The sequence below is a fragment of the Paraconexibacter sp. genome (assembly GCF_059438195.1).
In genome coordinates, this window is record NZ_JBLKKY010000037.1 from 1 (window position 1) to 47306 (window position 47306).

Below are 47306 nucleotides of genomic sequence, written 5' to 3' on the forward strand. Positions count from 1 at the left end.
TCGGCGAGGAGAACAAGGGCTTCAAGCTCGCGATGATGACCCTCGACCGCACGCGTCCGGGCGTCGCCGCGATGGCGACCGGCATCGCGCGTGCCGCGTTCGAGTTCGCCTGCGACTACTCGAAGGAGCGCGTCCAGTTCGGCGTGCCGATCGCGATGCACCAGGGCATCCAGTTCATGCTCGCCGACATGGCGACGGAGATCGAGGCCTCGCGCCTCCTCACCTGGCAGTCGGCGGTCCTCCTCGACCAGGGCAAGCGCAACACGCTGCAGTCCTCGCACGCCAAGCGCTTCGCCGCCGACACCGCGATGAAGGTGACGACCGACGCGGTCCAGGTCTACGGCGGCTACGGCTTCATCAAGGAGTACCCCGTCGAGAAGCTCATGCGCGACGCGAAGATCATGCAGCTCTACGAGGGCACGGCCCAGATCCAGCGGCTCGTCATCGCCCGCGAGACGCTGCTCCCGCGCCGCGTCGAGGAGCCCGCCGGCGCGTAGCCGGCCTCCTCACGCGAGCGCAGCACCACGGCCGGCCGGGCGCGAGTGCCCGGCCGGCCGTCGGCGTTCAGGGCCTGCGATCCTGCCCGCATGCCCGACCGCGAGACCCGAGATGCGGTCGCCGGGGCGGCGCCGATCGGAGAGGCCCACGCGGCGGCCGGGTCCCGCCGCGCCCGGGGTGCGGGCTCGGGCGACCCGCTCGTCGGCGAGCTGCGCCGCGCCGGCCTGCTCCCGTTCCTCGTCCTGCGTCTCCTCGCGGAGGCGCCGTCGTACGGGAACGCGCTGATGGAGCGCGTCACCGAGATGACCGCCGGCCTCGTCGTCGTCAACCCCAACACGATGTACCCGCTGCTCCGCGACCTCGAGAAGCGGGGGCTCATCGCGGGCGAGTGGGAGCATCCGGAGCGCCGCTCGCGGCGCTTCTACCGCCGCACCGAGACCGGCGCGCAGGAGTGCGAGCGGCTCGCCGGGGCCGTCGCCCCGCGACTCGACGAGGTCGCTCGCGCCGTCGAGGCTCTGCGGCGTGAGCTGCGGTCCTGACGCGTACCCTCCCTCGCACATGACGACGTCTTCCTCGCAGACCGGCGCCGAGCGGCTCGCGGAGCTCATCGCGGACGCCCGCTCGGTCGTCGCCCTCACCGGCGCGGGCATCTCGGTCCCGTCTGGCATCCCCGACTTCCGCTCCCCGGGCACGGGCCTGTGGGAGAACGTCGATCCGATGGAGGTCGCCCACATCGACGCGTGGCGCGCCGACCCCTCGCGCTTCTGGCACTTCTACGGCGACCGCTTCACGACGCTGCGCGACAAGGAGCCCAACGGGGCGCACCGCGCGCTCGTCGAGCTCGAGCGCCGGGGCAAGCTCGATGCGGTCGTCACGCAGAACATCGACATGCTCCACCGGCGCGCCGGCACGTCCGAGATCGTCGAGGTGCACGGCACGATCGAGCACTCGTCGTGCCTCGACTGCGGTGAGCGCTACCCGCTCGACGAGGTCCGGGGGCGTCTCGCGTCGTCGGCGGACGGGGTCCCGGGCTGCGACTGCGGCCGCCCGCTCAAGCCCGACGTCGTCCTCTTCGGCGAGCTCCTTCCCGCCGATGCGCTCGAGCGCGCGTCCACGCTCGCGGCGAAGGCCGACCTCCTGCTCTGCGTCGGGTCCTCGCTCGAGGTCCATCCGGTCGCCCAGCTCCCGGGGATCACCCTGCGCTCTGGCGGGCAGGTCGCGATCGTCACGCAGGGATCCACGCCGTGGGACCCGCATGCCGCGCTGCGCCTCGGCGGCGACGTCGTCGCCGAGCTCGAGGCCGTCGTCGCGGCGCTCGCGTAGGGGCCGCGGCGCCGCTCGCCGCCGCGCGCCGCGCTTCCTTCTCGCTCAGCGAGCAGAAAGCGCGGCACGGCGCTCGAGGACGCGGAACACGTCGTCGGTGACGACCGTGGGACGGCGCGTCACGTCCCACCACGTGAACCGCAGCGGGGCGAACCCGAGCTTCTGCAGCTCGCGATCGCGCCAGCGGTCACGGTCGAACTGCGCGAAGCGGTCGTGCGACCTGCGGCCGTCGGCCTCGACGGCGACGCCGAGGCCGCGCAGGAGGAGGTCGACGCGGATCCCGATGCCGCCGAGTACGCGCACACGCCCGTTGACCTCGGCCAGGACGTGACGGCGAGGCCTCGGCCGTCCGTCCGGAGGTCCGTCGCCGGCAGCGAGCGCGTCGACGTCGCCCTCAGGCCGACCGAGGTCGGCGGTGCGCGCGCGGACGACGACCTCGGGGACGACCGGCACGGCACCGAGGCCGAGGCGCGCGATGGCACCGGGTCGTGAGGCCGCGGCGGCGGGCTCGGCCGATCGTCCGCGCGTCTCGAGGAAGGCGGCCCACGCCTCGCCGTAGGGCGGGATGTCCGGGCGTCCCACGGCGTACAGGCCGCGGTGCTCGGGGAAGAGGATCCCGCGGTCCACGCGTGCAAGATCCCTTGCGTCGGCCGTGACAGTCGAGGCAGGTCGCCCGCGGCGCGCCGCGCGCGACCCGATGGCCCGGGGTCGGGTGGAAGCACCGACCCCCTGTTCGTCCTAGCCCTTCTGGGCGGCGCTGAGCGCGGCGATCTCCTGCGAGATCGTCCGCAGGCTCTCCTCGATCGCCTCGAGGCGGCTCTCGAGTCCCGCGCTCCCCTTGAGCGCGGCGAGGCGCTCGTCGAGGCGGTCGACGCCGTCCTCGATCCCCTCGAGCCGCTGCGAGACCGAGCGCAGGCGACGCGTGAGCCGCTCGATGTCGGCGGCCGACGGGATGTTGAGGGCGCCCATCGCGACCTCCTGCGCCTGGACGGCCTTCTCACGGGCCTCGAAAGCACGCGAGAGCGCGCCGCTGATGAGCGGGTTCTCGAGGAGATCCTGCGCGAGCTTGCCGAGCGCCTCCTGCCCCTGACGGGTGACGTCGCGGCGGTTTCCTGGCTCCGTGCTCATGTCGGTGGGAGGTCCTTTGCTGACGCGGGCGGACGTGGGCACAGCCTATCGGGCTGGACGTTCGGCCAGTTTTCGACGCATCTCTCACCCGAACGGCTGGCGAGATCGACCCGAAGGGGGGACGGTTCCACTTTGCAATCCATCCCCCCTTCAAGATACGTTCCTGCCGTCACGTGACGGGGCCCGGGGTAGGGTCCGCCCGCGCTTCGCGGGCCCGGCTAACGGCGTACGGGTCGCGGGGAGGAGACCGCACGCACGCATGAGCACTCGCAAGCTTCTGACAGGACTGCTGACCGCTGGGGTCATTTCGGCAGGCTTCGGCGCGGCAGTGATGCCGGCCAGCGCCGAACCCCGGACGATCGTCGTGACGCTGCTCGGGGGGCAGCAGCTCACGCTGACGCTCGACATCCCGCCGGGCACGCCGCTCGACCAGATCCGCATCCCGGGGATCCAGCTCCCGATCGTGAGCATCGTCGACGCGACGCCCGCTCCGGCTCCCGCCCCGGCGGCTCCGGCGCCCGCTCCCGCCCCGGCCCCCGAGGCCCCGGCGAAGGACGCGGCTCCCACCGAGCCCGCGACCGCCGAGACCGGTGACGAGACGACGGCGAAGACGAAGGAGGCGCAGCAGCGCGCCGAGCGCGAGACCGAGAAGGCGACCGAGGCCGCGACCGACGCGGCCGAGAAGGCCGCCCAGAAGCAGGCGAAGGCGCAGCGGCGCAAGGCGACGAGGACCCGCCGCGCCGACGGCACCCCGACGCCGGCCAACCCCGGCTTCGCGCTCGCGCTCCCCGGCGCGGCGCCGGTCGGCGTCCCGAACTTCTTCATCGAGAAGTTCCGGATCCCGCCGTTCCTGCTGCCGATCTACCAGGCGGCCGGGATCGAGTACGGCGTGCGCTGGGAGATCCTCGCGGCGATCAACGAGATCGAGACCGACTACGGCCGCAACCTCAACGTGAGCTCGGCCGGCGCTCTGGGCTGGATGCAGTTCATCCCGTCCTCGTGGAAGGCCTACGGCGTCGACGCCAACCGAGACGGCAAGAAGGACCCGTACAACCCGGTCGACGCGATCTTCGCCGCGGCGCGCTACCTCAAGGCGGCCGGCGCCGACACCGACCTCCGCAAGGCGATCTTCGCCTACAACCACGCCGACTGGTACGTCGACAGCGTGCTCATGCGCGCCCGGCTCATCGGCGGCCTGCCCGCCGACCTCGTCGGCTCGCTCACCGGCCTCACCCAGGGCCACTTCCCGGTCCACGCGAAGGCCCGCTACGCGGACGACCTCCGCGAGAAGGACGTCGCCAAGCGGATCGCGAAGGGCAGCAACCCCGCGCGCCCGATCGAGGGCGACGACCGGCGCCGCGGCGTCAAGGTCTTCGCGGACGCCGGCTCGCCGGTGATCGCGGTGCAGGACGGCGAGATCGTCGCGATGGGCACGCACCCGCGCCTCGGCCGCTTCGTCCAGCTCCGTGACACGTACGGGAACACGTACACCTACGGCGGCCTCAAGAAGCTCGCGACCCAGCACCCGGTCCCGAAGGTCAAGACGCCCGAGGAGGGCGAGAAGACCGACGCGGCCGACGAGCCGAAGGATCCGAAGCCGACCGCGCCCGCGAGCGGCGGCGTCCAGGAGAAGGTCGACGAGGTCGTCGGCAAGGTCCGCGAGGCCGCCAACGCTCCGGCGAAGGCCGTCGCTCCGGCGAAGGAGCGGCTCTTCGCGAACCCGACCCGACCCGCGGCGAAGGCCGCCGGCGGCGAGGAGCAGCTCCTCAACGACGGTGACGCGCTCGCCGACGACGAGACGTTCGAGACGTACTTCAAGGACGCCTACGGCCTCGACCGCGACGACGTCGTGCTCAAGGACCTCGAGAAGGGCTCGAAGGTCATCGCCGGCACGATCCTCGGCCGGATCGGGACGGTCTCCGACGAGTTCGCGCCCCACGTCCTGTTCGAGATCCGCCCGGCGGGCCGCGGCGCGCCGCGGATCGACCCGAAGCCGATCCTCGACGGGTGGAAGCTCCTCGAGTCCACGGCCGTCTACCGGGCGAAGGGCAAGAACCCCTTCTTCGGTCCCGACGCGAAGTCGGCGTCGATCGGGCAGATCCTGCTCATGAGCAAGGAGACGCTCCAGAAGCGCGTCCTCGAGGACCCGCGGATCGACGTCTACGACTGCGGCCGCCGCGACATCAAGGCGGGGGTCATCGACCGCCGCGTCCTGGCGACGCTCGCGTTCCTGTCGTCGAGCGGCTTCAAGCCGACGGTCTCGTCGCTCTCCTGCGGTCGCCGGAGCATCTACACCGCGTCGGGCAACCTGTCGGCCCATCCGGGCGGCAAGGCCGTCGACATCCCGAAGGTCAACGGCCTGCCGATCCTCGGCAACCAGGGCCCGGGTTCGATCACCGAGGCGACGATCCGCCGGCTCCTCACCCTCCAGGGGACGATGAAGCCGGACCAGATCATCAGCCTCATGACGTTCGACGGCGCGGACAACACGATCGCGCTCCCCGACCACGCGGACCACATCCACATCGGCTGGCGCCCGCTCGTCGCCGAGGACGGCAAGCTCGACGAGAAGCTCAACGGCCAGCTCAAGCCGTCGCAGTGGATCAAGCTCATCGAGCGGATCGGCGACATCGACAACCCCGAGGTCTCGACGAAGGTGTCCTCGGCAGCGCTCGACGCCGATGACGACGACGGGCTGAGCGAGGGCGAGCGCGCGAGCGACGCCCACGTCGGCGAGTAGTGCCGGGGGCACCCGCCCCGATGGCGACCGATGACGGCGACGCGTCCCCCACGGGGGACGCGTCGCGTCTCTTCCGCTTCGTCCAGTTCGAGTTCCCGTGGGGCCTCGGCCCTCACGACGGCCGCTACGTCATCCGCGGTCACGCCGCGGAGATCGAGCACGTCCTCATCGTCGCGACCCTCGGGGCACCGCCGCGCCGCGGGCTCGTCCGCCGGCGCCGGCCGACGGAGGCGGCTCCGGAGCCGGAGCCGACCCCGGTGGCGACGGGTCGGGCGACGATCATCGCCGCGGAGCCGTTCGCCGACGCCAAGGAGGCGGACCGCTGGCGCCGCGACGTCGACCCCGAGGAGGAGGCAGAGGCCGCCCTCGTCGTCCTCAACCGCGTCCTGCATCTCCATCGCATCGCGACCGCGGACCCCTACGTCCGCGAGGTCGCGCGCGAGCAGGCGCTCGTCGTCCGCGTCGGCACCGGGGAGGGGGACCGGGTCGCGAGCGGCCGCTGGAACGACGCCGTCGAGCTGCCGCCCTACGCGGCCCGCCGCGAGCGGCGACAGCTCGCGCTCCAGCCGCAGGAGCGCCTCGCCGCGCTCCTCGGCGCGCGCGACGTCCCGCTGGCGAGCGAGGAGCTCGTCCTCCGCGCCCGTCTCGACCTCGGCGCGGGTCGCACCCGCGAGGCGGCCCTCCAGCTCCGCATCGCCCTCGAGGCGGCGCTCTCCGAGCTGACTCCGTGGGCCGACCGGGCCGCCGTGCAGAGCCGCCTCGACGCCCTGCGCGAAGAGCGACGTGCGGTGGGCGCCGCGGCGAACCGCGCGCTCGAGGGCGGGCTCGACGACGAGACGACGGCCGAGGTCGCGCGCATCGTCGGCCTCGTCGAGGGCGCGCTGCGCGCCCGGACGATCTCGGGCTTCGAGTAGCGGCGCGCGCGGTCAGGCGCGCGCCGGGCGGTCGATCGCCGCGACCGGGCCCGGGGTGAGGGCGGCCGCGCAGACGACGAGCGCGAACGCGAGCAGCCGGACGACGACCCCCGCCGCGTCGTCGGGCAGCGGCTCGCCGAAGACGACGAGGCCCGAGGCGATCGTCGAGAGGTTCGCGGCGACCGAGGTCGTCGCGATGACGGGCACGGGGTCGCCGATCTGCAGCGAGCGCGCGGAGACGACGAGCCCGATGAGCGAGAGGGCGAGGATGACGCCGGCGAGGGGATGGACGAGGACGAGTGGCCCCAGCTCGCCCAGCTCTCCGGTGAGCGCCTTGATCGACACGTCCGAGCCGCCCCATTGGAGGCCCGCCGCGGCTGCGAGGACGACACCCGCGCGGGCGGGGAAGCGAGAAGCGAGGAGGACGGCGAGCCCGGAGGCGACCGTGAGGCCGCCGACGTAGGCGGCGAGCGTCGCGGTCTCGTACTCGCCGTGGGCGTCGTCGACGGCCGCGCGTCCGAGCGTCGCGGCGAGGATCGCGAGCCCGCAGGCCGTGAGCGCGACGCCGATCCACTCGCGCCGGGTCACCCGGAGGCCGAAGAGCCGGTCGGCGACCACGGTGAGGAGGACGAGCCCGCCGGCGATGACCGTCTGGACGAGCGTGATCGGGGCGAGAGCGAGCGCGGCGACGTGGAAGACCCACGACGCCATCGCGACGACGATCCCGATCGTCCACCACTTGTTCGCGAAGAGCGCGGCCGTCGAGCGGACGGGGTGCCGCCAGGTCACCGGTGGGGCGGCGACCGCGCCGCGGTGCTTGTAGAGGAAGCCGAGGATCGAGACGAACGCCGTCGCGACCGAGAGCAGGAGGCCGAGCTGGACCTCGACGCTCACGTCGCGGCGTCGATCCCGAGCGCGGCGGCGGCCGCATCAGCGAGCGCCGACGCCAGCCGCCCGTACGCGTCGTCGTCGATCCGCAGGCGCTCGTCGTCGCCAGGGGTCCGGACATCGGTCACGGCGAGGACGCAGCCGACGGCGACGTCGCGCAGCTCGCCGACCCGGAAGAGCGTCGCGGTCTCCATCTCGACGGCGACCGCGCCGTCGGCGGCCCAGCGTCGGGAGAGGTCGGGGCGGCGCTCGTAGAAGACGTCCGTCGAGGCGACGAGCGCGGCGGTCCGCCCGGTCGCCGCCTCGAGGGCCGCGGTGAGCTCCTCGTCACCCGCGACGCGATCCCCGGCGCCGAGCGCCCGGCTCGTCCCGTCCGCGGCGATCGCCTCTCCTGCGACGAGGAGGTCGCCGTGGGCGAGCCCTCCGTCGAGTGCGCCGCACGTGCCGACGCGGACCGCCGTCGTCACGCCGAGGTCCGCGAGCTCCTCGAGGACGATCGCCGCGCTCGGCCCGCCCATGCCCGTCGACTGCACGCTGAGGAGCTCGCCGTCCGCGGCCCGGCCGGTGTAGCCCCACAGGCCGCGGTTGTGGTTGAGCATCTTCGGGCCCTCGAGCAGGTGCTGCGCGATCGCGAGCGCCCGGCCCGGGTCCCCGGGGAGGAGGACCCTCGGCGCGAGCTGCGTCGTCGGGTGGAGGTGGATCGGGCGCTCTGGCGCGGACACGGGCGGCCAGGATAGTGTCCGCGACGTGGCGAAGAAGAAGGACAAGAAGAAGAGCCGCGCCGACCAGGTGCGCTCCGCGGTCGACCAGGCGTTCCACGCGACCGCCGACGGGGCGCAGCAGGCGCAGCAGATGACGCGCGATCGCGCGCAGGAGCTCGCCGACGACCTCGCCCAGGTCGCGACGCGGTTCAAGGACGCGATCGAGGAGATCCGCCCGACGACCGCCGAGGAGCTCTCGCGCCTCCACGCGCGGATCGACGCCCTCGAGAAGCGCGTCGACGCGCTCGCGGCGGAGAAGAAGGCCCCGGCGCGCCGCTCCCCGTCCACGCGCTCGACGACCGCCCGCAAGGCGGCGTCCTCCCGGACGAAGTCGTCGTCGGCGACGAGCGGCTCCCGGGCGAAGGGCTCGTCCCGGTCCACGGGCTCCGGCCGCACGACGAAGGGCGGATGAGGCCGCCATGGGCATCGAGCTCGCCTCGCCCCGGGAGTTCCGCACGGTCATGGACCGCGTCTTCACGATGATGAGCGAGGACCCGGAGATGGGGCCCAGCCTGCGCGACGCGGACGTGCCGCAGCGGTTCGAGTTCGACGACGTCGATCTCGTCGTCAACATCCGGGCCGCGCGCGAGGAGGAGCCCGGCAACCTCGTCTGGGAGTGGACCGACGACGTCGAGTGGGATTCCCGGGTGCGGATGACGATGTCGTCCGAGACGGCCGTCAAGTACTTCCAGGGCAAGGAGAACATCGCGATGGCGATCGCGCGCCGGCGCATCAAGACCGGCGGCGACGTGAAGGCTGCCCTCGCGCTCATCCCGATCACGAAGCCGATCTACGCGCGGTTCCGCGCCGTCGTCGAGGCCGAGTATCCGCACCTGAAGGCGTGAGCCCCGAGCCGATCCCGCTCGCGGAGGTCGCGCGCCGCAGCGGCGTCTCCGTCGGGACGCTCCGGCGCTGGCGGGACGCGGGCCTCCTGCCGGCGGCCGAGGAGGGCGAGTGGACGACGGCCGTCGCCTCGCACGCGCGGCTCGTCGCGCGCCTGCGCGAGCGCGGGCACGCGATCGCGGAGATCCGCGCCGCGACCGAGGAGGGCCGCCTCGCCTACGGGTACATCGAGGAGCTGCTCTCCCCGCCGGCGACCGAGCACACGCTCGAGGAGGCGTCGCGCGAGACCGGCCTCGAGCCGGCGCTCATCGAGCGCATCTACTCGAGCGTCGGCTTCAACGCCCACGCCCTGCGGCGCATCAGCGACGACGACCTCCAGTTCCTGCGCTACTGCGCAGCGGTGCTCGCAGCGGGCTACCCGCTCGTCGCCTTCCTCCAGATGTGCCGCGTCTTCGGGCAGGCGCTCGCGACGATCGCCGACGCGGAGGTCCGGCTCTTCCACCTCTACGTCCACGAGCCGCTGATGCGTGACGGGGTCCAGAGCACCGAGATCGCCGAGGAGATGGAGCGGATGGCGCGCGGCCTCATCCCGCTCGCCTCGCCGATGATGGACCACCTCCACCAGCGCTTCCTCGCCCACTTCGTCGAGCAGGACGTCATCGGGCACATGGAGAGCGACGTCGAGGCGGGGGAGCGGCTCGACCTCGGGCGCCTGCGCGTCGCGATCGCCTTCGCCGATCTCGCCGGCTACACGAAGCTCACCGAGGAGGAGGGGGAGGAGGAGGCGGTCGGCGCGGTCGAGCGCTTCGTGGAGAACGTCGAGCACACGCTCCCGGACGACGCGCGCGTCATCAAGACGATCGGCGACGAGGTGATGATCGTCGGCAGCGACCCGTCCTCGCTCATCGACTGGGCCGTCGGCTTCCAGACGCTCGTCGCCGAGCGTCCGCTGCCGCGGATCGGCATCCACTACGGCGAGACCCTCTACCGGGACGGCGACTACTACGGCCGCGAGGTCAACCTCGCTGCGCGCGTCGCCGCGAGGTCGGCGGGCGGCGAGGTGATCGCCACGCGGCCGGTCATCGAGCAGGCGGGCTCCCACCTCGAGTTCGAGCTCATCGGAGAGGTGCGGCTCAAGGGCTTCACCGAGGCCACGGAGCTCTTCATCGCACGGGCCGTCGAGGACTGAGGTGCCGGCCGTCCTCGTCACCGGCGCCGCCGGCTTCATCGGACGCGCTCTCACCGAGCGCTTCGCGGCCGACGGATGGGAGGTCCGCGGCGTCGACGTGGCGACCGGCGCGGCGCCGGGTGTGGCCGCGGGCGACGTCACGCGCCCCGGGCCGTGGCAGCAGCTCGCCGACGGCTGCGACGTCGTCGTCCACACGGCCGCGATCGTCACGCTCGCCGGCGACTGGCGCGATTTCGCGGCGGTGAACGTCGACGGCTGCCGGCACGCGCTCGACGCCGCGCGGCGGGCCGGGGCGCGACTCGTCCACCTCTCGTCGGTGACCGTCGCGGGCAACGACTTCCCGGACGGCGCGGACGAGGACCGGCCGGTGCACCCGACCGGCAGTCCGTACGTCGACACGAAGATCGCGAGCGAGCACGTCGTCCTGCGCGGCATCCTCGACGGGGCCGACGCGGTCGTCGTGCGACCGGGCGACGTCTTCGGGCCGCGCAGCCGCCCGTGGACGGTCGAGCCGATCCGGCTCCTGCGGACCCGGCAGCTCGTCCTCCCGGACGGCGGCGCGGGCATCCACTCGCCGGTCTACGTCGACGATCTCTGCGACGGCGTGGTCGCAGCGGCCGCGCAGCCGGGCGCCCGGGGCGGCACGTTCACGCTCTCCGGTGGGATCGGCGTCCCCGTCATCGACTACTTCGGCGCGTACGCCCGGGGGCTCGGCCTCCCGCGCCCGAGGACGGCTCCCGCCCCGGTGCTGCGCGCCCTCGCGGCCGCCGCCTCGCGAGGCGCCGCCCTCGCCGGCCGGCACACCGAGCTCAACGTCCACAGCATCGAGTACCTCCGCCGCCGCGGGACGCACTCGATCGCACGGGCCCGCGACGTGCTCGGCTGGGAGCCGCGCGTGGGCTACGAGGAGGGGATGCGGCGCACGATCGCGTGGGCGCGCGAGGAGGGGCTCGGCCGCGGATGAGCGACGAGGTCGTCGCGCGGGTCCGGGGGCGCGTCCGCGAGAGCGGCCTCGTCCTCGGCGGGGCGCCGGTCCTCGTCCTCGTGAGCGGCGGCCGGGACTCGGTCTGCCTCCTCGACGCCGTCGTGGCGCTCCGCGGAGGCGTCGGCGTCACCGCGCTCCACGTCGACCACGGCCTCCGCGCCGACTCGCCCGAGGACGCCGGGGCGTGTACCGCGATCTGCGCGCAGCTCGGCGTCCCGCTCGAGGTCGAGCGGCTCGGCGTCCCGCCCGCGACGGGGAACCTCCAGGCCTGGGCGCGGGACGCGCGCTACGCGGCCGCGGGGCGTCTCGCCGCCGCCCGCGGAGCGGTCATCGCGGTCGCGCACACCCGCTCCGACCAGGTCGAGACGATCCTCTACCGGCTCGCCGCGGCCCCCGGGCGCCGGGCGCTCCTCGGCATGGAGCCGCGCCGCGGGGAGATCGTCAGGCCGCTCCTCGGGACCTCGCGGGAGGAGACGACGGCGTATTGCGAGGCGCGAGGCCTGCCCTGGGTCGACGACCCCTCGAACGCGTCGGGCGCCTCCGCCCGGGCACGGGTGCGGCACCGCCTCGTGCCCGCTCTGCGCGAGATCCATCCCGCCGCGGAGGAGAACGTGCTGCGCACCGCGGAGATCCTCCGGGACGAGGCCGCGGTCCTCGATGCCGCGGTCGGCGACGCGCTCGGCGGCGGGGACGCGATCGAGGTGGGGCGGCTCGCCGGCCTCCCGCCGGCGCTCGCGCGCCTCGTCCTGCGACGGCTCGCCGAGGACGTGACGGGCCGGCCGTGCCCGCGCGCGCCCGGGCGCCTCGCCGACGTCCTCGCGCTGGGGTCGTCCGGGGCGCTCGATCTCGGGGACGGAGCCCGCGCGGTCGTCGGCGGCGGGATCGTGCGCGTCGTGGCGACGCCGCCCCTCCCGGAGCGTGGACGCGCCGTTCCCTAGACTCGGACCCGTGCGCGACCCGCAGATTGGCGAGATCCTCGTGCAGCCGGACGCGCTCGAGCAGCGCGTGCGCGCCCTCAGCGACGAGATCTCCCGCGACTACGCCGGCCGCGACCTCCTGCTCGTCGGGGTCCTCAAGGGCGCGGTCTTCTTCCTCTCGGATCTCATGCGGCACATCGACATCCCGTGCGAGGTCGACTTCATGGCCGTCGCGAGCTACGGGAGCGCGACCGACTCGAGCGGGGTGGTGCGGATCCTCAAGGATCTCGACGCGCCGATCGAGGGGCGCGACGTCCTCATCGTCGAGGACATCGTCGATTCGGGGCTCACCCTGCAATACCTGTTGCGCAACCTCGGCGCGCGCGATCCCGCGAGCCTCGAGGTCTGCGCGCTCCTCACGAAGCCGGAGCGCCGCAAGGTCGAGCTCGACGCCCGCTACGTCGGCTTCGAGATCCCGGACCGCTTCGCGATCGGCTACGGCCTCGACCACGCCGAGCGCTACCGCAACCTCCCGTACGTCGCCGCTCTCGCGGCGTCCTGAGCCGACGACCGCCGCGTCCGCGGTGCGGCGGGACGCCGAAAGCACCGTGGTACGCTCAGTTGCCTTGCGCACCGTCGTACGACGCCCAAGCGCCGCCCGTCCGGCGGCAGAGGTCCCTGAGGCATGAGCCGGTTCTTCAAGAGCGCAGCATTCCCGATCCTCATCGTCGTCGTGCTCGCGTTCTTCGCCTCGCGGCTCATCAGCCCGGGCGACGACGAGAAGACGCCGACGTACAGCGAGTTCCAGACGCAGCTCGACGACGGCCTCGTCAAGAGCGTCGACATTCGCACGAAGGACAACATCCTCGACGTCGAGCTGCGCGAGCCGAACGGCCGGACCTACGAGACCGGCTTCGCCCCCGAGGGCGCCGAGCGGCTCGAGCTCCAGCTCCAGACCGCGGTCCGCGAGGGCAAGATCCAGAGCTTCGACATCGAGGGCGACAAGGGCAGCGGCTGGCTGGGCGCGCTCGTGTACGTCCTGCCGTTCCTCCTCTTCATCGGCCTCTGGATCTTCCTGCTCAACTCGATGCAGGGCGGCGGCTCGAAGGTGATGCAGTTCGGCAAGTCGAAGGCGAAGCGCCTCAGCGTCGACTCGCCGAAGATCACGTTCCGCGACGTCGCGGGCGCCGACGAGGCCGTCGAGGAGCTCCACGAGATCAAGGAGTTCCTCGAGAACCCGAAGAAGTTCCAGGCGCTCGGCGCGCGGATCCCGAAGGGCGTGCTGCTCTACGGCCCGCCCGGCACCGGCAAGACGCTCCTCGCGCGCGCCGTCGCCGGCGAGGCGGGCGTGCCCTTCTTCTCGATCTCCGGCTCGGACTTCGTCGAGATGTTCGTCGGCGTCGGCGCCTCCCGCGTCCGCGACCTCTTCGAGCAGGCGAAGCAGAACTCGCCCTGCATCATCTTCATGGACGAGATCGACGCCGTCGGCCGTCACCGCGGCGCCGGCATGGGCGGCGGTCACGACGAGCGCGAGCAGACCCTCAACCAGCTCCTCGTCGAGATGGACGGGTTCGAGGCGAAGGACAACATCATCATGATCGCGGCCACGAACCGGCCCGACATCCTCGACCCCGCGCTCCTGCGTCCCGGCCGCTTCGACCGCCAGATCACCGTCGACCGCCCCGACCGCGGCGGCCGCAAGAAGATCCTCGACGTCCACACGCGCGGCAAGCCGCTCGCGAAGGAGATCGACACCGACTCCCTCGCCGGTCAGACCCCGGGCTTCACCGGTGCGGATCTCGCGAACCTCGTCAACGAGGCGGCGCTCCTCGCCGCCCGCAACGGCAAGCGCGAGATCAGCCAGGTGGAGTTCGAAGAGGGGATCATGCGCGTCATCGCGGGTCCCGAGAAGAAGACGCGCGTCATGGGCGAGAAGGAGCGTCTCATCACCGCCTACCACGAGATGGGCCATGCGCTCGTCGGGCACTTCCTCGAGCACGCCGACCCGGTCCACAAGATCTCGGTCGTCGCGCGTGGTCAGGCGCTCGGGTACACGATCTCGATGCCGCAGGAGGACAAGTTCCTCACGACGCGCGCGGAGCTCCTCGACTCGATGGCGATGACGCTCGGCGGTCGCGCCGCCGAGGAGATCATCTTCGGCGAGATCACCACGGGTGCCTCGAACGACCTCCAGAAGGTCACGCAGACCGCGAAGCAGATGGTCATGCGCTTCGGGATGAGCGACAAGCTCGGTCCGCGCGTCTTCGGCCACGATCACGGCCAGCCGTTCCTCGGCCGCGAGTTCTCGAGCGAGCCGGACTACTCCGACGACATCGCCCGCGAGATCGACGCGGAGATCCGCCGGATCGTCGAGTTCGCCCACCAGCGGGCGAAGGACATCCTGGTGGAGTACCGCGACGCGCTCGAGTCGATCTCCGAGGTCCTCCTCCGTCGCGAGACGATCGAGAAGGACGAGTTCGAGGCGCTCCTCGAGGGCAAGACCGAGGCCGAGGTCTTCGGCGTCGACGACGAGGGCGACGAGGAGACGCCGGAGGAGTCGGCGACCGACCGTCCCGGTCGCGAGAGCCCGCGCCCCCTCCCGCGGCCCGGTCTCGCCGGCGGCGGCAGCGTCGAGGCCCACGGGCTCGACCGCCCCGAGCGGCCCGGCCTGTAGACGTCCCGCGACAACGCGGTGAGCCGCGCGTTCACGGTCATGGGGGTGGTGAACGTCACCCCCGACTCGTTCAGCGACGGCGGCGACTACCTCGACGAGGCGGCCGCGGTCGCGCACGGCCGCCGGCTCGCCGTCGAAGGCGCCGCGATCCTCGACGTCGGCGGCGAGTCGACGCGGCCGGGCGCCGAGCCCGTCCCCGAGGCCGAGGAGCTGCGCCGCACCCGTCCCGTCGTCGCCGCGCTCGCGGCGGACGGCGTCGCCCGCGTCTCGATCGACACGTCGAAGCTCGCGGTCGCGTCGGCGGCGCTCGACGCCGGGGCGACGTACGTCAACGACGTCACGGCCTTCCGGTCCGACCCTCAGCTCGCAGGCCTCGTCGCTGACCGCGGCGTCGGCTGCTGCGTCATGCACATGCGCGGGACGCCGCGGACCATGCAGGACGACCCGCGCTACGACGACGTCGTCGACGACATCCGGGCCTTCCTCGAGGAGCGCGTCCACTTCGCCGTCTCCGAGGGCGTCCGGGAGGACCGCATCCAGGTCGACCCCGGCATCGGCTTCGGGAAGACGGTGGAGCACAACCTCGAGATCCTCCGCCGCATCGGGGAGATCTGCTCGATCGGGTTCCCGGTCGTCGTCGGGACCTCGCGCAAGGGCTTCCTCGGGCGCCTCACCGGTCGTGAGGACCCGGCGGGCCGCGTCGCGGCGACGATCGCGACGAACGTCCTCGCGTTCGCCGGCGGGGCGAGCGTCTTCCGGGTCCACGACGTCGCCGAGCACGTCGATGCCCTGCGGGTCGCGGCTGCTACGTTGCCGCGGTGATCCCGCCCGACCGCCCCGACGACGAGCCGGACGAGTACGCCGACGACGACCTCGGCGACGAGTTCGACGAGGACGAGGAGGACGGCCGGACCGAGGTGATGATCGAGGTGACCGGGCTCTCGCTCTACACGCACCACGGCGTCACGCCCGCGGAGCGCGAGATCGGGCAGCGTCTCGTCATCGACATCCGGATGGAGGTCGGTGTGTGCGACGCGACCGTCACCGACATGGTCGAGGACACGGTCGACTACGGCGAGGTCGTGAGCGACGTCGCGCTCGTCGCCCAGCAGCGCTCGTACAAGACCCTCGAGAGGCTCTGCTCGGCGATCGCCGACCGGCTCCTGGACCGCTTCGCGGCCGACGAGGTGTGGGTGAAGGCCGCCAAGCCGGAGCCGCCCATCGCCCTCCCGGTCGAAGAGGTGTCCGTCGAGGTCTGGAGGGCCGCTCGTGAGCGCTGAGCCCGAAGCGGCGCCCGCCACGACGAAGTTCGCCCGCGACACGGCGGTCAGCCCGCTCGGCGGCGGGCGCTATCGCACGAGCATCTCGCCGGACTGGTCGGCGCCGAACGGCCCGAACGGCGGCTATCTCGCCGCGATCGCGGTCCGCGCGCTCGACGCCGAGATCGCGGACCCGTCGCGACCGGTGCGCTCCCTCACCCTCCACTACCTCCGTCCGCCCGCGACCGGGGCCGAGGCCGAGGTGATCGTCGACGTCGTCCGCAGCGGGCGCTCCGTCTCGAGCGCGACCGTCCGTCTCGAGCAGGACGGCAGGCTCTGCGTCCTCGCCGTCGCGGTCCTCAGCGGCCGGCAGCCCACCGCGGGCGAGTACGCGACGCCGGCGCCCGAGGTCCCTCCCGCGTCCGAGCGTCGGCCCTCGAGCCTCCCGCCGGAGGCGCCGAGCATCGCCCATCGCTTCGTCATCCGGCCCTGCCTCGGCGAGCGGATGTTCTCGTCGGCCGACGAGGCGGTCTCGGGTGGCTGGATCCGTCTCGTCGAGGACGAGCCCGTGACGTGCGCGCTGCTCGCCCTCCTCGTCGACGCCTGGCTCCCGGTGCCGTGGGTGCGCTTCGACGGGCCGGTCCCCGCGCCGACCCTCGACCTCACGATCCACTTCCGGGCGACCGAGGGCCTCGCCGAGATCCCGCCCGACGCGTCGCTCCTCGCGCGCTACACGTCCCGGTGCTCGAGCGAGGGGTTCTCCGACGAGGACTGCGAGATCTGGGCGCCCGACGGCACCCTGCTCGCGCAGGGGCGCCAGCTCGCCCTGCTGCGGCCGGGTAGCGTCCCCGGGCATGAGCCACCAGCACGCTGACGACGCCTCGTCGCGCTTCCGCGCCGCGATCGAGTCGTGGGACCACGAGGCGATGGTCGCCACGCTCGCCGAGAACTGCACGTTCCACTCGCCCGCCGTCCACAAGACCTACGAGGGGCGCGACGCGACCGCGTTCGTCCTCGCGGGCGTCATGCGCGTCCTCGAGGACTTCCGCTACGTCGACGAGCTGCGCGGCGACGGCACGTCGGCGCTGCGCTTCGTCGCCCGGGTCGGGGACCGCGAGGTCGAGGGCGTCGACCTCATCACCCACGACGCCGACGGCCGGGTGGGGGACCTCACCGTCCTCATCCGTCCGCTGCGCGGACTCGAGGCGGTCGTCGAGGGGATGCAGAAGGCGCTCGCTGAGGTCGCTGAGGAGCGGGGCGCCCCGGCGCCGTGATCGGCTACCTCGGCCTCGGGTCGAACGTCGGCGACCGTCGCGCGCACCTGCAGGCGGCGGTCGACGCGCTCCGCGAGCACGGCGTGCGGGTCCTCGGCGCCTCGTCGACGTACGACACGGACCCCGTCGGCGAGGTGCTCGACCAGCCCTCGTTCCTCAACGCGTGCGTCCGCGTCGAGACGGCGCTCGACGCGCTGGGCCTCCTCGACGCCTGCAAGGCCGTCGAGGGCGCGCTCGGACGGACGCTCGCCGGCGAAGAGGGCTACGTCCGCCACGGCCCGCGTCCCATCGACGTCGACGTGCTCCTCCTCGGCGACATCGTGCTCGAGCACGAGCGCCTCACCCTCCCGCACCCGCAGGCGACGTCGCGCCGCTTCGTGCTCGTCCCGCTCCTCGAGCTCGACTTCGAGCTCGCGACGCCGGACGGCGCCCGGCTCGCCGACGCGCTCGCCGCGCTTCCGCTCGACGAGGGCGTGCGGCGCGATGGCCCGCCGCTGGCGGTGCCGGAGTAGGGCGGAGGAGAAGGGACGTTGGCGCGTCGGCGCTCGACTCAGGCGCGAGAACTCGAAGCGTGTCCCATGAGGACCGCTTCTGAGTTCTCGCGCCCGCCGAGGCGGCGCCGGGCGCGCGCCCGGGGCGCGCCGGGGCGCGCCGCCGGCCGAGGTCTACGCCGCCGCGGCGCCCGGCAGCCAGTCCGCGGGGAGCGTGCCGGCCGGCGTGGAGCCCGACTCCTGCGGGAAGAGACGCGTCGCGAGATCGGCGCAGGGCCGGCCCTCGAAGATCGGCCGGAGGTCACCGAGGCTCATGAGGAGCCGCAGCGACGTCGCGATCTGCAGGTCAGCGGCGTTCGGCGGCTCGGAGCCGAGCGTCCCGTCCGCGATCCAGGCGTCGACCTTGTCGAGGTGCGCCGGAAGCGCGAGGACGTCGGCGCGGGCGGCGGTGTCCGTCGCGTCGTTCATCTTCCGCTCGACCCGCGTGAGGACCGGAGCCATCGCGACGAGCGCGGCGCCGGGGAACGGGAGCTTCGAGCCCTCGGTGTACGTCGGGATCGCCTTCGGGTGGCGCTGGAGCGCCGGCCAGAGCACGCGCCGCGCGATCGGCTGGAGGACCTCGTCACCCCAGCGCTCGGCCTCTTCGACCTTCGCGCGGGCGTCGGGGTCGGAGGGGTAGAGCGCCGGCTCGGGGACGCGCCGCTCGATCTCCTTGAGGATCGCGCGGGAGCCTGAGACCTTCGTCCCGTCCTCGAAGGTGATCCCGGGAACGGTCCGGGGACCGAAGAGGGCGCGCATCGCGAGAGCGTGCGCCGGAGGCGGCAGCTCGACGGTCTTGTAGGGGATTCCCTTGAGCGCGAGCGCGCGCTCGACGGTCGCACAGGGATGCGAGCCGTGGACGACGTAGAGCTTGTTCGGCATGCAGCCGAGCATAATGCGGCGTCCGTGCTCCTCGTCGTCGACGTCGGAAACACCCAGACCCACTTCGGGACCTACTCGCCCGAGGGCGAGCTCGTCGAGCACTGGCGGTTCGCGACCGTGCGCTCGTCGACCGCCGACGAGCTCGGCGCCGCCCTGCGCAACCTCCTCGAGCTCCGCGGGGTCGGCCTCGCCGACCTCAAGGCCTCGATCGTCTCCTCGACGGTGCCTCAGCTCGGGCCGGAATGGGCGCAGATGGCCGAGCGCTACCTCTTCCACGAGATGGTCGTCGTCGGCCCCGGCATCCGCACGGGCATGGCGCTGCGCTACGACAACCCGCGCGAGATCGGGGCCGACCGTCTCGTCAACGCCGTCGCGGCGTACGAGAAGGTGCATGGCGCCTGCATCGTCGTCGACTTCGGCACCGCGATCACCTACGACCCCGTGAGCGCCGAGGGCGAGTACCTCGGGGGCATCATCACGCCCGGGGTCGAGATCTCGATGGACGCCCTCACCTCGCGAGCCGCGAAGCTCCCGCGCATCGATCTCGGCAAGCCGCGGTCGCTCATCGGCAAGTCGACGGTCGACGCCATCCGCTCGGGCATCGTCTACGGCTTCGCGGCCCAGGTCGACGGCATCGTCGGCCGTCTCCTCGACGAGCTCGGCGAGGACACGACGGTCATCGCGACCGGCGGGCTCGCCACGAACATCGTCCCCTACTGCGAGACGATCGACGAGCAGGACGACCTCCTCACGCTCGAGGGGCTGCGGCTCCTCCACGGGCGCAACACCTGAGCGGCGGCCCGGACGGACCCGTCTCCTATCCTGAGGGGACCCCATGCCCTCCCTCCGCGACAGCTTCGAGATCGGCGGCGTGACGATCCCCAACCGGGTCGCGCTCGCGCCCCTCGCCGGGATCGGGAACTGGTTCGTCCGGCTCCAGGCCAAGCGCTACGGGGCCGGCCTCGCCGTGAGCGAGATGGTGTCGAGTTTCGGCATCCACCACGGCAACGAGAAGACGTGCACCGAGATGCTCCGGATCCATCCGGAGGAGCACACCGCCGGGGCGGGCGGGCCCGTCGCGCTCCAGCTCTTCGGCCAGGACCCCGACGTCATGCGCTCGGCGGCCGCGACCGTCGCGGAGCGGGGCGGCGTCGACATCATCGACCTCAACATGGGCTGCCCGGTCCCGAAGGTCATGAAGACCGGGGCCGGCGCCGCGATGCTCAAAGACCCCGACACGGCCGTCGCGGTCGCACGCGCCGCTCGCGAGGGCAGCGGGCTCCCCGTCACCGTGAAGCTCCGTTCGGGGGACCGGCGCGGCGACACGAGCGGCGTCGACCTCGCCCACCGCCTCGTCGAGGAGGCGGGTGTCGCGGCGATCGGCTTCCACCCGCGCTCGGCGCAGGTGCACCACAAGGGGACACCCGACTACGACCTCGCCGCGCGTCTCGTCGAGAGCCTCCCGGCGCCCGTGATCCTCACCGGGGGCCTCCACGACCCCGACTCCGTGCGCGCCGCGTTCGCGCGGACGGGCGCGGCCGCGGTCATGCTCGCCCGCGGCGCCCTCGGGAACCCGTGGCTGTTCCGCCAGATCCTCGAGGACGACGCGTCCGAGCCGACCCGCGCGGAGATCCTCGACGAGCTCGACTGGGTGATGGACCGCGCCGTCGAGCACATGGGCCCCGACCGCGGCGGCCGCTACCTGCGCAAGTTCTATCCCTGGTACGTCACCCGGCTGGGGGAGGGGACGGCGCTCCAGCAGGCGCTCCAGTCGACGAGCCGCATCGAGGACGCCAGAGCGCTCCTCGCGCCGCTCCGCGAGCCGGCCGCCGCCTGAGGCCGAGGGGCGCCCGCGACGTCGCAGGACGCGATCCGCGCGAACCGACGGACTCGCTGGACGTCCTCGCTATACTGCGGCGCCCGCCCGGCCTCCTCGGGCGCCGTTCCCCGCCATGAGCGGGGTTTTTCGTCGCCCCGGGCCGGGGAGAGCAACAGCAACCCAGGTGCCGCATGCCGAAGGACGTCATCCTCACGCCCGAAGGACTCGAGAAGCTCAAGGAGGAGCTCGAGCACCTCTCGACCGAGAAGAGGCGCGAGGTCGCCGAGCGGATCAAGGAGGCGCGCGAGTTCGGCGACATCTCCGAGAACTCCGAGTACGACGACGCGAAGAACGAGCAGGCGATGCTCGAGTCGCGGATCCTCCAGCTCGAGGAGAAGATCCGCTCCGCGCAGGTCGTGAAGGCCGACGAGCTGTCGAAGGACGTCGTCGGCGTCGGGTCGATCGTCCACGTGAAGGACGAGAAGACCGGCAAGTCGCAGAAGTACACGATCGTCGGGTCCGCCGAGGCGAACCCCGCCGAGATGAAGCTCTCGAACGAGTCCCCCGTCGGCCGCGCCCTCATCGGCCACAAGAAGGGCGATATCGTGTCGGTCCAGGTGCCGAAGGGCCCCGCCCGCAAGCTGAAGGTGACGAAGATCGAGGTCGGGCTCTGACCGAGCCCCCGTCGGGCCCACCCGCCCCTCCCGAGGGGGACCTCCTCGCCGTCAGGCGCGAGAAGCTCGATCGGCTTCGCGCCGACGGGATCGACCCCTTCCCGCACGCCTACGCGGGGGTCGAGGTGATCGGCGACGTCCGCGCCGCCCACGCCGCGCTCGAGCCCGGCGAGGAGACGGAGTCCCGGCACCGGATCGCCGGGCGTCTCCACGCGCGTCGCGGCCAGGGGAAGATGGCCTTCCTCGACGTCGACGACCGCAGCGGCCGCCTCCAGATCCAGGCGAAGCTCGACGTCCTCGGGGAGGAGCGCATGGAGCGCCTCCTCTCGCTCGATCTCGGCGATCTCGTCGGCGTCGACGGCGTCGCGTTCTGCTCGAAGCGGGGCGAGCTGTCGCTGCGGGTCGAGGACTTCGCGGTCCTCGCGAAGTCGCTGCGCCCGCCGCCGGACAAGCACCACGGCCTCCACGACCAGGAGCTGCGCCAGCGCCGCCGCGAGCTCGACCTCATGGCGAACGCGGAGACCCGCGAGCTCTTCACGACGCGGGCGAAGATCATCGCCGCCGTCCGCCGGCAGCTCGACGACGAGGGCTTCGTCGAGGTCGAGACGCCGGTCCTGCAGCCGATCTACGGCGGCGCCGCGGCACGTCCCTTCACGACGCACCACAACGCGCTCGACCGCACGCTCTACCTCCGCATCGCGACCGAGCTCTACCTCAAGCGCTGCATCGTGGGCGGGCTCGAGCGCGTCTACGAGCTGGGCAAGGACTTCCGCAACGAGGGCCTCAGTTTCAAGCACAACCCCGAGTTCACGATGCTCGAGTGGTACGAGGCCTACGCGGACTACGAGGACGCGGCGGCGCGCCTCGAGCGCCTCGTGGGCGGCGTCGCCGAGGCGATCGAGCTCGATCCCGCCCACCCCATCGACTTCACGCCGCCCTGGCGGCGCATCACGTTCGTCGGCTCGATCCGCGACGCGACCGGGATCGACATCCTCGCCCACCGCGACGCCGACTCGCTCGCGGCGGCGATCCACGAGCGGGGCCTGACGATGCCCACCGAGGGCCTCTCGTGGCCTGCGCTCGCCGACGACCTCCTCTCCAAGCACGTCGAGCCGACGCTCCAGCAGCCGACGATCGTCATGGACTACCCCGTCGAGCTGTCGCCGTTCGCGAAGGCCCATCGCAGCGAGGAGGGCCTCACCGAGCGCTTCGAGGCCTTCTGCTCCGGGATGGAGATCGCGAACGCCTTCACCGAGCTCAACGACCCGGACGTCCAGCGCGAGCGCTTCGAGGCCCAGGCGCGCCTCGCGATGGAGGGCGACGAGGAGGCCCAGCCCTACGACGAGGTCTTCGTCGAGGCGCTCGAGCAGGGGATGCCGCCGACGGGCGGCCTCGGCCTCGGGATCGACCGGCTCGTCATGGTGATGACGGGCAGGCGCTCGATCCGCGACGTCGTGCTCTTCCCCGCGATGCGAGAGGCGTGAGGCCTCTTCGCCGCGGCGCGCCGGGGCCCTCGGCGCGTGTCCACGGGGGCGAGGCGGCCCCCCGGGAGGTTTCGCCTGACGGTCCTCCTGGGGAGCGAGAAGGCGGTTGGTAGCATGACCCATGCTCGCCTTCCGACCTGATGGACTCATCTTCTTCGGCCCCGCGGCCGAATATATGAGCAGTCGGGTCTTTCGGCATCCCCTGAACACCACCGACGAGTCCGAACCACGCCCCACCCCACCGCTGACGACCAGCCGCCGCCAGCAGGAAGGATCAGCAGACGATGTTCGAGCGATTCACTGAACGGGCCCGACAGGTCGTCGTTCTCGCGCAGGAAGAGGCGCGGACGCTCAAGCACAACTACATCGGGACCGAGCACATCCTCCTCGGACTCCTCCGGGAGGAGGAGGGTCTCGCCGCTCGCGTGCTCGAGAGTCTCGACATCACCGTCGAGCGCGTCCGCGCTCAGGTCGTCCGCATCGTCGGGTCGGGTGAAGAGGTGACGTCGGGCCAGATCCCGTTCACGCCGCGCGCGAAGAAGGTGCTCGAGCTCGCCCTCCGCGAGGCGCTGAGCCTCGGCCACAACTACATCGGGACCGAGCACATCCTCCTCGGCCTCGTGCGCGAGAACGAGGGCGTCGCCGCCAGGATCCTCCTCGACTTCGACGCGGACTCCGAGAAGATCCGCAACGAGGTCATCCGCATGCTCTCCGGGCCGGGCGGCCGCCGCTCGGGCTCCGGGCAGGGCGCGGGCGCCGGCCAGGGCGCCGCGGGTCAGGCCGGCGCCGGGGCGCAGGGCGAGGGCAAGAAGAACTCGAAGCTCCTCGACCAGTTCGGCCGCAACCTCACGAAGCTCGCCGCCGACGGCAAGCTCGATCCCGTCGTCGGTCGCGAGACCGAGGTCGAGCGGATCATGCAGATCCTCTCGCGCCGCACGAAGAACAACCCCGTCCTCATCGGGGAGCCGGGCGTCGGCAAGACCGCCGTCGTCGAGGGCCTCGCGCAGCGCATCACGAACGCCGACGTGCCCGAGCTCCTCAAGGGCAAGCAGATCTACACGCTCGACCTCGCGGCGCTCGTCGCCGGGTCGAAGTACCGCGGCGAGTTCGAGGAGCGCCTCAAGAAGGTGATGAAGGAGATCACCCAGCGCGGCGACATCATCCTGTTCATCGACGAGCTCCACAACCTCGTCGGCGCGGGTGCCGCGGAGGGCGCGATCGACGCCGCCTCGATCCTCAAGCCGGCGCTCGCCCGCGGCGAGCTCCAGACGATCGGCGCGACGACGCTCGACGAGTACCGCAAGTACCTCGAGCGCGACTCGGCGCTCGAGCGGCGCTTCCAGCAGATCCGCGTCGACCAGCCGTCGACGGAGGAGACCGTGCAGATCCTCAAGGGCCTGCGCGACCGCTACGAGGAGCACCACAAGATCGAGATCACGGACGAGTCCCTCGAGGCCGCCGCCGAGCTCGCCGACCGCTACATCTCCGACCGGCAGCTGCCGGACAAGGCGATCGACCTCATCGACGAGGCCGCCTCGCGCATGCGCATCAAGTCGATGACCTCCCCGCCCGTCTACCGGGAGCTCGAGGAGGAGATCGAGACGACGCGCCGCCAGAAGGAGGCGGCGATCGAGGCGCAGGAGTTCGAGAAGGCCGCGAACCTCCGCGACCAGGAGCGCCAGCTCACGAACAAGAAGCGCGAGCTCGAGGAGCAGTGGGAGGCCGGCGAAGCCGAGGGCCAGGAGCGCCCCAAGATCGGCGAGGAGGAGATCGCCGACATCGTCTCGATGTGGACGGGCATCCCGGTCTTCAAGCTCACCGAGGCGGAGACCGCGAAGCTCATGCGCATGGAGGACGAGCTCCACAAGCGCGTCATCGGGCAGCACCAGGCCGTCGAGGTCATCTCGAAGGCGATCCGCCGCTCGCGCGCGGGCCTCAAGGACCCGAAGCGCCCGACCGGCTCGTTCGTCTTCCTCGGCCCGTCCGGCGTCGGCAAGACGGAGCTCGCGCGGACCCTCGCCGAGTTCCTCTTCGGCGACGAGGACGCGATGATCCGCATCGACATGTCCGAGTACATGGAGAAGCACGCGGTCTCGCGCCTCGTGGGCTCTCCTCCCGGCTACATCGGCTACGACGAGGGCGGCCAGCTCACCGAGGCGGTGCGGCGCAAGCCGTACTGCGTGCTCCTCCTCGACGAGATCGAGAAGGCGCACCCGGACGTCTTCAACATCCTCCTGCAGATCCTCGAGGACGGCCGGCTCACCGACTCGCAGGGCCGCACGGTCGACTTCCGTCACGCGATCGTGATCATGACGTCGAACATCGGCGCCTCCGAGATCGCGCGGAACACCCCGCTCGGCTTCTCGGTCGGCGACGAGGACCACGGCATGACCTACGACGACATGAAGGCGCGGGTCATGGGCGAGCTGAAGAAGGTCTTCCGCCCCGAGTTCCTCAACCGGATCGACGACGTCATCGTCTTCCACAAGCTGCAGAAGGAGGAGATCAAGGAGATCGTCGAGCTCCTCCTCCTCCGCGTCCGCGAGAGCCTCGCGGAGCGCGAGCTGCAGCTCGAGGTGGCCGAGGACGCCAAGGAGTTCCTCGTCGAGAAGGGCTGGGACCCGGCGATGGGCGCCCGTCCGCTGCGCCGGGCGATCCAGCGCTACATCGAGGATCCGCTCGCCGACTTCGTCCTCCGCGCCGAGCTCGTGCCCGGCGGGACGGTCCTGGTGGAGCGCGGCGCCGAGGACGACGAGGAGAACCCCGTCAAGCTCTCGATCATCGCGCCGAAGACGCCGCCGAAGAAGGTGCCGGCGACCGTCGGGGCCGAGGGCGGCACCGCCGAGCAGGGCCGGCAGCCCGCCGGCGAGCTCGAGTCGCCGCCGTCGGACGAGGGCGACGAGCCCAGCGGCGACGACGAGTCCTGATCCGCGCGCCGCGCGGTACCGGAATTCCCGCGAAGGGCGGCCTCGACGGCCGCCCTTCGCGCGTCGTGGGGTGGTTTTCCCACTCCGCGGGGGCGATGCGTCAGGATGCGGCGGTCACGTCGACATCCCGACCGGAGGAACGACACCCGTGGACGCGTCACGCCTGAAGGGCATTCCCCTCTTCGCCGATCTCTCGCCGCAGGACCTCGAACACATCGCGACGCTCGCGGCGGAGGTCTCCGTGCCCGCCGGGAAGGAGCTCGTCCGCGAGGGCGACTACAGCTACGAGCTCCTCGCGATCGAGGAGGGCGAGGCGAAGGTCGAGCGCGGCGGCGAGCACATCGCCAGCCTCCGGGCAGGCGACGTGGTCGGCGAGATGGGGGTGCTCTCGAAGGAGCAGCGCAACGCCACGGTCGTCGCGACGACGCCGATGCGGCTCATCACCCTCGACCGCTGGGACACCAAGCGGCTCCGCAAGCTCTCCCCGGAGCTCGCCGATCGCCTCGCCGAGATCATCTCGGCGCGCGAGCCCGCGTGATCGAGATCAAGGTCCGGGACGACGGCCCGTACAAGGTGACGGGCCCCGTGCGCCTCATCGACCCCGACGGCGCCGAGCTCGACGTGCCGGCGGGCGACACGATCGTCCTCTGCCGGTGCGGGATGTCGGCGACGAAGCCGTTCTGCGACGGGTCGCACGGGCCCGAGGGGTTCCGCTCGCGCGTCCGTGCGCGGGAGTGAGCGCCGCAAGGGCGCAACCCCGCGCCTCGGCGCGCGTTCCAATGGACGATGCGCACCGTGAGCGGCCTCTCCGTCGTCCTCCTCGTCGCCTTCTGCGGCACGATCGGAGTCCTCGGCGCGCTCGTCGGCGGTCCCGGGATCTGATCCGAGAGTCCCGCCGGCGGAGCCGTCGGACCCCGTCCCTACCCTTGGCGGCCCATGGGCCGACCGTCGACCGTCCACGTCTGCAGCGCCTGCGGCCACAGCGAGCCGCGCTGGATGGGGCAGTGCCCCGGGTGCGGGGACTGGAACACGCTCGTGGAGGAGGCGCGACCCGCTCCGGCGAGCGGGGCCCGCGCGGCCCGTGGCGGCAACGGGGCGCGCGGAGGGGCGGCCGGCGCACGGGTCACCCCGCTGAGGGACGTCGAGGCGGTCAGGGTCGCGCGGCTGCGCACCGGGATCGGCGAGCTCGACCGCGTGCTCGGCGGCGGGCTCGTCCCCGGCTCGCTCGTCCTCCTCGGCGGCTCTCCCGGGATCGGCAAGTCGACGCTCACGAACATGGCGCTCGGCCGGCTCGCCGGCGAGGGGCGCCGGACCCTCTACGTGTCGGGGGAGGAGTCGGCCGCGCAGATCCGTCTGCGGGCGGAGCGGCTCTCCGGGCCGGCCCTCGACGTCCCGGTGCTCGCCGAGACCGACCTCGACACCGTCGTGGCGACGATCGCCTCGGAGCGGCCCGACGTCTGCGTCGTCGACTCGGTGCAGACCCTGCACGCGGCCGAGCTGACGGGGGCCCCGGGCTCCGTCGGCCAGGTCCGCGAGGTCGCGTCCCGCATCATGGGGGTCGCGAAGGTCCAGGGCACCGCCGTCGTCCTCGTCGGGCACGTGACGAAGGAGGGGTCGCTCGCCGGGCCGCGCGTGCTCGAGCACCTCGTCGACTGCGTGCTCCAGTTCGAGGGCGAGCGGGAGAGGACGTACCGGACGCTCCGCGCGCTGAAGAACCGCTTCGGCTCGACGAACGAGACCGGCGTGTTCGAGATGGCCGGGGACGGTCTCGTCGAGGTCCTCGACGCGAGCGCGCGCTTCGTCGGCGAGGCGACGCGGAGCCCGGGCAGCGTCGTGCTCGCCTCGATGGAGGGCAGCCGCCCCCTCCTCGTCGAGGTGCAGGCGCTCGTCTCCCCGAGCGAGATCGTGCCGCCCCGGCGGGTCTGCAACGGCATCGACCGCAACCGGCTGGCGCTCGTCCTCGCGGTCCTCGGCCGGCACGCCGGCGTGGGGACCGGGACCGCCGACGTCTTCGTCAACGTCGTCGGCGGCGTCCGCATCGACGAGCCGGGCGCCGACCTCGCCATCGCGCTCGCGGTCGCGAGCGCCGCCCGCGGCGTCCCCGCCGGCGGCGAGGAGTCGCGGGTCCCCGTGGCGTGCTTCGGCGAGATCGGGCTCACGGGCGAGCTCCGCTCGGTCGCCCACGCGGAGCGGCGGCGGGAGGAGGCGCGCAAGTTCGGCCTCGAGCCGATCGTGTCCCCGGAGGGCTCTCCGACGCTCCGCCATGCGCTGCGGGCGGTCCTGGGCCCGCCCGCCGGCGCCGCCCGCGCCGCGGCCTGACGAGCCGGCCGGGCGGCCCCGCACGGGCGGGACGCCGCCGAGCCTCAAGATGAGATAAGGAAAATCCCGGAAGGCTGGTAGAATCGGACCCGATGGCCCAGCGTTCCGGGGATGAGAGAGGCGACCTGGAGGGTCGCCAAGAGCCCCGTCTCGTCAAGGCCCTCGAGATGGTCGCCCCCGGCACCGCTCTGCGCGAGGGGATCGACAACATCGTCCACGCGCGCACCGGCGGCCTCATCGTCATCGGCGACACCGACGAGCTGAGCTTCCTCTTCTCGGGAGGCATCAAGCTCGACATCGACTACACGCCGGCGCTGCTCTACCAGGTCGCGAAGATGGACGGCGCGATCACGCTCAACGCGAGCGCGACGAAGATCGCGATGGCGAACGTCCAGCTCATGCCGGACCCGACGATCCTCTCGCTCGAGACCGGCACGCGGCACCGGACCGCCGAGCGCGTGAGCAAGCAGACCGACGCGCTCGTCATCGCGATCTCGCAGCGCCGCGAGGTCGTCTCGCTCTACGTCGACGGCGGCAAGTACATCCTCGAGGACATCCCCGTGGTCCTCGCGAAGGCCAACCAGGCGCTCGCGACGCTCGACAAGTACCGCACGCGCCTCGACCAGGTCTCCACGCGCCTCACCGCGCTCGAGTTCGAGGGCGGGGCGACGCTCCACGACGTCCTCACGGTCCTCCAGCGCGCCGAGCTCGTCACGCGCATGGCGGTCGAGATCGAGCGCTACATCGTCGAGCTGGGCACGGAGGGCCGCCTCATCGAGATGCAGCTCGAGGAGACGATGGTCGGCACGACCGCCGACAAGGCCGCCCTCGTCCGGGACTACCTCATCGATTCGAGCGACGAGGGCTTCGCCGCCGCGCTCGATCAGATCAGCCGGCTCCCGCACTCCGACCTCCTCGACTTCGGGAGGCTCGGCGAGGTGCTCGGCCACGACCGCAAGCTCAACACGCTCGACTATCCGGTGTCGCCCCGCGGCTACCGGATCCTCGGGCGCATCCCACGCCTGCCGAAGCTGGTCGTCCAGCGCATCGTGCAGGAGTTCGGCGGGCTCGACGAGATGCTCGCCACCACCGACGCGGAGCTCGAAGCCGTCGAGGGAGTGGGAGAGATCCGCGCGAAGGAGATCCGCGAGGGCCTTCGCCGGTTGCAGGAGATCAACCTCGTGGACCGCTACCTCCAGACGTGATGCACCGCACGCGTCGGGGGTCGCACCCGAACCCGAACTCGCTGTTGACGCACCCCGGCGCGGCACCCCCGTCCGGCTGAACAAGGAGGAAGACCATTTCCGACACCGACATCACCGAGGACGGCCTGCTCGAGGACCTCGAGCCCGCTCCCGTCGAGAACATCGACTTCGAGTGCGGTGATCACGTCGTCTACCCGCACCACGGGGCCGGAAAGGTCCTCAAGAAGGAGCTCCGCAAGATGTTCGGTGAGGAACGCGAGTACCTCACCATCAAGATCCTCCACAACGACATGACCGTCATGGTCCCGTGCGAGAACGCCGGGCTCACGGGCCTGCGTCGCGTCATCGACGAGGAGACGGTGAAGAAGGTCCTGGCGGTCCTCCAGGACGACGTCTCCGAGATGCCGAAGAACTGGAACCGCCGGTTCAAGCACAACCGCGACAAGATCAAGACCGGCGACATCTACGAGCTCGCCGAGGTCGTGCGCAACCTCGCGCTGCGCGAGCACGAGAAGGGCCTCTCGACGGGCGAGAAGCAGATGTTCACGCGGGCGAAGAAGATCCTCGCGAGCGAGCTCATGTACGCGCTCGACAAGAGCGAGGACGAGGCGGAGGAGCACCTCGACCAGCTCCTCGCCGACTCGGCGGGCGAGAAGATCGGCGCGAAGGGCTGACGGTCCCCGACGACATCCGGGCGGCCGCGCTCGTCGTCGCGGCCGGCCGCGGCGAGCGCCTTGGGTCCGACGGACCCAAGGCGTTCGTCGTCCTGGGGGGCCGCCCGATGCTCGCCTGGAGCCTCGAGGTCCTCGACCGCGCGCCCGGCATCGCGGAGATCGTCGTCGCCGAGCCGGAGGGCGTCTCGTCGGCCGGGGCGCTTCCCGGCGCCCGCTCGCCGCTGCGCGGGGTCCCGGGCGGCGCGGAGCGCTCGCACTCCGTCCGCAACGCGCTCGCCGCCCTCTCGGACAGCATCGACGTCGTCCTCGTCCACGACGCCGCGCGGCCGCTCCTCACCGCGGAGATCGTCGCGGACTGCCTCGCGGCGATGGAGGACGCGACGGTCGACGCCGCGGTCGCCGCCGCCCCGGTCACCGACACCGTGAAGGAGGCCGTCGTCGCCGGCGACGGCGCGCCGCCCGTCGTGACCGCGACGCTCGACCGCTCGCGCCTCTGGGCGGTCCAGACGCCGCAGGTCTTCCGGAGGGACGTCCTGGAGCGCGTCCTCGCGCAGCCCGACGACGTCCTCGCGGCAGCGACGGACGACGCGTCGCTCGTCGAGGCGACGGGCGGGCGGGTCGTCCTCGTACCATCCCCCCGCGCCAACATGAAGGTGACGACACCGGAGGACCTCCGGCTCGCGGAGCTCCTCCTCACCGACCGCACGGACCCTGGCAGGGGCGCCCGGAAGGAAAGCCGCTAGATGCTCACCGACTACCACGTCCATCTCCGACCCGACGGGCCGGACACGCCGTCGAGCCGCTACTTCACCGCGGCGAACGCCGAGCGCTACCGCGCGGCGGCGAGCGACCGCGGGATCGAGGAGCTCGGGGTGAGCGAGCACATCTACCGCTTCACCCAGGCCCTCGAGGTCTGGGACCACGAGTACTGGCGCGACAGCTCGTTCGACGACATCGACGAGTACTGCGCGTTCGTCCGCGAGGAGACCGACCTCCGTCTCGGCATCGAGGCCGACTTCGTCCTCGGGCGGGAGGATCGGATGGCCTCGCTCCTCGAGGGGCGCCCGTGGGACTACGTGCTCGGCTCGGTGCACTTCGTCGGCGACCACGCCGTCGACTACGACAAGTACGACGTGTGGACGGCGTCCGACGACCCGGACAAGGTCTGGCGGCGCTACTTCGAGCTCCTCGGCGAGGCCGCCGCCACCGGGATGTACGACATCATGGCCCACCCCGACCTCGTGAAGGTGTGGGGATCGGAGCGCCCGTGGCCGACGAAGGACCTCCGCTACTACTACGAGATCGCGATGGACGGCATCCTCGAGGGGGGCGCCGCCGCCGAGGTCTCGACGGCGGGCCTGCGCAAGCCGGTCGGCGAGATCTACCCGGCGCTCGCGTTCCTCGAGATGCTCGTCGATGCGGGCGTGCCGCTCGCGCTCTCGAGCGACGCGCACGCGCCCGAGCACGTCGGCCACGGCTACGACGAGGCGATGCTCCTCCTCGAGAAGGTCGGGGTCCGCGAGATCTGCGTCTTCGAGGGCCGCGAGCGGCGGCTCGTCGAGATCGGTCCCGCGGGATGACGGAGCCGGCCGTCCACCCGCCGTCGCGGACGGGGATCGGGTGGGACACCCACCGGCTGACGACCGACCCGTCCCGCTCGCTCGTCCTCGGCGGCGTCCCGATCGAGTCCCACTACGGGCTCGACGGCCACTCCGACGCCGACGTGCTCACCCACGCGGTCATCGACGCGCTGCTCGGCGCCGCCTGCCTCGGCGACATCGGGGAGCACTTCCCCGACACGGACGAGCGCTTCCGCGGCGCCGACTCGATCGGCCTGCTCCGCGAGGCGGTCGCGCGCTGCGCCGAGGCGGGGTGGCGGCCGGTCCACGCCGACGCGACCGTGCTCCTCGAGCGGCCGAAGCTCGCGCCGCACAAGCGGGCGATGGCCGAGCGGCTCGCCGACGCCCTCGGCCTCGAGGCCGGCTGCGTCAACGTGAAGGCCACGCGGGGCGAGGGCATGGGGCCTGTCGGCCGCGGGGAAGGCGCCGTCGCGATGGCGACCGTGACGTGCGTCCCGATGCGATGATCGGCGCGATGCGCGAGATCCGTCTCCACGACACGCGCCGCGGCGCCCTCGTCCCGCTCGAGCCGCGGGAGCCGGGCCGCGTCGGCATCTACGCGTGCGGGCCGACCGTCTACAACCGCATCCACGTGGGCAACGCCCGCCCGTTCGTCGTCTTCTCGCTGCTGAAGCGCTTCCTCGAGCACGAGGGCTACGAGGTGACGTTCGTCGCGAACATCACCGACGTCAACGACAAGATCTACGACGCGGCCCGCGAGCGGGGCGTGCCGTCGACCGAGCTCGCGGCGGAGATGACGGCGCACTACGTCGCCGACACCGACCTCCTCGGTCTCGGCCGCCCGGACCACGAGCCGACCGCGGTGGGGACCATGGAGGGCATCATCGCCCTCATCGACGACCTCCTGGCGCGCGACGCCGCCTACGTCGTCGACGGCGACGTCTACTTCCGCGTCCGCTCCGACGCGGACTACGGCGCGCTCTCGCACCGCCATCTCGACGAGATGGACCAGGGGGAGGACGCCGACCCCGAGCTCCTCGGGCGCAAGGAGGACCCGCTCGACTTCGCGCTGTGGAAGGCCCAGAAGGAAGGCGAGGACACCGCCTGGGACGCGCCGTGGGGCCGCGGACGTCCCGGCTGGCACATCGAGTGCTCGGCGATGGCGGAGTCGCTGCTCGGCGTCGGGTTCGAGATCCACGGCGGAGGCAACGACCTCGTCTTCCCGCACCACGAGAACGAGGCGGCGCAGACCCGGGCCGCGCGCGGCGCCGAGCTCGCGCGGATCTGGATGCACAACGGGATGCTCCAGATGGGCGCCGAGAAGATGGCGAAGAGCGTCGGCAACATCGCCCTGCTCCCGGACGTCGTCGCCGCGCACGGGCGCGACCCCCTCATCCTCCTCTTCTCCACGGGGCACTACCGGCAGCCCCTCGTCTTCGACGACGCCGCCCTCGGCCGCGCGGCGGCGAACGTGCGGCGGCTCGGTGAGACCGGGCGGCGCCTCGGCCGCGGCGAGCCGTCCCCGGAGGATCTCGCGCCGCTGCGCGAGCGCTTCCTCGCGGCCCTCGCCGACGACTTCCGCACCCCCGAGGCGCTCGCCGTCGTGTGGGAGTGGGTTCGCGAGGCGAACCGGCGGATCGACGCCGGAGAGACGGTCGGCGACGCGGACCTCCGCGAGATGCTCTGGATCCTCGGCCTCGACGGGACGCTCGACGCGGAGGCGGATGCGGCGCAGACGGGTCCCGCCGCCGAGGATCTCGCGCTCCTCGAGCGTCGCCAGGAGGCGCGTGCCGCGAAGGACTTCGCCGAGGCCGACCGGCTCCGCGACGAGCTCGCGGCGCGCGGCTGGGAGGTCAGGGACGGCCCCGACGGCGCCGAGCTGCGGCCGCGGCGCTGATGGGGGACCGCCGGGGCCAGCGGCCGCGAGGGCGTCGCCGCGGCGGCTCCCCGCCGGGGGGCTCGCCGGCGCCGGGGCCGCCCGTCCTCTACGGACGCAACGCGGTCCGCGAGGCGCTGCGCGCCGGGCGGCGCCCCGTCCGCGACGTGTGGGCCACCTCCGCGACGGTGCGCAGCGAGCGATGGCTCGACGAGCTGTCGCCGACGATCGCGACGGCGGAGGACATCGAGCGCCGGTGTGGCTCGAGCGGTCATCAGGGCGTCTGCGCCGAGGCCGGGCCGTACCCCTACGCCGACGTCGACGCGCTGCTGGCGGTCGAGGAGCCGCTCCTCGTCGCGCTCGACGAGGTCCAGGACGTGCAGAACCTCGGCGCGATCGCGAGGACCGCGGAGTGCGCGGGCGCGACGGGCCTGCTCCTGCCGGAGCGTCGCAGCGCAGAGGTGACCGCGGCGGCGGCGAAGGCGAGCGCCGGCGCGGTCGAGCACCTGCCGATCGCGCGCGTGGGCAACCTCGCCGACGCGCTCGCCGCCGCGAAGGACGCGGGCTGCTGGGTGTACGGGGCCGCGGGGGAGGAGGGCGCGGTGCCCTGGACCCGCCCCGACTATCGCGGCGGCGTGGTGCTCGTCCTGGGCGCGGAGGGGCGCGGCCTGCGACCGCGGGTCCGCGCGACGTGCGACGCGCTCGTCGCCCTGCCGCTCGCGGGCCGGATCTCGTCGCTCAACGTGAGCGCGGCCGCGTCGGCTCTCCTCTACGAGATCGTGCGCGCCCGCGCGGCGTCGACCTGACACTGCGTCAAAGGACATGCGAGACTCGTCGCATGTTCGAAGCACGCTCGACGCCGACCCCGCCCCAGGAGGAGCCGACGCTCGCCGTCGGCACGCTCCCGCGTCTCGAGGCCGACCTCGACGTCGGCACCGTGACGCACCTCCGGCACGGGGAGGGGCCGCCCGTCCTCTTCGTCCACGGCATCCCGACCTCGGCGCGCCTCTGGGAGCCGCTCCTCGGCGCTCTCGGTGAGCGCTACGACTGCATCGCACCCGACCTCCTCGGCCTCGGGCGCTCCCGCGCTCGTCCGGGCGTGGACGTGTCGAGCCCCGGCCAGGCGGACGCGTTCGCCGCGCTCCTCGACCACCTCGGGCTCGACGAGGTGCTCGTCGTCGCCCACGACCAGGGCGGCTCGCACGTCCAGCAGCTCATGGTCCGTCACCCGGACCGGATCGCCGGCGTCGTCCTCTGCGACGTCGTCTGCTTCGACAACTGGCCGGTGCCCGCCGTCGAGGTCCTCATGCGACTCGCCGCGCTCCGCGGGCCGACGGAGTGGCTCGGCCGGACCGGGATCCTCGAGCGGCTGCTCTGCGACGTCTGGCCGATGCCGCGCACGGTCCACCGCGGCCGCCTCGCGCCCGCGCTCATCGAGGACTGGTTCCACGCCCTGCGGGCCGGCGGGGAGGACCTCGACGCCTGGAGGACCTACGTGCGCTCGCAGTCGAACCGCTGGACGCTCGACGCGGTCCCGACCCTCGAGCGCTGGGAGAAGCCCGCGCACGTCATCTGGGCCACCGACGACATGTTCCTGCCGCTGCACTCGGGCGTCCGCCTCGCCGAGACGATCCCGACGGCGGGCCCGGTGACGCTCCTCGAACGCGCGGGGCACTTCTTCCACGCAGAGATCCCTCTGACGGCGTCGCGTGTCATCGGGGCGGCGCTGGATGAGATGAACTGACGCTCTGGTCGGGGCGGGAGTCGACATTCCCCTGCGCTCCGCAGTCCGGCCTCCGGCCGTTCTGCGACGCCGCTCCGGGGAACGTCGCCTCCCACCCCGCACGGGCGTGAGCGGCACAGCGGCGCCCCGTGTCACGGACTTGCTGCGCCCGCTGCTGCGCAGCTTCGGGGCCTGTCGGTCCTCCATCTCGCGTCGCGTCCGCGCCACCCGGCTCCGCGCAAGGGCGGGCCGCCGGCCGTGCCGTCCATGGCGAAGCGCCGCGGCGCCGCGGGGATCCGGACCCAGCCCGCGATGGATGGGCGGGGGACGTGACGTTCCCCTGAGCGGCGTCCGAGCCGGAGCCGGAGGCGGAGGCGAGAGCGAAGGGGAATGTCACGGCGCCCGCCCGACCACCAGCGTCGGCGCCCTCGGCCGGAGCCCCGCGCACGCACGAGAACTTGCAATCCGTCCGAGATGCTTGACAGCGGGACATAACAGTCAATAGGTTCGCCCGCAACATCACCTTCGACCTCAGGTCGAGCCCTCGGGTCGAAGGCCTCACAAGTCAGATGGCGCCAGGGGAGGAGTGCGCCACTGAGGAACTCCCGCTTGCCGAAAACGCCCTGCGATTCGGCCGAAAGGAACCCTCGTGGCACGTCTCTCCCACAACGTTCAAGGTCAAGTTCAGGTCGATGACGGGTACCTGCTCGCCCTCGCGAAGGCCGGCGACCCCGTCGCCTACGACCGCATCGTCCGCCGCTACTACGGCTTCGTCCGGCTGAAGGCCTCGTCGTACTTCCTCGCCGGCGGCGACAGCGACGACCTCATCCAGGAGGGCCTGGTCGGCCTCTACAAGGCGGTGCGCGACTACCGCAGCGACCGCGAGTCGAGCTTCCGCAACTTCGCCGAGCTCTGCATCACGCGGCAGATCATCACGGCGGTGAAGACGGCGACGCGCAACAAGCACACGCCGCTCAACCAGTACGTCTCGTTCTCGCAGTCGCCGGCCGGCGCGTCCGAGGGCGAGCCGACCCTCGACGAGGTCATCGCGGGGCCGACCGTCCACGATCCGGCGAACCAGGTCGTGTCGAGCGAGGAGCTCGGCGCGCTCGTCGCCTGCCTCTCGTCGGTGCTCTCCGAGCTCGAGTCCCGGGTGCTGTCCCTCTACCTCGACGGCAACAGCTACGAGGCGATCGGCGAGCGGCTCGGCTGCGACGCGAAGACCGTCGACAACGCGCTCCAGCGCGTGAAGCGCAAGGTCGGGGCGCACCTCCGCGGTCGCGAGGTCCTCGCGTAGCTCGCTCGGGCCGCATGCGGCTGCGCATCTGCGACCGCGGTCGGCGGACGCCGCGAGGTCCCGGAACGGGAGAGCCGGGACCCGCCGCGCCGCGCGCCGCTCTACGATGCGCGCCGTGAGCACCCTCGCGATCATCATCGTCGCCGTCGTCGGCGTCCTCATCCTCCTCGCCGTCGGCGGATCGATCGCCGCCGCCAAGAGGTCCCGCGCGGGCGAGGAGTCGTTCCGCGCCCGGCTCGAGGCGGCGAACGAGCACCTCGCCCACGCCCACGCCGAGGACAAGGGCTGGCAGCGAGAGGCGATGGAGGCGGCCGCCCGCGAGGCGTTCGCCTCCCGCGCCCCCGACCGGCGCATCGACGAGCTGCACCTCGTCCAGGTCGTCGACCGGCCGGGCACCGAGGACGACGAGGCGCGCTTCCACATCGTCGCCGACGGAGAGGCCACCGAGATCGTCCTCGGCCGCCGCGGCGACACCTGGCTCGCGCGGTAGGGCCTCGAGGCGCCGCGCGTCAGCCGACGGGCTCTCCGTCGACGAGCTTGCCGGGGTTGAGGACTCCGGCGGGGTCGAGGGACGCCTTGAGCGCCCGGAGCGCGCCCACGCCCGTCTCGCCGATCTCCGCCGGCAGCCACGGGGCGTGGTCGCGCCCGACCGCGTGGTGGTGCGTGATCGTGCCTCCGGCCGCGACGATCGCGTCGCCCGCCGCCGTCTTCGCCGTCCGCCACTGCGCGAGCTCGTCGCCGTCACGGGCGGCGGCGAGGAACGTGAAGTAGAGGCTCGCGCCCGTCGCGTAGACGTGCGAGACGTGGCACATGACGACGGGCCGGCCTCGATCGGAGCGCAGCGACCGCCGCAGCGCGGCCCCCACCGAGCGGTAGAGCTCGAGGAGCCCGCTCCACGTCGTCGCGGTCTCGAGCGTGTCGACGAGGACGCCGAGGGACATGAGCTCGTCGCGGAGGTACGGGGCGTGGAAGCGGCCCTCCCTCCAGCGCCGTCCGATGGGCGCGCCGAGCGCGACGGCGTCGTGTCGGCGGAGGATCCTCGCCGTCCGCGCGCGGCCGTCGGCGACCGCGTCCACCGTCCCCTCGTGGCCGAGGACGAGGAGGCACCCGCTGCCGTGCCCGCGGAGGCGGAGGTAGCGGCGGAGCGCGGTGAGGGACGTCGACGCGCCGGCGAGCGTCATCTGCACCCGCGTCTCCTCCTCGTCGGAGAGGCGCGTGATCGCGGGTGTCGCACCGACCGCCGCGAGCGCGCGCAGCGCCTCGACGCCCGTCCGCAGGTCGGGGAGCGACCACGCCTCGTCGCGGATCGCCGCGGGCCGCGGGCGGACGCGCAGGGTCGCCTCGGTGATGACGCCGAGCGTGCCCTCGGACCCGACGAGGACCTCGCGGAAGGACGGGCCGGCCGCCGTCGCCGGCACCGCGAGGGTGCGCATCTCGCCGGCGGGGGTCGCCGCGCGGAGGCCGACGACGAGATCCTCGACGCGGCCGTAGCCGGTCGAGGCCTGGCCGGCGGAGCGCGTCGCGATCCAGCCGCCGACCGTCGAGTACTCGAAGCTCTGCGGGTAGTGGCCGAGCGTGAGGCCGTGCTCGGCGAGCAGCGCCTCGGCCCGGGGCCCGGTCGTGCCCGCGCCGAGGGTGGCGAGACCGGAGCGCGCGTCCAGTCCGACGAGGCCCTCGAGCCGCGCGAGGTCGAGCGTGACGACTCCGGCGTGGCCGGATCCGGCGAGCGGCTCGACGCCGCCGACGACGCTCGTCCCGCCGCCGAACGGCACCGCTGCGAGCCCGTGCTCGGCGCAGGCCGCGAGCACTGCGGCGACCTCGTCGTGCGTGGCGGGGTACACGACCGCGTCGGGCGCGCGCAGCCCCGTGCCCGAGCGGAGCCGCAGGAGATCGGGATAGGAGCGGCCGGCGGCGTGGGCGAGCCGCGTGGGGCCGTCGTCGCGGACGTCGTCCTCCCCGACGGCGGCGACGAGGGCCGTGCGCGCGTCAGCGCCGAGGTGGGAGGGGGGCAGCGAGATCGACGACGGCGGGACGGGGTCGCGGCGCGGTCCCTCGGGAACGCCGAGCTCGTCGCGGACGAGCGCGAGCGCCGAGGGCGAAAGCGGCGCGTCGTGCCCGCCGGCGCCCCAGCCCTGCGGGCGCATCCGCGGCGCGGTCGGATCCTCGCTCATCGCGCCACCTCGCTCGCCGGGCGCTCGCGCTCGAGCAGCGCGGCGACGGGCGCCTCGAGGGCGGCCCTCCACTCCGGGACGAGCCCCGCCCGCAGGCGCCGGTCGAGCACGTCGGCGACGTCGAGGGCACCCTCCTCGCGGATCGCCCACAGCGCCTCGACGCCGAGGAACGGGACGCCGTCGGCGAGAGGGGTGAGGAGCCCCGGGTGCCCGTCGGCCAGTGCGGCGACCGCCGACGCCTCCGCGTCGTAGCGGCGCACGAGACGGGTCGGCGCTCCCGTTCCGCCGGTGACGCGGCCGGCGCCGACGAGCGGAAGCGCGGCGGTGACGCACCGCCCGGCGGCGACGCCGGGCCGTCGCGCGATGACGTCGACGGCGTCCTGCGCCATGCGGCGGTACGTCGTGAGCTTCCCGCCGGTCACGGTGATGAGCCCCGTCGACGCGTCCTCGACGACGAGGTGGCGCCGGCTCACGTCGGCCGTCGTCGCCCCGCCCGCGTCGAGGAGGGGGCGGACCCCGGCGAAGCGCCCGACGACGTCGGCTCCCGTGAGGGGGACCTCGAGCGCGCGCGAGACGGTCTCGAGCAGGAACGCCTCGGACAGCGAGGACACCTCCGGCTCCTCCGGCACGACCGGGTCGTCGAGGGCGTCGTCGGTCAGGCCGACGAGCACGAGCCCGTCGGGACGCGGCAGCGCGAACACGAAGCGGCCCGTCGCGCCCGGCACCGGGACCGTGAGGGCGGCGGACGGGTCGCCGAGGCACGCGGCGGGGAGGAGCACGTGGGCGCCGATGCTCGGGCGCAGCCGCACGTCGGGGTGGAGCCCGGAGGCCCAGGCGCCGGTCGCGTTCACGACGTGGCGGGCGCGGACGCGGAACCGGTGGCCCGTCGTCGCGTCGATCGCGTCGGCGCCTCCGGCGTCGACCGCCTCGACCGCGGCCCGGGTGATGACGCGGGCGCCGTGGGCGGCTGCGCTGCGCGCGACGGCGACGACGAGCCGCGCGTCGTCCTCGAGCTGGGCGTCCCAGTGGAGATAGGCGCCGCGCAGCGTGCCGTCGCCGAGCGACGGCACCCACCGGCGGGCCTCGGCGGCCGTGATCCGCCGGGCCGGCGGCAGCGTGCGAGCGCTCGTGCCCGCGGCGCGCCTCAGGCCGTCGCCGAGGCGCAGCCCGGCGCCGAGGAGGCGGGCCGAGGCGCCGGTGAGGTCCTCCCCGAGGGGGACGACGAACGGGAGCGGGCGGATGAGGTGCGGCGCGATCGTCTCGACGATCCGCGCGCGCTCGACCGCGGACTCCCACGCGACGCCGACGTCGCCCTGGGCGAGATAGCGCAGGCCGCCGTGCACGAGCTTCGAGGACCAGCGCGACGTCCCGTGGGCGAGATCGCGACGCTCGAGGAGCGCGACGCTGAGGCCGCGGGTCGCGGCGTCGAGGGCGACGCCCGCGCCGGTGATGCCGCCGCCGACGACGAGGACGTCGACCTCCCGGCCGTCGGCGAGGGCGTCGAGGTCCGCGGAGCGCCGGCGGGCGTCGAGCCGCGGCGCGGCGACGGGACGCGGGAGCCCCGGACCCCTCATGGGCGCGCCTCCTCCGGCCGGAGGTACCCCTCGAGCATCCGGGTGAGCTCGGCGGCCGTCCGCGCGCGCCGCTCGGCGTCGAGGGACTGCGCCGCGAGGACGTGGCCGCGCAGCGCGAGCTCGATCGTCGCCGCCATGACGTCGGGATCGCCCGTGCGGACCGAGCCGTCGGCCTGACCGTCGCGCAGCTGCGCCGCGAGGAGAGCGAGAACCGCCTCCTGCACTCCGCCGAGCCGCTGCGTGACGTAGGGCAGGAGAAGCTCCGGGTCGACGTCGACGATGCGCACCCAGAGCGGGTGGCTCGCGATGCGCTCGGCGCCTTCGATCGCGCCGGCGACGATGCGCGCGCGACCGGACGGAAGCTCCGCGGCGTCGCGGGCGGCGTCGCGGACGACGCCCGTGAACTCGCGGGTCATGAGGGCGGCGATCATCGACGTGACGTCGGGGAAGCGCCGGTAGAGGGTCATCCGGCTCACGCCGGCGCGACGCGCGACGTCGGTCGCGGTCGTCCTCCGCACGCCGACGGCGAGCACGCACGCGCGCACGGCGTCGAGCAGCGGATCGTCCTCGGGGGCCGGCGGGTCGGCGTCGGCCCCTGGGCCGGGCCCGCCGAGCGGCGTGTTGTGACGCTGTGACATCGTCCGTCCAACTGTAACATCACGACTTCTGGCGATGGGCGGTCTCGGCGGGTCGTCCGTCCCGGGCCGACCCGCTCAGCCTCCGGCCGCCCTCGGCCGTTGCCCGTCGCGTGAAGGCCGCCCGCTCCTTCGGTCCCCGCGTCGCGGCGTCGGCCATCGCCATCGCCGCGTTCCTCGCGCCCGCCGCACCTGCGGCGGCATCGGAGCGGATCATCGTGCGCTACGCGGCGGGCACGGACACCTCCGAGCGGCGCTCGCTGGCGCGCGCCGCGGGCGCGCAGCGCATCCGCTCGCTCGCCCGCCCGCGTGCGGAGGTGGTCGTCGTGCCCGGTGCCGCGGCGCGCCGCCGTCTCGAGCGCGACGCGCGCGTCGCGTCCGTCGAGACCGACCACCCCGTCCGGACGCTCGCCGCCGCACCGGACGATCCGGCGGTCGGCGACCTGTGGGGACTCCCGGACGCACGCGTCTTCGACGCCTGGGACACGACGCGGGGCGCCGGCGTCACCATGGCCGTCCTCGACACCGGCACCGATCTCGCCATCGGCGACCTCTCCGATCGGGCGTGGGTGAACCCGGCGGAGACGCCCGCCAACGGCATCGACGACGACGGCGACGGGCACGTCGACGACGTCTCGGGCTGGAACCTCGTGGCGGGGACGGGCGTCGTCGCGGACGACCACGGCCACGGGACCCACGTGGCGGGGACCGCGCTCGCCGCCGCGGGCAACGGGTCGGGGATCGCCGGCGTCGCGCCCGAGGCGCGGCTCCTCACCGTGAAGGTCCTCGACGAGGCGGGGTCGGGCTGGACGAGCGACATCGCCGACGGCTTCGACTACGCCGCGGCGCACGGCGCGCGGATCGTCAACGCGAGCCTCGGGGGCAGCGGCTGGAGCACCTACCTCCGGGACGCGATCGCCCGGCACCCCGACGTCCTCCTCGTCGCCGCTGCGGGCAACGACGCCCTCGACGTCGACGAGACGCCGCAGTATCCGTGCGCCTACGCGCTGGCCAACGTCGTCTGCGTCGCAGCGCACGACCCCCAGGGCGCCCCCGCCTGGTTCTCGAATCGCGGGGCGACGAGCGTCGACCTGTCGGGGCCGGGGACGTCGATCCTGTCGTGGGTGCCTGGCGGGGGCCTCGGGTGGATGAGCGGGACGAGCATGGCGACGCCCCACGTCGCGGGCGCGGCGGCGCTCGCCCGGAGCGTCGCACCCGGCGCGACGGCGAGCGCGATCCGCGATGCGCTGCTCGCGACCACGCGGCCGGAGACCCAGCTCGCCGGGACGAGCGTCTCCGGGGGCGCCCTCGACGCGGCGGCGCTCGTCACGGCGACGACGCCGCCGCCTCCCGAGCCGGAGCCGGAGCCCGCGCTGCCTCCCGTGGCCGAGCCTGCGCCGGCGCCTGCACCTGAGCCCGCGCCTGCCCCCGAGCCCGCGCCGACCGTCGAGCCCGCGCCGACGCCCGCGGTCGACCCCGCCCCGGCGTCACCGGCCCCCGCACCTCCCGTCCCCGCTCCGGTCCCCGCCCCGTCCGTCTCGCCGGTCCCGGAGACGACGCCCGAGGAGCCATCGTCCGACGAGCGTCGACGTGACAGGGTCCGGGTGCGATCGGTGCGGCGCGTGCGGTCGTCCCGTCGCGTCCGCGCGCTCCGTGTGCGGGGCACCGCCTCCCGCGACGGGAGGATCTCGCTGCGCGTGTGCCGGCGGGGACGGACGACGGGCTGTCGCATCGTCCGCACGCGCGTGAGGGACGGGCGCTGGGCGACGACCGCGCGGCTGCGCGGCAGCCTGCGGCGCGGCCGCCTGACGATCCGGGCCGTGCTCGTCGACGACGGTCGCGTCCTCGCGCGGTCCAGCCGCCGGCTCTGAGACGCGCTCAGGCGGTCGGCACGACGCTGAACGCGATGACGCCGTAGTGGGTGCAGGCCGCGAGGACGACGAGCAGGTGGAAGATCTCGTGGAAGCCGAAGATGTGCGGAGCGGGATCGGGACGCTCCCGCGCGTAGACGACGGCTCCGGCGGTGTAGAGGACCCCTCCGAGGGCGATGAGTCCGACCGGCACGAGGCCGAGGCGGTCGACCAGCTGCGGCATCGCGGCGAGCGCGACCCAGCCCATCCCGATGTAGAGCAGGGCCTGGAGGCGCTTCGGCGCGTCGACCCACGCGAGCTGGAGGACGACGCCGCCGAGCGCGCACGCCCACACGACGGCGAGGATCACCGTCGCGAGCGGGCCGTCGAGGACGAGCAGCCCGATCGGCGTGTACGTCGCGGCGATGAAGACGAAGATCATCGAGTGGTCCGCGCGCCGCATCCAGCGCCGGGCGGCGTCCGACCACGGCACCCGGTGGTAGAGGGCGCTCACGCCGAAGAGGCCGCAGACGCCGGCCGCGTACACGGCCGCGGCGAGCGTCGCGCGCCCGCCGTCGGCGCCGATGACGAGCGCCGCCCCGAGCGCGAGGGCCACCGCGAAGGCGTACTGGTGGAGGACGCCGCGCAGACGCGGCCGGACGATCGCGGTCGCGGGGGAGGTCACCTCACGAGCGTACCCGGGAACGTCTAGCGTTCGTCCTGCCGGCCGGCGTAGCTCAGTTGGTAGAGCACCCGCCTTGTAAGCGGACGGTCATCGGTTCGAGTCCGATCGCCGGCTTGCGGACCCGCGTGACGGGGGCCGGACGCTCGGGTCGCCATCATGTGCGGGGTGGACGACCCGTACGCCGTCCTCGGGCTCACGCGGGACGCCTCCGACGAGGAGGTCGGCGCCGCCTACCGCGACCTCGCGAAGCGGTTGCACCCCGACGTCGCTCAGGGTCCGGCCGCCCATGCGCAGATGGCGCGGCTCAACGCCGCCTACGACGAGATCCGGTTCGGGAACGGCGCGGGGGAGGAGCACGGGCCGGCGGCGCCCGCGGGGCGCCCCCCGGCGAGCCGGCCGCGCCCGGGGAGCTGGCTCTCGGACCGCATGCGCGCGGCGCTCGGGCCGGAGCTGCTCGGGGCGCTCGAGCCCTTCGAGGACGTCCGCCTCGTCACGCCCGCCTCGACGTGGCAGAGCCCGACCGTCGTCCTCGCCGTCACCGACCGGCGGCTCCTGTGGCTGGCTGACGACGCGGTGACCGGGCGCGTCCACCAGCTCCGGCACGCGGATGTCGACGAGGTCGACCACGCCGTCCGCCGGCCGCTGCGCCGGCGCGCCGTGCTGCGCCTGCGGTCGTCGAACGGCCGGCGCCTCAGCTTCGGCGACCTGCGGCCGGACGCCGCGGCGCTCGCGGAGCGCAACGTCCTCGACGGCCGCCGCGCCTGAGCACCCGCGCCGGGTGGCGGGCGGGTGGGCGGGGCGGGGCGGGGCGGGGCGAATTCAACGCGCGTTCGATTGACCCCCTATGTGGGGGCGAATCCAACGCGCGTTCGATTCGACCCTCAGCTGGGCGGGGCGAATTCAACGCGCGTTCGTTTGGCCCCCTATGTGGGGGCGAATTCAACGCGCGTTCGATTCGACCCTCTGCTGGGAGGGGTGAATTCAACGCGCGTTCGTTTGGCCCCCTATGTGGGGGCGAATTCAACGCGCGTTCGATTCGACCCTCAGTCGACCCTCGACGGCGCCCATCCGCGCTCGGGCCGCGCGCGCCCCGGCGCACGACCGGCCCACCGGCGCCGGCTACTCGGCCGCGTCGTCCGCGGGCGACTCGCCGTCGCCCGCGTCGGCCTCGGCGGCCTGCGCGGCGGCGACCGCCGCACCGGTCACCGCCGCGGCGCGCTCCTGGCCGCCATGACCGTTCGGCGACAGCATCTCGCCAGGCACCGGCCGCGCGGGCGGCGCCTCCGGCGGGTTGAGCCGCCGCTCGAGCTCGCCGAGCACGACCCCGAAGAGGACGTGCCGCCACGTCGCCTGGGCGAAGGCCGCACGGTCCCCGAAGAGGCGGGGGAAGTCGCCGCCGACCGGGTGGACGCGGTCGATGAAGGCCGTGAGCGGCCACGAGGCGACGTGCTCGGCGAGCCCGGCCGCCGGGCCGCGCGACCAGGACGGCAGCGGCAGGCGGGGGGCGAGGGACGCGTAGATCGCACCGAAGACTGCGCCGTTGCCGACGTGCATCGCGAGGCCGACCGGTCGCCACGCCGGGCTGCGGGTGACGGCCTTGCCGAGCAGCTCGGCATCGTCGTAGTCGACGCCGAAGACGCGCTTGTCGGCGGGCTGCTGCGCGGCCCACACGCCGGCGGCGATGGCGCCCGCCAGGGCGCCGCGGAGGGCTCTCGGTCGGTCGAAGGTCATGACGGGGGTACGACGACTGTAACCGAGGCCGATCAGCTCGGGTATCCCTCGCGATGGAGAATCGCGCACTGCAGGAGCGGGCCCGCACCAAGGGCGTCAACCCGTACGTCTACTGGCTCGTGCGTGCCGTGCTCCAGCCGTTCTTCCATCTGTACTTCCGCCTCAGCCGGATCGGCCGCGAGCACGTGCCCCAGGAGGGGCCCGTCCTCTTCGCCGCGAACCACCGCAGCTTCCTCGACCCCTTCATCATCGCGACGCTCGCCCGCCGCCCGATCTACTTCGTCGCGAAGAAGGAGCTCTTCGAGAAGCGCCTCACCGGGTGGATCCTCAACAGCCTCGGCGCGTTCCCCGTCGACCGGGGGGCAGGTGACGCGGGCGCGATGGACACTGCGCGGGCCCTCCTCGAGCGCGGCGAGGGCGTCCTCATCTTCCCCGAGGGGACGCGCGTGCGCCCCGGGGCGCTCGGCTCGCCCCGTCGCGGCGTCGGCCGCCTCGCCCTCGAGACCGGCGCGCCCGTCGTCCCGGTCGCCGTGTACGGCACCGAGAGCATCCGCCGCGGGTGGCGGATCCGGCCGCACAAGGTCCGCATCCGCGCCGGCCGTCCGCTGCACTTCCCGCGGGTCGAGGCGCCGTCCCCGCAGCTCGCCGTCGCGGTGACCGAGCGCATCTGGCCCTGCGTCATGCTCCAGTGGGAGTGGCTCGGCGGCCTCGCGCCGATCCGCCGCGCGGCGGTCATCGGGGCGGGGTCGTGGGGGACCGCCGTCGCCGTCGCCCTCGAGCGCGCCGGGATCGAGGTCGATCTCGGCTGCCGGCGCGAGGAGCAGGCGCGCCTCCTCGGCGCGGCCGGCGAGAACGCCGCCTACCTCCCCGGCGTCCCGCTCCCCTCCGGCGTCCGCGCCGTGCGCACGGCCGAGCTCGACCTCTCGGGTCACGACCTCGTCGTCCTCGCGGTCCCGTCGCGCGCCCTCCCCGAGGTGATGGCCGCCCACGGAGGCGCGATCACCTCCCGCGCGGGCGTCCTCGTCCTCGCGAAGGGCCTCGTCGCCCCGCTCGCGACGCGGCCGACGGAGTACGTCGCCGAGCGGTGCGCCGCACGGGCGGTCGCGTGTCTCGGCGGCCCCGGTCACGCTGCGGACGCGCTCGCCAACGGCGCCTCGCTCGTCGCCGCGAGCGCCGATGCGGGCTTCGCCCGCCAGCTCGCGGACGTCCTGCGCTCCGCGCGCCTCGACGTCGTCACGACCGACGACGTCACGGGCGTCGAGCTCGCCTCGGCGGCGAAGAACGCCGCCGCGCTCGCGGCGGCCGCCGCCGGCGTCGTCGGGCCGAACGCAGCCGGAGCGGCCGCCGGGAAGGTCTTCGCGGAGATCGACGCGCTGTCCCGGGCGAGCGGCGGCCGCCCCGAGACCTTCGCCGGACTCGCGGGAGCCGGCGACCTCGTCGCGACCGTCCTCGCCGACGGCAGCCGCAACCGGCGCGCCGGCGAGCTCCTCGGCACCGGTGTGCCGCGCGTCGAGATCGAGCCGCGTCTCGGGCAGGCCGCCGAGTCGCTCGATGCGCTCCCGCTCCTCGCGAGCGCACTGGAGTCCGGCGGCGTGTCCGCCCCGTGCGTCACCGGCCTCGCCGCCGTCGTCGAGGGGCGCCTCGACGCCGTCGCGTGGGCCAACGCGGTGACCGCGCCCGCCGCATCCCCGAGACAGCGACGCCGAGCCGCGTGACTTCCCGTCGCGACCAGGAGGACGCCATGTCCGAGACCGCCTTCAGCGACATCGACTTCGAGCACCTCGTCGCGCGTGCCCTGCAGCCGGTCGAGCCGCCCGCGAACCTCTCGGCGCGATTCGAGCAGACGCTCGAGAACATCGCCGACCTCGCGCAGGAGGAGCTCGAGTCCTGGGAGCTCGGCGCGATGCGCGACCCGCGCAACTGGGTCCGCCCGGCGGCGGCGACCGCCCTCGGTGGCGCCGCCGGCGCGGCGCTCGTCGTCATGCGCGTCCGGCGCACCCGTCGCACGAAGGCCGACGGCGCCAAGGATTTCGTCGAGCAGACGGCGAGGGCGCTCTCGGACGAGGCGCGGCGCCTCATCGAACGCCGCTGAGGCGGCGCGCGACATCCGGTCGAGGTCGCGCCCGGCCGGCGAGTAGGCTCCGCGCGTGGACAAGGCCCGGCTCGATCACGAGTTCTCCGAGCTGTACCGCGCGCACCTGCGCGACGTCTACTCCTACGCGTACTACCGGGTCGGCAACCACCACGACGCCGAGGACCTCACGGAGCAGACCTTCC

The 47306-nt window shown here is 73.4% G+C and carries 50 protein-coding genes and 1 tRNA gene; 41 read left to right on the top strand and 10 right to left on the bottom strand.

Annotation, left to right across the window (positions count from 1 at the left end):
• The 3 genes from ACME2J_RS13345 to ACME2J_RS13355 form a co-directional block, all read left to right on the top strand.
• Positions 1-497: acyl-CoA dehydrogenase family protein (locus ACME2J_RS13345; RefSeq protein WP_495545417.1), on the top strand; the 497-nt coding region annotated here is incomplete at its 5' end.
• Between the two features lie 90 nt (positions 498-587).
• Positions 588-1037 (top strand): PadR family transcriptional regulator, encoded by a 450-nt coding sequence (locus ACME2J_RS13350; protein WP_495545418.1) that lies wholly within the window; start codon positions 588-590, stop codon positions 1035-1037.
• 19 nt (positions 1038-1056) lie between these two features.
• Complete coding sequence (locus tag ACME2J_RS13355; RefSeq protein ID WP_495545419.1) at positions 1057-1821, top strand: SIR2 family NAD-dependent protein deacylase; 765 nt, start codon at positions 1057-1059, stop codon at positions 1819-1821.
• A gap of 45 nt (positions 1822-1866) precedes the next feature.
• Here the strand turns inward: ACME2J_RS13355 and ACME2J_RS13360 are convergent, their stop codons facing one another.
• Both ACME2J_RS13360 and ACME2J_RS13365 read right to left on the bottom strand, forming a co-directional pair.
• Complete coding sequence (locus ACME2J_RS13360; RefSeq protein ID WP_495545420.1) at positions 1867-2448, bottom strand: endonuclease domain-containing protein; 582 nt, start codon at positions 2446-2448, stop codon at positions 1867-1869.
• A gap of 111 nt (positions 2449-2559) precedes the next feature.
• Positions 2560-2949: a hypothetical protein gene (locus tag ACME2J_RS13365; RefSeq protein ID WP_495545421.1), complete on the bottom strand. Its 390-nt coding sequence runs from the start codon at positions 2947-2949 to the stop codon at positions 2560-2562.
• 364 nt (positions 2950-3313) lie between these two features.
• Here ACME2J_RS13365 and ACME2J_RS13370 point away from each other — a divergent pair, with 364 nt between their 5' ends.
• Together ACME2J_RS13370 and ACME2J_RS13375 are read left to right on the top strand one after the other, a co-directional pair.
• Positions 3314-5689 (top strand): lytic murein transglycosylase, encoded by a 2376-nt coding sequence (locus tag ACME2J_RS13370; RefSeq protein WP_495545422.1) that lies wholly within the window; start codon positions 3314-3316, stop codon positions 5687-5689.
• Positions 5690-5709: 20 nt separating this feature from the next.
• Positions 5710-6603, top strand: coding sequence for a hypothetical protein (locus ACME2J_RS13375; protein WP_495545423.1), 894 nt, complete (start codon positions 5710-5712; stop codon positions 6601-6603).
• 12 nt (positions 6604-6615) lie between these two features.
• On the opposite strand, the gene ACME2J_RS13380 is transcribed toward ACME2J_RS13375, so the two are convergent.
• Together ACME2J_RS13380 and ACME2J_RS13385 are read right to left on the bottom strand one after the other, a co-directional pair.
• On the bottom strand, positions 6616-7497 hold the full coding sequence (locus ACME2J_RS13380; protein WP_495545424.1) for a DMT family protein: 882 nt from the start codon (positions 7495-7497) through the stop codon (positions 6616-6618).
• Positions 7494-8213, bottom strand: coding sequence for a phosphorylase family protein (locus ACME2J_RS13385; protein ID WP_495545425.1), 720 nt, complete (start codon positions 8211-8213; stop codon positions 7494-7496). The genes ACME2J_RS13380 and ACME2J_RS13385 overlap by 4 nt, the downstream gene beginning before the upstream one ends.
• A gap of 25 nt (positions 8214-8238) precedes the next feature.
• Between ACME2J_RS13385 and ACME2J_RS13390 the strand changes: the two genes are divergently transcribed.
• The 12 genes from ACME2J_RS13390 (at position 8239) to folK (ending at position 17905) form a co-directional block, all read left to right on the top strand.
• Positions 8239-8664 (top strand): hypothetical protein, encoded by a 426-nt coding sequence (locus ACME2J_RS13390; RefSeq protein ID WP_495545426.1) that lies wholly within the window; start codon positions 8239-8241, stop codon positions 8662-8664.
• 7 nt (positions 8665-8671) lie between these two features.
• Entirely contained in the window at positions 8672-9097 is a 426-nt protein-coding gene (locus ACME2J_RS13395) for a hypothetical protein (RefSeq protein ID WP_495545427.1), read from the top strand.
• The gene (locus ACME2J_RS13400) at positions 9094-10284 is read left to right on the top strand and encodes an adenylate/guanylate cyclase domain-containing protein (RefSeq protein WP_495545428.1); all 1191 of its coding nucleotides are present in this window, start codon (positions 9094-9096) and stop codon (positions 10282-10284) included. Before ACME2J_RS13395 ends, ACME2J_RS13400 begins: the two co-directional genes overlap by 4 nt.
• Before the next feature lies 1 nt (position 10285).
• Positions 10286-11248: an NAD-dependent epimerase/dehydratase family protein gene (locus tag ACME2J_RS13405; RefSeq protein WP_495545429.1), complete on the top strand. Its 963-nt coding sequence runs from the start codon at positions 10286-10288 to the stop codon at positions 11246-11248.
• Positions 11245-12207: a tRNA lysidine(34) synthetase TilS gene (gene tilS, locus ACME2J_RS13410; protein ID WP_495545430.1), complete on the top strand. Its 963-nt coding sequence runs from the start codon at positions 11245-11247 to the stop codon at positions 12205-12207. The genes ACME2J_RS13405 and tilS overlap by 4 nt, the downstream gene beginning before the upstream one ends.
• A gap of 25 nt (positions 12208-12232) precedes the next feature.
• Positions 12233-12748, top strand: coding sequence for a hypoxanthine phosphoribosyltransferase (gene hpt, locus ACME2J_RS13415; protein WP_495545461.1), 516 nt, complete (start codon positions 12233-12235; stop codon positions 12746-12748).
• Positions 12749-12871: 123 nt separating this feature from the next.
• A complete protein-coding gene (gene ftsH, locus ACME2J_RS13420; RefSeq protein ID WP_495545431.1) occupies positions 12872-14860 on the top strand; it encodes an ATP-dependent zinc metalloprotease FtsH in 1989 nt (662 codons plus the stop codon).
• An 18-nt stretch (positions 14861-14878) separates the two neighbouring features.
• Positions 14879-15682, top strand: coding sequence for a dihydropteroate synthase (folP, locus tag ACME2J_RS13425; protein ID WP_495545432.1), 804 nt, complete (start codon positions 14879-14881; stop codon positions 15680-15682).
• Positions 15679-16140 carry a dihydroneopterin aldolase gene (folB, locus tag ACME2J_RS13430; RefSeq protein ID WP_495545433.1) on the top strand — a complete coding sequence of 154 codons (462 nt, stop codon included), beginning with the start codon at positions 15679-15681 and terminating at the stop codon, positions 16138-16140. Before folP ends, folB begins: the two co-directional genes overlap by 4 nt.
• On the top strand, positions 16130-16993 hold the full coding sequence (locus ACME2J_RS13435) for an acyl-CoA thioesterase (RefSeq protein ID WP_495545434.1): 864 nt from the start codon (positions 16130-16132) through the stop codon (positions 16991-16993). The genes folB and ACME2J_RS13435 overlap by 11 nt, the downstream gene beginning before the upstream one ends.
• Positions 16974-17393 carry a nuclear transport factor 2 family protein gene (locus ACME2J_RS13440; RefSeq protein ID WP_495545435.1) on the top strand — a complete coding sequence of 140 codons (420 nt, stop codon included), beginning with the start codon at positions 16974-16976 and terminating at the stop codon, positions 17391-17393. The genes ACME2J_RS13435 and ACME2J_RS13440 overlap by 20 nt, the downstream gene beginning before the upstream one ends.
• Positions 17390-17905: a 2-amino-4-hydroxy-6-hydroxymethyldihydropteridine diphosphokinase gene (gene folK / locus ACME2J_RS13445; protein WP_495545436.1), complete on the top strand. Its 516-nt coding sequence runs from the start codon at positions 17390-17392 to the stop codon at positions 17903-17905. The genes ACME2J_RS13440 and folK overlap by 4 nt, the downstream gene beginning before the upstream one ends.
• A 153-nt stretch (positions 17906-18058) precedes the next feature.
• Here the strand turns inward: folK and ACME2J_RS13450 are convergent, their stop codons facing one another.
• Positions 18059-18805, bottom strand: a complete 747-nt coding sequence (locus ACME2J_RS13450) for a glutathione S-transferase family protein (RefSeq protein ID WP_495545437.1) — start codon at positions 18803-18805, stop codon at positions 18059-18061.
• Positions 18806-18829: 24 nt separating this feature from the next.
• Here ACME2J_RS13450 and ACME2J_RS13455 point away from each other — a divergent pair, with 24 nt between their 5' ends.
• The 18 genes from ACME2J_RS13455 to ACME2J_RS13540 all read left to right on the top strand — a co-directional run bounded on the left by ACME2J_RS13455 (position 18830) and on the right by ACME2J_RS13540 (position 36873).
• The gene (locus ACME2J_RS13455) at positions 18830-19597 is read left to right on the top strand and encodes a type III pantothenate kinase (protein WP_495545438.1); all 768 of its coding nucleotides are present in this window, start codon (positions 18830-18832) and stop codon (positions 19595-19597) included.
• Positions 19598-19640: 43 nt separating this feature from the next.
• The gene (locus ACME2J_RS13460) at positions 19641-20642 is read left to right on the top strand and encodes a tRNA dihydrouridine synthase (protein WP_495545439.1); all 1002 of its coding nucleotides are present in this window, start codon (positions 19641-19643) and stop codon (positions 20640-20642) included.
• Positions 20643-20815: 173 nt separating this feature from the next.
• The gene (gene greA / locus ACME2J_RS13465) at positions 20816-21298 is read left to right on the top strand and encodes a transcription elongation factor GreA (protein WP_495545462.1); all 483 of its coding nucleotides are present in this window, start codon (positions 20816-20818) and stop codon (positions 21296-21298) included.
• Positions 21295-22782, top strand: a complete 1488-nt coding sequence (gene lysS, locus ACME2J_RS13470; RefSeq protein WP_495545463.1) for a lysine--tRNA ligase — start codon at positions 21295-21297, stop codon at positions 22780-22782. The genes greA and lysS overlap by 4 nt, the downstream gene beginning before the upstream one ends.
• 284 nt (positions 22783-23066) lie before the next feature.
• Positions 23067-25709, top strand: a complete 2643-nt coding sequence (locus tag ACME2J_RS13475) for an ATP-dependent Clp protease ATP-binding subunit (protein ID WP_495545440.1) — start codon at positions 23067-23069, stop codon at positions 25707-25709.
• A gap of 148 nt (positions 25710-25857) precedes the next feature.
• The gene (locus ACME2J_RS13480) at positions 25858-26247 is read left to right on the top strand and encodes a cyclic nucleotide-binding domain-containing protein (RefSeq protein WP_495545441.1); all 390 of its coding nucleotides are present in this window, start codon (positions 25858-25860) and stop codon (positions 26245-26247) included.
• Positions 26244-26447, top strand: a complete 204-nt coding sequence (locus ACME2J_RS13485) for a CDGSH iron-sulfur domain-containing protein (RefSeq protein ID WP_495545442.1) — start codon at positions 26244-26246, stop codon at positions 26445-26447. The genes ACME2J_RS13480 and ACME2J_RS13485 overlap by 4 nt, the downstream gene beginning before the upstream one ends.
• Before the next feature lie 198 nt (positions 26448-26645).
• Positions 26646-28028 (top strand): DNA repair protein RadA, encoded by a 1383-nt coding sequence (gene radA / locus ACME2J_RS13490; RefSeq protein ID WP_495545443.1) that lies wholly within the window; start codon positions 26646-26648, stop codon positions 28026-28028.
• 92 nt (positions 28029-28120) lie between these two features.
• The gene (disA, locus tag ACME2J_RS13495; protein ID WP_495545444.1) at positions 28121-29233 is read left to right on the top strand and encodes a DNA integrity scanning diadenylate cyclase DisA; all 1113 of its coding nucleotides are present in this window, start codon (positions 28121-28123) and stop codon (positions 29231-29233) included.
• Positions 29234-29394: 161 nt separating this feature from the next.
• A complete protein-coding gene (locus ACME2J_RS13500) occupies positions 29395-29907 on the top strand; it encodes a CarD family transcriptional regulator (protein ID WP_495545464.1) in 513 nt (170 codons plus the stop codon).
• 14 nt (positions 29908-29921) lie between these two features.
• Entirely contained in the window at positions 29922-30650 is a 729-nt protein-coding gene (ispD, locus tag ACME2J_RS13505) for a 2-C-methyl-D-erythritol 4-phosphate cytidylyltransferase (protein WP_495545465.1), read from the top strand.
• Positions 30651-31487: a histidinol-phosphatase HisJ family protein gene (locus ACME2J_RS13510; RefSeq protein ID WP_495545445.1), complete on the top strand. Its 837-nt coding sequence runs from the start codon at positions 30651-30653 to the stop codon at positions 31485-31487.
• A complete protein-coding gene (ispF, locus tag ACME2J_RS13515) occupies positions 31484-31993 on the top strand; it encodes a 2-C-methyl-D-erythritol 2,4-cyclodiphosphate synthase (protein ID WP_495545446.1) in 510 nt (169 codons plus the stop codon). Before ACME2J_RS13510 ends, ispF begins: the two co-directional genes overlap by 4 nt.
• Before the next feature lie 8 nt (positions 31994-32001).
• Positions 32002-33384 (top strand): cysteine--tRNA ligase, encoded by a 1383-nt coding sequence (cysS, locus tag ACME2J_RS13520; RefSeq protein WP_495545447.1) that lies wholly within the window; start codon positions 32002-32004, stop codon positions 33382-33384.
• Positions 33384-34169, top strand: coding sequence for a 23S rRNA (guanosine(2251)-2'-O)-methyltransferase RlmB (gene rlmB, locus ACME2J_RS13525; protein WP_495545448.1), 786 nt, complete (start codon positions 33384-33386; stop codon positions 34167-34169). Before cysS ends, rlmB begins: the two co-directional genes overlap by 1 nt.
• Positions 34170-34201: 32 nt before the next feature.
• The gene (locus ACME2J_RS13530; RefSeq protein ID WP_495545449.1) at positions 34202-35107 is read left to right on the top strand and encodes an alpha/beta fold hydrolase; all 906 of its coding nucleotides are present in this window, start codon (positions 34202-34204) and stop codon (positions 35105-35107) included.
• A 628-nt stretch (positions 35108-35735) separates the two neighbouring features.
• Positions 35736-36383, top strand: coding sequence for an RNA polymerase sporulation sigma factor SigH (gene sigH / locus ACME2J_RS13535; protein WP_495545450.1), 648 nt, complete (start codon positions 35736-35738; stop codon positions 36381-36383).
• A gap of 115 nt (positions 36384-36498) precedes the next feature.
• Positions 36499-36873 carry a hypothetical protein gene (locus ACME2J_RS13540; protein WP_495545451.1) on the top strand — a complete coding sequence of 125 codons (375 nt, stop codon included), beginning with the start codon at positions 36499-36501 and terminating at the stop codon, positions 36871-36873.
• 19 nt (positions 36874-36892) lie between these two features.
• Here the strand turns inward: ACME2J_RS13540 and ACME2J_RS13545 are convergent, their stop codons facing one another.
• Genes ACME2J_RS13545 through ACME2J_RS13555 form a run of 3 tightly spaced genes read right to left on the bottom strand, consistent with a single transcriptional unit; the run spans position 36893 to position 40766 of the window.
• The gene (locus tag ACME2J_RS13545; RefSeq protein ID WP_495545452.1) at positions 36893-38554 is read right to left on the bottom strand and encodes an FAD-binding oxidoreductase; all 1662 of its coding nucleotides are present in this window, start codon (positions 38552-38554) and stop codon (positions 36893-36895) included.
• Complete coding sequence (locus ACME2J_RS13550; protein WP_495545453.1) at positions 38551-40128, bottom strand: glycerol-3-phosphate dehydrogenase/oxidase; 1578 nt, start codon at positions 40126-40128, stop codon at positions 38551-38553. The genes ACME2J_RS13545 and ACME2J_RS13550 overlap by 4 nt, the downstream gene beginning before the upstream one ends.
• Complete coding sequence (locus ACME2J_RS13555) at positions 40125-40766, bottom strand: TetR/AcrR family transcriptional regulator (RefSeq protein WP_495545454.1); 642 nt, start codon at positions 40764-40766, stop codon at positions 40125-40127. The genes ACME2J_RS13550 and ACME2J_RS13555 overlap by 4 nt, the downstream gene beginning before the upstream one ends.
• 110 nt (positions 40767-40876) lie before the next feature.
• Here ACME2J_RS13555 and ACME2J_RS13560 point away from each other — a divergent pair, with 110 nt between their 5' ends.
• On the top strand, positions 40877-42634 hold the full coding sequence (locus ACME2J_RS13560; RefSeq protein ID WP_495545455.1) for a S8 family serine peptidase: 1758 nt from the start codon (positions 40877-40879) through the stop codon (positions 42632-42634).
• Positions 42635-42641: 7 nt separating this feature from the next.
• On the opposite strand, the gene trhA is transcribed toward ACME2J_RS13560, so the two are convergent.
• Positions 42642-43298: a PAQR family membrane homeostasis protein TrhA gene (gene trhA, locus ACME2J_RS13565; RefSeq protein WP_495545456.1), complete on the bottom strand. Its 657-nt coding sequence runs from the start codon at positions 43296-43298 to the stop codon at positions 42642-42644.
• A gap of 41 nt (positions 43299-43339) precedes the next feature.
• Between trhA and ACME2J_RS13570 the strand changes: the two genes are divergently transcribed.
• A tRNA-Thr gene (locus ACME2J_RS13570) sits at positions 43340-43412 on the top strand.
• 51 nt (positions 43413-43463) lie between these two features.
• On the top strand, positions 43464-44063 hold the full coding sequence (locus ACME2J_RS13575) for a J domain-containing protein (protein WP_495545457.1): 600 nt from the start codon (positions 43464-43466) through the stop codon (positions 44061-44063).
• 354 nt (positions 44064-44417) lie between these two features.
• Here the strand turns inward: ACME2J_RS13575 and ACME2J_RS13580 are convergent, their stop codons facing one another.
• Complete coding sequence (locus tag ACME2J_RS13580) at positions 44418-45029, bottom strand: hypothetical protein (protein WP_495545458.1); 612 nt, start codon at positions 45027-45029, stop codon at positions 44418-44420.
• Between the two features lie 53 nt (positions 45030-45082).
• Between ACME2J_RS13580 and ACME2J_RS13585 the strand changes: the two genes are divergently transcribed.
• The 3 genes from ACME2J_RS13585 to ACME2J_RS13595 form a co-directional block, all read left to right on the top strand.
• Positions 45083-46744: a 1-acyl-sn-glycerol-3-phosphate acyltransferase gene (locus tag ACME2J_RS13585; protein WP_495545459.1), complete on the top strand. Its 1662-nt coding sequence runs from the start codon at positions 45083-45085 to the stop codon at positions 46742-46744.
• A gap of 26 nt (positions 46745-46770) precedes the next feature.
• Positions 46771-47121 carry a hypothetical protein gene (locus ACME2J_RS13590; RefSeq protein ID WP_495545460.1) on the top strand — a complete coding sequence of 117 codons (351 nt, stop codon included), beginning with the start codon at positions 46771-46773 and terminating at the stop codon, positions 47119-47121.
• Between the two features lie 55 nt (positions 47122-47176).
• On the top strand, positions 47177-47306 hold a 130-nt coding region (locus tag ACME2J_RS13595), incomplete at its 3' end, for an RNA polymerase sigma factor (RefSeq protein ID WP_495545466.1).

Coding starts and splice junctions, on each gene's coding strand:
- ACME2J_RS13350 (WP_495545418.1), top strand. CDS start 588: ATGCCCGACCGCGAGACCCGAGATGCGGTCGCCGGGGCGGCGCCGATC.
- ACME2J_RS13355 (WP_495545419.1), top strand. CDS start 1,057: ATGACGACGTCTTCCTCGCAGACCGGCGCCGAGCGGCTCGCGGAGCTC.
- ACME2J_RS13365 (WP_495545421.1), bottom strand. CDS start 2,949: ATGAGCACGGAGCCAGGAAACCGCCGCGACGTCACCCGTCAGGGGCAG.
- ACME2J_RS13375 (WP_495545423.1), top strand. CDS start 5,710: ATGGCGACCGATGACGGCGACGCGTCCCCCACGGGGGACGCGTCGCGT.
- ACME2J_RS13395 (WP_495545427.1), top strand. CDS start 8,672: ATGGGCATCGAGCTCGCCTCGCCCCGGGAGTTCCGCACGGTCATGGAC.
- tilS (WP_495545430.1), top strand. CDS start 11,245: ATGAGCGACGAGGTCGTCGCGCGGGTCCGGGGGCGCGTCCGCGAGAGC.
- ftsH (WP_495545431.1), top strand. CDS start 12,872: ATGAGCCGGTTCTTCAAGAGCGCAGCATTCCCGATCCTCATCGTCGTC.
- ACME2J_RS13440 (WP_495545435.1), top strand. CDS start 16,974: ATGAGCCACCAGCACGCTGACGACGCCTCGTCGCGCTTCCGCGCCGCG.
- ACME2J_RS13450 (WP_495545437.1), bottom strand. CDS start 18,805: ATGCCGAACAAGCTCTACGTCGTCCACGGCTCGCATCCCTGTGCGACC.
- ACME2J_RS13460 (WP_495545439.1), top strand. CDS start 19,641: ATGCCCTCCCTCCGCGACAGCTTCGAGATCGGCGGCGTGACGATCCCC.
- greA (WP_495545462.1), top strand. CDS start 20,816: ATGCCGAAGGACGTCATCCTCACGCCCGAAGGACTCGAGAAGCTCAAG.
- ACME2J_RS13475 (WP_495545440.1), top strand. CDS start 23,067: ATGTTCGAGCGATTCACTGAACGGGCCCGACAGGTCGTCGTTCTCGCG.
- radA (WP_495545443.1), top strand. CDS start 26,646: ATGGGCCGACCGTCGACCGTCCACGTCTGCAGCGCCTGCGGCCACAGC.
- disA (WP_495545444.1), top strand. CDS start 28,121: ATGGCCCAGCGTTCCGGGGATGAGAGAGGCGACCTGGAGGGTCGCCAA.
- ACME2J_RS13510 (WP_495545445.1), top strand. CDS start 30,651: ATGCTCACCGACTACCACGTCCATCTCCGACCCGACGGGCCGGACACG.
- ispF (WP_495545446.1), top strand. CDS start 31,484: ATGACGGAGCCGGCCGTCCACCCGCCGTCGCGGACGGGGATCGGGTGG.
- cysS (WP_495545447.1), top strand. CDS start 32,002: ATGCGCGAGATCCGTCTCCACGACACGCGCCGCGGCGCCCTCGTCCCG.
- rlmB (WP_495545448.1), top strand. CDS start 33,384: ATGGGGGACCGCCGGGGCCAGCGGCCGCGAGGGCGTCGCCGCGGCGGC.
- ACME2J_RS13530 (WP_495545449.1), top strand. CDS start 34,202: ATGTTCGAAGCACGCTCGACGCCGACCCCGCCCCAGGAGGAGCCGACG.
- ACME2J_RS13545 (WP_495545452.1), bottom strand. CDS start 38,554: ATGAGCGAGGATCCGACCGCGCCGCGGATGCGCCCGCAGGGCTGGGGC.
- ACME2J_RS13550 (WP_495545453.1), bottom strand. CDS start 40,128: ATGAGGGGTCCGGGGCTCCCGCGTCCCGTCGCCGCGCCGCGGCTCGAC.
- ACME2J_RS13555 (WP_495545454.1), bottom strand. CDS start 40,766: ATGTCACAGCGTCACAACACGCCGCTCGGCGGGCCCGGCCCAGGGGCC.
- ACME2J_RS13580 (WP_495545458.1), bottom strand. CDS start 45,029: ATGACCTTCGACCGACCGAGAGCCCTCCGCGGCGCCCTGGCGGGCGCC.
- ACME2J_RS13585 (WP_495545459.1), top strand. CDS start 45,083: ATGGAGAATCGCGCACTGCAGGAGCGGGCCCGCACCAAGGGCGTCAAC.
- ACME2J_RS13590 (WP_495545460.1), top strand. CDS start 46,771: ATGTCCGAGACCGCCTTCAGCGACATCGACTTCGAGCACCTCGTCGCG.